Origin of the sequence: Peribacillus sp. ACCC06369, assembly GCF_030348945.1 — a bacterium.
Classification (GTDB): Bacteria; Bacillota; Bacilli; order Bacillales; family DSM-1321; genus Peribacillus.
Genome location: NZ_JAUCEN010000002.1, coordinates 5,187,567 through 5,245,237, shown reverse-complemented (window position 1 = coordinate 5,245,237; position 57,671 = coordinate 5,187,567). Strand labels below are relative to the sequence as shown.

Annotated in this window: 54 protein-coding genes and 1 pseudogene (2 of these 55 cut by a window edge); 49 read left to right on the top strand and 6 right to left on the bottom strand. The window is 41.3% G+C overall.

What is annotated here, in order from left to right:
• The 25 genes from QUF78_RS26625 to spoIID all read left to right on the top strand — a co-directional run.
• Positions 1–1,047, top strand: partial view of a S8 family serine peptidase gene (locus tag QUF78_RS26625; RefSeq protein ID WP_483313873.1) — the 3' end only. The gene continues 1,188 nt to the left of window position 1, outside the view; the window shows 1,047 of its 2,235 coding nt (coding positions 1,189–2,235); its start codon lies beyond the left edge, outside the window; the stop codon is at positions 1,045–1,047.
• A 469-nt stretch (positions 1,048–1,516) separates the two neighbouring features.
• On the top strand, positions 1,517–1,885 hold the full coding sequence (locus QUF78_RS26620) for an ATP synthase subunit I (protein ID WP_048685860.1): 369 nt from the start codon (positions 1,517–1,519) through the stop codon (positions 1,883–1,885).
• Between the two features lie 22 nt (positions 1,886–1,907).
• Positions 1,908–2,603 carry a F0F1 ATP synthase subunit A gene (atpB, locus tag QUF78_RS26615; protein WP_289327051.1) on the top strand — a complete coding sequence of 232 codons (696 nt, stop codon included), beginning with the start codon at positions 1,908–1,910 and terminating at the stop codon, positions 2,601–2,603.
• Between the two features lie 64 nt (positions 2,604–2,667).
• Positions 2,668–2,892: a F0F1 ATP synthase subunit C gene (gene atpE / locus QUF78_RS26610; protein ID WP_048685857.1), complete on the top strand. Its 225-nt coding sequence runs from the start codon at positions 2,668–2,670 to the stop codon at positions 2,890–2,892.
• Between the two features lie 166 nt (positions 2,893–3,058).
• Positions 3,059–3,580 (top strand): F0F1 ATP synthase subunit B, encoded by a 522-nt coding sequence (gene atpF / locus QUF78_RS26605; protein WP_289318259.1) that lies wholly within the window; start codon positions 3,059–3,061, stop codon positions 3,578–3,580.
• Positions 3,577–4,113: a F0F1 ATP synthase subunit delta gene (locus tag QUF78_RS26600; protein ID WP_289314312.1), complete on the top strand. Its 537-nt coding sequence runs from the start codon at positions 3,577–3,579 to the stop codon at positions 4,111–4,113. Before atpF ends, QUF78_RS26600 begins: the two co-directional genes overlap by 4 nt.
• A gap of 24 nt (positions 4,114–4,137) precedes the next feature.
• Positions 4,138–5,646, top strand: coding sequence for a F0F1 ATP synthase subunit alpha (gene atpA / locus QUF78_RS26595; RefSeq protein ID WP_289327050.1), 1,509 nt, complete (start codon positions 4,138–4,140; stop codon positions 5,644–5,646).
• A 37-nt stretch (positions 5,647–5,683) separates the two neighbouring features.
• Positions 5,684–6,544, top strand: coding sequence for a F0F1 ATP synthase subunit gamma (locus QUF78_RS26590; protein ID WP_048685846.1), 861 nt, complete (start codon positions 5,684–5,686; stop codon positions 6,542–6,544).
• 88 nt (positions 6,545–6,632) lie between these two features.
• Positions 6,633–8,030 carry a F0F1 ATP synthase subunit beta gene (gene atpD, locus QUF78_RS26585; protein WP_289327049.1) on the top strand — a complete coding sequence of 466 codons (1,398 nt, stop codon included), beginning with the start codon at positions 6,633–6,635 and terminating at the stop codon, positions 8,028–8,030.
• Positions 8,031–8,055: 25 nt separating this feature from the next.
• Entirely contained in the window at positions 8,056–8,457 is a 402-nt protein-coding gene (locus QUF78_RS26580; RefSeq protein ID WP_289314314.1) for a F0F1 ATP synthase subunit epsilon, read from the top strand.
• Positions 8,458–8,818: 361 nt separating this feature from the next.
• Positions 8,819–9,193: an NADH-quinone oxidoreductase subunit A gene (locus QUF78_RS26575; RefSeq protein WP_289327048.1), complete on the top strand. Its 375-nt coding sequence runs from the start codon at positions 8,819–8,821 to the stop codon at positions 9,191–9,193.
• A gap of 26 nt (positions 9,194–9,219) precedes the next feature.
• The gene (locus tag QUF78_RS26570) at positions 9,220–9,696 is read left to right on the top strand and encodes a NuoB/complex I 20 kDa subunit family protein (RefSeq protein WP_170946902.1); all 477 of its coding nucleotides are present in this window, start codon (positions 9,220–9,222) and stop codon (positions 9,694–9,696) included.
• Positions 9,697–10,911: an NADH-quinone oxidoreductase subunit C gene (locus QUF78_RS26565; protein ID WP_289327047.1), complete on the top strand. Its 1,215-nt coding sequence runs from the start codon at positions 9,697–9,699 to the stop codon at positions 10,909–10,911. It abuts the gene before it with no gap.
• 5 nt (positions 10,912–10,916) lie between these two features.
• Positions 10,917–12,014, top strand: coding sequence for an NADH-quinone oxidoreductase subunit D (locus tag QUF78_RS26560; RefSeq protein WP_289314316.1), 1,098 nt, complete (start codon positions 10,917–10,919; stop codon positions 12,012–12,014).
• The gene (gene nuoH, locus QUF78_RS26555) at positions 12,015–13,022 is read left to right on the top strand and encodes an NADH-quinone oxidoreductase subunit NuoH (RefSeq protein ID WP_289327046.1); all 1,008 of its coding nucleotides are present in this window, start codon (positions 12,015–12,017) and stop codon (positions 13,020–13,022) included. It begins immediately after the preceding gene.
• A gap of 33 nt (positions 13,023–13,055) precedes the next feature.
• Positions 13,056–13,475, top strand: coding sequence for an NADH-quinone oxidoreductase subunit NuoI (nuoI, locus tag QUF78_RS26550; RefSeq protein WP_048685828.1), 420 nt, complete (start codon positions 13,056–13,058; stop codon positions 13,473–13,475).
• Positions 13,472–13,990: an NADH-quinone oxidoreductase subunit J gene (locus QUF78_RS26545; protein WP_289327045.1), complete on the top strand. Its 519-nt coding sequence runs from the start codon at positions 13,472–13,474 to the stop codon at positions 13,988–13,990. Before nuoI ends, QUF78_RS26545 begins: the two co-directional genes overlap by 4 nt.
• A complete protein-coding gene (gene nuoK, locus QUF78_RS26540; protein ID WP_064467120.1) occupies positions 13,987–14,301 on the top strand; it encodes an NADH-quinone oxidoreductase subunit NuoK in 315 nt (104 codons plus the stop codon). The genes QUF78_RS26545 and nuoK overlap by 4 nt, the downstream gene beginning before the upstream one ends.
• A gap of 34 nt (positions 14,302–14,335) precedes the next feature.
• Positions 14,336–16,207 (top strand): NADH-quinone oxidoreductase subunit L, encoded by a 1,872-nt coding sequence (gene nuoL, locus QUF78_RS26535; protein WP_289327044.1) that lies wholly within the window; start codon positions 14,336–14,338, stop codon positions 16,205–16,207.
• Complete coding sequence (locus QUF78_RS26530) at positions 16,204–17,727, top strand: complex I subunit 4 family protein (protein WP_289327043.1); 1,524 nt, start codon at positions 16,204–16,206, stop codon at positions 17,725–17,727. The genes nuoL and QUF78_RS26530 overlap by 4 nt, the downstream gene beginning before the upstream one ends.
• A gap of 3 nt (positions 17,728–17,730) precedes the next feature.
• Entirely contained in the window at positions 17,731–19,257 is a 1,527-nt protein-coding gene (nuoN, locus tag QUF78_RS26525; protein WP_289327042.1) for an NADH-quinone oxidoreductase subunit NuoN, read from the top strand.
• A 149-nt stretch (positions 19,258–19,406) separates the two neighbouring features.
• Positions 19,407–19,649, top strand: a complete 243-nt coding sequence (locus QUF78_RS26520) for a DUF1146 family protein (protein WP_061465671.1) — start codon at positions 19,407–19,409, stop codon at positions 19,647–19,649.
• Positions 19,650–19,807: 158 nt separating this feature from the next.
• Positions 19,808–20,557, top strand: a complete 750-nt coding sequence (locus tag QUF78_RS26515) for a YwmB family TATA-box binding protein (RefSeq protein ID WP_289327041.1) — start codon at positions 19,808–19,810, stop codon at positions 20,555–20,557.
• A gap of 32 nt (positions 20,558–20,589) precedes the next feature.
• On the top strand, positions 20,590–21,891 hold the full coding sequence (murA, locus tag QUF78_RS26510; protein ID WP_125159867.1) for a UDP-N-acetylglucosamine 1-carboxyvinyltransferase: 1,302 nt from the start codon (positions 20,590–20,592) through the stop codon (positions 21,889–21,891).
• A gap of 204 nt (positions 21,892–22,095) precedes the next feature.
• Complete coding sequence (gene spoIID / locus QUF78_RS26505; RefSeq protein ID WP_289327040.1) at positions 22,096–23,133, top strand: stage II sporulation protein D; 1,038 nt, start codon at positions 22,096–22,098, stop codon at positions 23,131–23,133.
• A 20-nt stretch (positions 23,134–23,153) separates the two neighbouring features.
• Here spoIID and QUF78_RS26500 read toward each other — a convergent pair whose 3' ends face one another.
• Positions 23,154–23,579 (bottom strand): VanZ family protein, encoded by a 426-nt coding sequence (locus QUF78_RS26500; protein WP_289327039.1) that lies wholly within the window; start codon positions 23,577–23,579, stop codon positions 23,154–23,156.
• A 152-nt stretch (positions 23,580–23,731) separates the two neighbouring features.
• Here QUF78_RS26500 and spoIIQ point away from each other — a divergent pair, with 152 nt between their 5' ends.
• The 8 genes from spoIIQ (at position 23,732) to QUF78_RS26460 (ending at position 30,274) form a co-directional block, all read left to right on the top strand.
• Entirely contained in the window at positions 23,732–24,670 is a 939-nt protein-coding gene (spoIIQ, locus tag QUF78_RS26495; RefSeq protein ID WP_289327038.1) for a stage II sporulation protein SpoIIQ, read from the top strand.
• 434 nt (positions 24,671–25,104) lie between these two features.
• Complete coding sequence (gene spoIIID, locus QUF78_RS26490; protein WP_034315767.1) at positions 25,105–25,377, top strand: sporulation transcriptional regulator SpoIIID; 273 nt, start codon at positions 25,105–25,107, stop codon at positions 25,375–25,377.
• A 307-nt stretch (positions 25,378–25,684) separates the two neighbouring features.
• Positions 25,685–26,686 (top strand): rod shape-determining protein, encoded by a 1,002-nt coding sequence (gene mreB, locus QUF78_RS26485; protein ID WP_289327037.1) that lies wholly within the window; start codon positions 25,685–25,687, stop codon positions 26,684–26,686.
• A gap of 281 nt (positions 26,687–26,967) precedes the next feature.
• Positions 26,968–27,807: a flagellar hook-basal body protein gene (locus tag QUF78_RS26480; protein WP_289327036.1), complete on the top strand. Its 840-nt coding sequence runs from the start codon at positions 26,968–26,970 to the stop codon at positions 27,805–27,807.
• 55 nt (positions 27,808–27,862) lie between these two features.
• Complete coding sequence (locus tag QUF78_RS26475; protein WP_289327035.1) at positions 27,863–28,711, top strand: flagellar hook-basal body protein; 849 nt, start codon at positions 27,863–27,865, stop codon at positions 28,709–28,711.
• A gap of 154 nt (positions 28,712–28,865) precedes the next feature.
• The gene (locus tag QUF78_RS26470) at positions 28,866–29,120 is read left to right on the top strand and encodes a DNA-directed RNA polymerase subunit beta (protein ID WP_230159095.1); all 255 of its coding nucleotides are present in this window, start codon (positions 28,866–28,868) and stop codon (positions 29,118–29,120) included.
• Positions 29,121–29,246: 126 nt separating this feature from the next.
• On the top strand, positions 29,247–29,675 hold the full coding sequence (fabZ, locus tag QUF78_RS26465; protein WP_034315755.1) for a 3-hydroxyacyl-ACP dehydratase FabZ: 429 nt from the start codon (positions 29,247–29,249) through the stop codon (positions 29,673–29,675).
• A gap of 296 nt (positions 29,676–29,971) precedes the next feature.
• Positions 29,972–30,274 carry a hypothetical protein gene (locus QUF78_RS26460; protein WP_289327034.1) on the top strand — a complete coding sequence of 101 codons (303 nt, stop codon included), beginning with the start codon at positions 29,972–29,974 and terminating at the stop codon, positions 30,272–30,274.
• 119 nt (positions 30,275–30,393) lie between these two features.
• Here the strand turns inward: QUF78_RS26460 and QUF78_RS26455 are convergent, their stop codons facing one another.
• Complete coding sequence (locus tag QUF78_RS26455) at positions 30,394–30,828, bottom strand: YwpF family protein (RefSeq protein ID WP_289327033.1); 435 nt, start codon at positions 30,826–30,828, stop codon at positions 30,394–30,396.
• Positions 30,829–31,195: 367 nt separating this feature from the next.
• Between QUF78_RS26455 and ssb the strand changes: the two genes are divergently transcribed.
• From ssb to QUF78_RS26410, 9 genes are all read left to right on the top strand, one after another.
• Entirely contained in the window at positions 31,196–31,558 is a 363-nt protein-coding gene (gene ssb / locus QUF78_RS26450; RefSeq protein ID WP_289327032.1) for a single-stranded DNA-binding protein, read from the top strand.
• A gap of 19 nt (positions 31,559–31,577) precedes the next feature.
• Positions 31,578–31,724 (top strand): hypothetical protein, encoded by a 147-nt coding sequence (locus tag QUF78_RS26445; protein WP_289327031.1) that lies wholly within the window; start codon positions 31,578–31,580, stop codon positions 31,722–31,724.
• 445 nt (positions 31,725–32,169) lie between these two features.
• The gene (locus QUF78_RS26440) at positions 32,170–33,174 is read left to right on the top strand and encodes an ABC transporter ATP-binding protein (RefSeq protein ID WP_289327030.1); all 1,005 of its coding nucleotides are present in this window, start codon (positions 32,170–32,172) and stop codon (positions 33,172–33,174) included.
• Positions 33,155–34,123 (top strand): ABC transporter ATP-binding protein, encoded by a 969-nt coding sequence (locus QUF78_RS26435; RefSeq protein WP_289314335.1) that lies wholly within the window; start codon positions 33,155–33,157, stop codon positions 34,121–34,123. Before QUF78_RS26440 ends, QUF78_RS26435 begins: the two co-directional genes overlap by 20 nt.
• Before the next feature lie 41 nt (positions 34,124–34,164).
• The gene (locus QUF78_RS26430) at positions 34,165–35,781 is read left to right on the top strand and encodes an ABC transporter substrate-binding protein (protein ID WP_289327029.1); all 1,617 of its coding nucleotides are present in this window, start codon (positions 34,165–34,167) and stop codon (positions 35,779–35,781) included.
• A gap of 115 nt (positions 35,782–35,896) precedes the next feature.
• Positions 35,897–36,901, top strand: a complete 1,005-nt coding sequence (locus tag QUF78_RS26425) for an ABC transporter permease (protein WP_289327409.1) — start codon at positions 35,897–35,899, stop codon at positions 36,899–36,901.
• A gap of 12 nt (positions 36,902–36,913) precedes the next feature.
• Positions 36,914–37,816 (top strand): ABC transporter permease, encoded by a 903-nt coding sequence (locus QUF78_RS26420; protein WP_289314337.1) that lies wholly within the window; start codon positions 36,914–36,916, stop codon positions 37,814–37,816.
• A gap of 207 nt (positions 37,817–38,023) precedes the next feature.
• On the top strand, positions 38,024–41,761 hold the full coding sequence (locus QUF78_RS26415; protein WP_289327028.1) for a S8 family serine peptidase: 3,738 nt from the start codon (positions 38,024–38,026) through the stop codon (positions 41,759–41,761).
• Positions 41,762–42,543: 782 nt separating this feature from the next.
• Positions 42,544–42,957: a hypothetical protein gene (locus QUF78_RS26410; protein ID WP_289327027.1), complete on the top strand. Its 414-nt coding sequence runs from the start codon at positions 42,544–42,546 to the stop codon at positions 42,955–42,957.
• A gap of 181 nt (positions 42,958–43,138) precedes the next feature.
• Here QUF78_RS26410 and QUF78_RS26405 read toward each other — a convergent pair whose 3' ends face one another.
• On the bottom strand, positions 43,139–44,677 hold the full coding sequence (locus QUF78_RS26405) for an aminotransferase-like domain-containing protein (RefSeq protein ID WP_353957930.1): 1,539 nt from the start codon (positions 44,675–44,677) through the stop codon (positions 43,139–43,141).
• Positions 44,678–44,708: 31 nt separating this feature from the next.
• Here QUF78_RS26405 and QUF78_RS26400 point away from each other — a divergent pair, with 31 nt between their 5' ends.
• On the top strand, positions 44,709–45,317 hold the full coding sequence (locus QUF78_RS26400; protein ID WP_289327026.1) for a LysE/ArgO family amino acid transporter: 609 nt from the start codon (positions 44,709–44,711) through the stop codon (positions 45,315–45,317).
• 158 nt (positions 45,318–45,475) lie between these two features.
• On the opposite strand, the pseudogene QUF78_RS26395 reads toward QUF78_RS26400, so the two are convergent.
• A pseudogene (locus tag QUF78_RS26395) lies at positions 45,476–47,602 on the bottom strand (DEAD/DEAH box helicase); the annotation flags it as partial.
• Positions 47,603–48,440: 838 nt separating this feature from the next.
• A complete protein-coding gene (locus QUF78_RS26390) occupies positions 48,441–50,066 on the bottom strand; it encodes a hypothetical protein (protein ID WP_289327024.1) in 1,626 nt (541 codons plus the stop codon).
• 115 nt (positions 50,067–50,181) lie between these two features.
• Between QUF78_RS26390 and QUF78_RS26385 the strand changes: the two genes are divergently transcribed.
• Positions 50,182–50,406 (top strand): hypothetical protein, encoded by a 225-nt coding sequence (locus QUF78_RS26385; protein WP_289327023.1) that lies wholly within the window; start codon positions 50,182–50,184, stop codon positions 50,404–50,406.
• Positions 50,407–50,583: 177 nt separating this feature from the next.
• On the opposite strand, the gene QUF78_RS26380 is transcribed toward QUF78_RS26385, so the two are convergent.
• Positions 50,584–51,477: a helix-turn-helix domain-containing protein gene (locus QUF78_RS26380; RefSeq protein ID WP_289327022.1), complete on the bottom strand. Its 894-nt coding sequence runs from the start codon at positions 51,475–51,477 to the stop codon at positions 50,584–50,586.
• Between the two features lie 544 nt (positions 51,478–52,021).
• On the opposite strand from QUF78_RS26380, the gene QUF78_RS26375 reads away from it, so the two are divergent.
• From QUF78_RS26375 to QUF78_RS26355, 5 genes are all read left to right on the top strand, one after another.
• Complete coding sequence (locus tag QUF78_RS26375; protein WP_289327021.1) at positions 52,022–52,339, top strand: hypothetical protein; 318 nt, start codon at positions 52,022–52,024, stop codon at positions 52,337–52,339.
• 640 nt (positions 52,340–52,979) lie between these two features.
• A complete protein-coding gene (locus QUF78_RS26370; RefSeq protein WP_289327020.1) occupies positions 52,980–54,416 on the top strand; it encodes a hypothetical protein in 1,437 nt (478 codons plus the stop codon).
• A gap of 652 nt (positions 54,417–55,068) precedes the next feature.
• Positions 55,069–57,075, top strand: a complete 2,007-nt coding sequence (locus tag QUF78_RS26365) for a penicillin-binding transpeptidase domain-containing protein (protein WP_289327019.1) — start codon at positions 55,069–55,071, stop codon at positions 57,073–57,075.
• A 236-nt stretch (positions 57,076–57,311) separates the two neighbouring features.
• On the top strand, positions 57,312–57,476 hold the full coding sequence (locus QUF78_RS26360; protein WP_289327018.1) for a hypothetical protein: 165 nt from the start codon (positions 57,312–57,314) through the stop codon (positions 57,474–57,476).
• A 12-nt stretch (positions 57,477–57,488) separates the two neighbouring features.
• Positions 57,489–57,671 carry the 5' portion of a SpoIID/LytB domain-containing protein gene (locus QUF78_RS26355; protein WP_289327017.1) on the top strand. It continues 1,890 nt past the right edge of the window, so the window shows 183 of its 2,073 coding nt (coding positions 1–183); its start codon is at positions 57,489–57,491; its stop codon lies beyond the right edge, outside the window.

The window sequence follows — 57,671 nt, the reverse complement described above, 5'->3', positions numbered from 1 at the left end:
AAAGAAATGAACATCCCTGCTGCTTCTATTAGTAGAAGAGATGGATTGCGACTTAAGCGAATCATGGAGCAAGAGCACAGCAAAACCGTTAATTTTATTTATAAGAACGAGCAAGATAGGCTCGCTGATTTTAGCTCTAGGGGGCCGGTAACCGTATCATGGGGAATAAAGCCTGACGTATTGGCACCGGGAGTGGAAATTGAGAGCACCATTCCTAAAGGATATATGTCCCTGGATGGAACAAGTATGTCAGCACCGCATGTTGCAGGAGCATGCGCCTTAATCCTGCAAAAACATCCGGAATGGACTCCTGATCAAGTGAAATCTGCATTGATGAGCACTTCCAAGCCATTGAGGAAGTCTGCTAATCAGTTGTATCACACATATGAACAGGGGGCTGGACGCATCCAGATCGACGAAGCATTAAAAGTGGACACTCTCTTGAATCCAAGCTCATTGTCGTTTGGGATGTATACCAAAAAAGAAGGAATTGAAGAGCATCATGAAACGATAATCATTGAAAATACCGGAAAGGAAAGGAGGAAGTACTCTTTTATGGTCCCATTAAAAGAGATGGGCCTCACTTGGGAATTGCCGAAATCCCTTACTTTGAATCCGAGGGAAAAGAAAAAGATTAAAGTGGGACTGCAGGTCAACCCAGCCAAGCTGAAAAAGGGAGTCTTTGATGGATACCTTCTTATAATGGAAGGAACCAAAAAAATATCCCTTCCTTATTTATATGTAAAGGAAGAACCGGATTATCCAAGGGTAATGGGCTTTGATTTCGGTCAAGGAGACCAGGCAGGCACATACCGATACGAAATGTACCTTCCCCGGGGGGCTGAAGAATTCGGGATTGCACTTTATGAGGAAGACAGCTTGAAATTCGTTGGTTATTTGGATTGGTCGAGACCGGCACCTTCCGGTTTGATCAAAAAAGATGTATTGAAAAAGAACCTGCCGCCTAAAGGAGTGTATAAAGCGATAATCTTTGCGAGAAGAGGTGGAAGGGAAGATCGGATAGAAAAGACGTTACTTATTGAGTGAACACAGGACAATATGTAAAATAAAATGGATGTCAATAGTATAAAAAAGATAATTTGTGAACAATTCGTTAATAATTTCAAACCTGTGACAAATTTCACTAACCACTCATTGACATTGATTCTAGCCTATTGTATGCTAACAAAGGATGTAAAATGAGAGGGTTTTCAGTAGCCCTGCATGCAGATTTTTACAGCATGAAATGTCTTCTATCCTCCACCAAATTCAACCGCGAGGATGCAACTTGCGTCAAATAATTGCCTTCTAAAAATGGCTATGACTTTGATGTCAGCGATTCTTTCTCAAATAGTCGGATCAGTTTTGTTCGGTATCTTCTCTTTGGAAAGATGACTTGTCAGAACCTAAGATTCGAACCGCTGCTATTAGTAATTGGCCTTCTTTGTGGACTTGCTAGGTTTACAAGCAATGCTTCATTCAGTACGAAAATATTTCTCAGGAGATTAAATGAAAAATGCCAGAAATGAAAATCATGTTCAACAGGCAGAGTAAATATATAATTTTTCTTCTGGCGGTTTATGTTGTTGGATGGGGACTTACGAGTTATCAAGCCGTTTTTGCTGGGCTTATACTGGGTACGAGTTTGAGTTTATACAATTTATGGCTGATCAATCAGAAAATGAAAAAGTTCAGTCAGGCGCTCGATGAAGGAAAGAAAACAAAATCTCTTGGGACAATGACTCGAATGGCATCCGCAGGTCTAGCGGTACTCATTGCATTGGAATTTCCGGAGCATTTTCATCTGATAAGTGTTGTATGGGGATTGATGACAGCTTATATTGTCATTTTTATAGATTTTTTCATCCAATTAATACGTCGATAGCGGGGAAGAGAGGTGAATATAGTTGAATCATGAAGCACCCTTAGAAAATTTTATGGGTCTGACCTTTAACTTGAGTAACGTCCTAATGATTACAGTTGCTAGTCTAGTTGTGTTCATACTTGCTGTGCTTGGTACACGTAAGCTTGCAATGAAGCCAACTGGCATGCAGAATTTCATGGAATGGATTATGGATTTCGTTAAGGGTATTATTAATAGTAACATGGACTGGAGAACAGGTGGTCAGTTTCAACTGCTTGGTATGACTTTGCTAATGTACATTTTTGTGTCCAATATGCTAGGTCTTCCGTTTGCAATTAGTTACGATGGAGTGCTTTGGTGGAAATCACCAACAGCCGACCCAGTTATCACATTGACTCTTGCAGTCATGGTTTTAGGTTTAACGCATTACTATGCAATAAAAATGAAAGGCGCCAAGGGTTACTTTAAAGCTTATAAAAACCCAATGACACTTGTGGAGGAATTTACAAACTCCTTGACACTTGGTCTGCGTCTATATGGTAACATTTATGCTGGTGAAGTTTTGCTAAGTTTGTTAGCCGGTTCGCTGGCTGCGAGTGGATTTGCCGGATTTATTGGTGCAATCATCCCTACTCTAGTATGGCAAGGCTATAGTATTTTCGTCGGCAGTATCCAAGCGTTTATCTTTGTCACGTTAACAATGGTCTATCTGTCTCATAAAGTCAGTGACGACCATTAATTATAAGTTCATTTAGAACTAAAAAAATAATAAATTTTGATACAATCTAAGGAGGATATTTATAATGACAGGTTCAGTAGGTCTTCTTGCAGCAGCAATTGCAATTGGTTTAGCAGCACTAGGTGCAGGTATTGGTAATGGTCTTATCGTTTCAAGAACAGTAGAAGGTATCGCTCGTCAACCAGAAGCTCGCGGTATGCTTCAAACAACAATGTTCATCGGGGTAGGTTTAGTTGAGGCGATGCCTATCATCGCAGTAGTAATTGCGTTTATGGTATATGGTGGTTAATAGAACCTTCAAAAAGTTCAAAAATGGCGAAGTTCGTTCCATGTGAACCTTCGCCTTTCCTTTATGTCCACAATCCTGTTTTTATACAGTTTAAGAGCATAGTTTTCTAAAGTTCATATGAATGAACGCTTTAAGAAGTGAAACTCGTGAAGGGAGTGAACCAAGCGTGTTAACAAGCAGCTTTGTACTTGGGTCAACGTCTCATGGCTTTAATGGCGGAGACATGTTATACCAATTAGTAATGTTTATCATTTTGTTAGCGTTGCTGAAGAAATTTGCATGGGGTCCTCTAATGGGCATCATGACTCAACGTGAAGAACATGTTGCAAATGAAATTCAAGCAGCGGAAGCTAGCAGACAAGAAGCACTTAAATATTTAGAAGAACAACGTGAAATCGTAAAACAATCTCGCACTGAAGCGGGACAACTTATAGAAAACGCGAAACTTCAAGGTGAAGCACAGCGTGAAGAGATCGTGAATCAAGCACGTCTTGAAGCTGACCGCGTCAAAGAATCAGCTAAGCGTGAAATCGTACAGGAAAAAGAAAAAGCCATTACGGCATTACGCGAGCAAGTGGCATCTTTATCCGTACTTATTGCTTCTAAAGTAATAGAAAAAGAACTATCCGAAGCAGATCAAGAGCAATTGATTAATGACTACATTCAAGAGGCAGGAGAAGGGAAATGAGCGATATAACAGTAGCAAAGCGTTATGCCGTTGCCCTTTTCCAAATTGCGAAAGAGCAAAATCTCATTAACCAACTTGAAGAAGAGCTTCGCATAGTGAATGAAGTTTTCACAAATGATAATGAGCTATTAAGCTTCCTGGCTCATCCTAAAATGACTAAAGATGCAAAAGGCGCTTTGATTGCAAATGCTTTTGCAAGCCTTTCTTCTTCCGTTCAAAACACTGTGATGTTAATGGTGGAACGTCATCGTACAGATGATGTGACAGCAATGGCACAAGAGTTCATCGAACTTGCGAATGAAGAAAACTCAGTAGCTGATGCAACGGTCTATACAGTTCGTCCATTGACTGAAACGGAAGTGGAAGCTGTGTCTACATCTTTTGCTGCAAAAATCGGCAAAAGAAATTTACGCATTACTAATATTACGGATAGCAATATCCTTGGCGGCATCAAACTACAAATCGGTAACCGCATATATGACGGGACGATTAGCGGTAAGCTAGATCGCCTTAGCAAACAACTATTAGGTTAATATTCACAGATAGGGGTGAAATTCATGAGCATCAAAGCTGAAGAAATCAGTGCGCTGATTAAAAAGCAGATTGAAAACTATCAGTCGGAAATTAAAGTAAGCGATGTTGGTACGGTTATCACTGTTGGTGATGGTATCGCACGCGTTCATGGTTTAGATAATGCAATGTCTGGGGAGCTCTTAGAATTTTCCAATGGTTCAATGGGATTAGCACAAAACCTTGAGCAAAATAACGTGGGTGTTGTTATTCTTGGACCATTCAGAGACATTAAAGAAGGCAGTGAAGTTCGCCGTACTGGCAGAATCATGGAAGTGCCAGTTGGAGAAGAATTAATCGGACGTGTCGTGAATCCGCTTGGACAACCATTAGATGGTCTTGGCCCGATCGCTACGACAAAAACTCGTCCAATCGAAAGCCCTGCAACAGGTGTAATGGACCGTAAATCAGTTCATGAACCTTTACAAACAGGTATTAAAGCAATCGATGCATTAGTTCCAATCGGTCGTGGACAACGTGAGTTAATCATTGGTGACCGTCAAACTGGTAAAACATCAGTTGCGATCGATACAATCCTTAACCAAGCTGACCAAGATATGATCTGTATCTATGTTGCTATCGGTCAAAAAGAATCAACGGTTCGTGGAACAGTTGAAACACTACGTAAAAATGGTGCATTGGATTACACGATCGTTGTATCTGCATCTGCTTCTCAACCAGCGCCACTTTTATACCTAGCTCCATATGCTGGTGTGACAATGGCTGAAGAGTTCATGTTCTCTGGCAAGCACGTTCTTGTGGTTTATGATGATCTTTCTAAACAAGCATCTGCATACCGTGAACTTTCCTTGCTACTTCGCCGTCCTCCAGGTCGTGAAGCATTCCCAGGGGATGTATTCTACTTGCACTCCCGTTTACTTGAGCGTGCAGCAAAATTGAATGACACTTTAGGTGCCGGTTCAATCACTGCGCTTCCATTTGTTGAAACGCAAGCAGGCGACATCTCTGCTTACATCCCAACAAACGTCATTTCCATAACTGATGGACAAATCTTCTTGCAATCCGATTTGTTCTTCTCAGGTGTACGTCCTGCGATTAACGCTGGTCTTTCCGTATCACGTGTTGGTGGATCTGCACAAATTAAAGCGATGAAGAAAGTTGCCGGTACATTACGTCTTGACTTGGCTTCATACCGTGAATTGGAAGCATTCTCTCAATTCGGTTCTGATCTGGATGCTGCAACACAATCAAAACTTAACCGTGGTGCTCGTACAGTTGAAGTCCTTAAGCAAGATCTAAACAAACCGATCAAAGTTGAAAAACAAGTAATGATTTTCTATGCATTGACTAAAGGTCATTTAGATGATATTCCAGTATCGGATATCCTTCGTTTTGAAGAAGAATACTATGTGTTCCTAGATCGTTCTCATCCGGAATTATTAGATCACATTCGCACAACAAAAGGTCTTCCTGAAGACGCTGCTATCGTTGCTGCAATTAACGAATTCAAAAAGAACTTCGTTATTTCTGAATAATAAGGTCTAACTAATTTATAAAGGGTGGTGAGAATGAATGGCCTCTTTACGCGATATTAAGTCTCGGATTACTTCAACGAAAAAGACGAGTCAAATTACAAAAGCGATGCAGATGGTATCTGCTTCTAAAATGAACCGTGCGGAAGCTAATGCTAAAGCATATGTTCCATATATGGAAAAAATTCAAGAAGTGGTATCTAGTATTGCGAACGGAAGCACGGATGCATCTCATCCAATGCTTACTTCACGTCCCGTTAAGAAAACCGGTTACTTGGTAATCACATCGGACCGTGGATTGGCTGGGGCTTACAATAGTAGCATCCTTCGCCACGTTCATAAAACTATTCTTGAACGCCATAAATCCAATGATGAGTTCGTCATTATCGCAATCGGAAGGGTTGGCCGTGATTTCTTTGTCAGCCGTAACATGCACGTAGAGCTTGAAGTAATTGGGGTTCCTGATCAGCCGTCTTTCGCTGACATTAGCTCCCTTGCAAAATCGACAGTGAATTTATATCTGAATGAGCTGTGTGATGAGCTTTATATGTACTATAACCATTATGTCAGCCCAATCCAACAGGAGGTAACGGAAAAGCAAGTCCTTCCGTTAGCTGACTTTAATACTTCCAATGCAACATTGACTTCTTATGAATTTGAACCGAATGCAGAAGAAATTCTTGAGGTATTACTGCCTCAGTACGCAGAAAGTTTGATTTATGGTGCTTTGTTAGATGGTAAAGCAAGTGAGCACTCTGCACGTATGACTGCAATGAAAAATGCGACCGATAATGCAAAAGAGTTGATTGACTCACTTTCATTACAATATAACCGTGCACGTCAGGCAGCGATCACTCAAGAAATTACAGAGATTGTCGGCGGTGCAGCAGCTTTAGAATAAAATCATTAAAGGGGCGGTCGGCCCGGACGATATGCTGGCCGTTCCATAAACTCGATAGTCGTTATAAGCAACGTTAGGAGGGAAAACGATGAATATAGGACGCGTTACTCAAGTTATGGGTCCGGTTGTTGACGTGAAATTCGAAGACGGACAACTTCCTAAGATCTATAACGCGTTAAGAATCGAAAATACAGCGTCTGGTACAGGACTAACTCTTGAAGTGGCCCTTCAACTAGGTGATAATACAGTTCGTACTGTAGCAATGTCTTCCACTGATGGTTTAACTCGTGGTGCAGAGACTGTTGATACAGGAGCTCCAATTTCAGTACCTGTAGGTGAAGTTACTCTAGGTCGCGTTTTCAACGTATTAGGGGAAAACATTGACCTATTTGAACCACTTACAGCAGAGGTGCGTCGTGATCCAATTCACAGGCAAGCACCAACATTCGAGGAATTATCAACATCAGTTGAAATTCTTGAAACGGGTATTAAAGTAGTAGATTTACTTGCACCTTACATCAAAGGTGGTAAGATCGGTCTCTTCGGTGGTGCCGGTGTTGGTAAAACTGTACTTATCCAAGAACTTATTAATAACATCGCACAAGAGCACGGCGGTATCTCGGTATTCGCTGGTGTAGGTGAGCGTACTCGTGAAGGGAATGACCTTTTCTACGAGATGACTGATTCTGGTGTTATTAAGAAAACGGCGATGGTATTCGGACAAATGAACGAGCCACCAGGCGCACGTATGCGTGTTGCTCTAAGCGGTTTGACAATGGCTGAATATTTCCGTGACGAACAAGGACAAGACGTTCTTTTCTTCATCGATAACATTTTCCGTTTCACACAAGCAGGTTCTGAGGTTTCTGCCCTACTAGGCCGTATGCCATCAGCGGTTGGTTACCAACCAACTCTTGCTACTGAAATGGGCCAATTACAAGAACGTATCACTTCAACAAATAAAGGTTCTGTTACATCCATTCAAGCGATCTATGTACCTGCCGATGACTATACGGATCCGGCTCCAGCTACAACTTTTGCTCACTTGGATGCAACAACTAACCTTGAGCGTAAACTTTCTGAAATGGGTATATACCCAGCAGTTGATCCATTGGCATCTTCTTCTCGTGCCCTTAGCCCAGAAGTCGTTGGGGCTGAGCACTATAAAGTGGCTCGTCAAGTGCAATCGACTTTACAGAAATATAAAGAACTTCAAGATATTATTGCCATCTTGGGTATGGACGAATTAAGCGAAGACGAAAAAATAATCGTTGGACGTGCTCGTAGAATTCAAAACTTCTTGTCGCAAAACTTCCACGTGGCTGAACAATTCACTGGTCAAAAAGGATCTTATGTACCAGTTAAAGAAACAGTCCAAGGATTCAAAGATATCCTAGCTGGAAAATATGACGAACTTCCAGAAGATGCTTTCCGTCTAGTTGGTCGCATCGAAGAAGTTATTGCCAAAGCAAAAGAAATGGCTTAATTAAAGGGACCTAGGAGGGAATGAAATGAAGACCATTAAAGTCAATGTTGTTACTCCCGATGGCCCAGTATATGATGCAGAAGTTGAAATGGTAAGCACTAAAGCTAAAAGCGGTGAGCTGGGAATCATGGCTGGACACGTTCCAACTGTAGCCCCGCTTACCATTGGTGCTGTCCGTCTTAAAAATGGAAGCAACACAGACTATGTAGCTGTAAATGGTGGCTTCTTAGAAGTTCGCCCTGATGTGGTAACCATTTTAGCTCAATCTGCTGAAAGAGCTGAAACTATCGATCTTGCACGTGCTCAAGCAGCAAAAGCTCGTGCTGAACAAAGATTGCAGAACAATGATGGATCAAATGATGACAAAAGAGCTAATTTAGCGCTTAAACGTGCCATCAACCGGATCCAAATTGCAGAAATGCGATAACTTTAAATGACGAAAACACCTGATCTAACCATTCCTGGTAAGATCAGGTGTTTTTTTAAATGGTTTTTCAAGATATTTATCATTTAATAGCGAAATTTGGAAAAAACTGTTGTGCATTTGAAAAAATAATCGAATTATAGGATAAAGTATTTTCCATATTAAACCTTAACTCATCGACATGCGATTATCCTGATGATATAATGTACACGCTTACATTAATTGCTTCATACCTCCTCCTGTCACGTTGCTTCTAAAAGAATGTCACCCTGCATAGTATTTAAAATGGTATCCACCAAAAAAGAAGACAAGCAAATTTTAAATGCATCCATTTAACATGATTTATCCATAAAGGGAGATGAACATGGGACAGCTGCATATTTACCAAAATAATTATTTAATTGTATTTGTTTTTCTTTGTCTCGGCATTTTATTACCTGTGGTCGCATTATTTCTTGGTAAACTGCTAAGGCCTTATAAACCGACTGATATGAAATATACGACTTATGAAAGTGGAATCGAGCCTTTTCAGGATTCAAGGGTTCAATTCAATGTCAGGTATTATCTATTCGGACTGATGTTCGTCATATTTGACGTAGAAACTGTTTTTCTTTATCCATGGGCGGTTGCCTACGATGAACTCGGGCTGTTTGCTCTGATCGAAATGCTATTTTTTGTCCTTATCCTTATGCTAGGGCTAATCTACGCTTGGAAAAAGAAGGTGTTGAAGTGGAATTGAAGTTAGATGAACTTACCCCTAAAGAAATGGAAGAAATGCGTCACAGTATTTTTTTATCCACACTTGAACAAATAAAAGGCTGGGCTAGAAGTAACTCACTCTGGCCGATGACTTTCGGATTAGCATGTTGTGCAATTGAAATGATGGGCGTAGGCTCCTCTCATTATGATTTGGACCGGTTTGGTTCGTTTTTTCGGACATCACCCAGACAATCGGATGTCATGATTGTCTCAGGCACGGTAACGAAAAAAATGGCTCCAATAATTAGTAGATTATACGAACAAATGCCGGAACCGAAATGGGTTATTGCAATGGGATCCTGTGCAACTGCAGGAGGGCCGTATGTTCACTCCTACTCGGTGGTCAAAGGAGTAGATCAAATAGTACCTGTCGATGTATATATACCTGGGTGTCCCCCAAACCCAGCAGCACTTATTTATGGAATCAATAAATTAAAAGAAAAAATCCGTTACGAGGCGAAAACCGGAAAGCGGGTGATATAGATGAGTGAAAAGCAAGACTTAGCGAAACAAAAGGCAGCGGCAGCGGCGAAGGCGAAGGCTGTAGCACTGGCCCGAAAACAGGCGAAAGTGGAAGGGACGGAGAATCCGGAAGGAGAAACCGATTTAGCGAAGCAAAAGGCAGCGGCAGCAGCCAAGGCGAAGGCAGCAGCACTGGCCCGAAAACAGGCGAAAGAAGAAGGGACGGAGAATCCGGAAGGAGAAACCGATTTAGCGAAGCAAAAGGCAGCGGCAGCGGCGAAGGCTGTAGCACTGGCCCGAAAACAGGCGAAAGAGGAAGGGACGGAAAAACCGGAAGGAGAAATGGACGTAGCGAAGCAAAAGGCAGCGGCAGCGGCCAAAGCGAAGGCGGCAGCATTGGCCCGAAAACAGGCGAAAGAAGAAGGGACGGAGAATCCGGAAGGAGAAACCGATTTAGCGAAGCAAAAGGAAGCGGCAGCAGCCAAGGCGAAGGCAGCAGCATTGGCCCGAAAACAGGCGAAAGAGGAAGGGATGGAAAAACCGGAAGGAGAAATGGACGTAGCGAAGCAAAAGGCAGCGGCAGCGGCCAAAGCGAAGGCGGCAGCATTGGCCCGAAAGGAATCAAGGGATAATGGTGATGATCTTGAAACTGCGAAGGCAAAGGCTATTGCAGCGGCCAAGGCGAAAGCCGCTGCTGTTGCGAAGGCCAGAACTGCTGTAAAGGAAAGCAAGGAAGTTATCACCCCAGATGATCTTTCTCCAAACCAGTCCAAACTCGATCAAATTATTCATGCTATTGAAAGGCATGTAGGGCAAGAGGCATTAATAGACCACTATATTAATAGACTATCAAAAGATGTACCCACTTTAGTGGCTAATCCGGATACATATTTCTCAATAGCAAAATTTCTGCGGTATGATGAACAGCTTAACTTTTCATATTTATCGGAACTTCATGGAACGGATTTTGAATCCCATATGGAAATTTATGTACATTTGCATTCGTTCAATATGAACCAGTCGGTTGCCTTAAAGGTGAAGCTGGATAGGGATTCTCCCGTTATTCCATCATTGGCACCATTATGGCCAGGTGCAAATTGGCCGGAATGTGAGGCTTACGATTTATTAGGTATTAATTTTCAAGAACATCCTGACTTAAAGCGGATTTTACTTGGTGATGATTGGAAAGGGTATCCCCTTAGAAAAGATTATCAGCCTTATGATGTGGAGGTGTAAGCCCAATGTTAAGGACCGAAGAAATGCTTCTCAATGTCGGGCCGCAGCATCCGAGTACACATGGTGTTTTTCGGCTTGTCATCAAGATTGACGGTGAAATTATAAAAGAGGCTACCCCAGTCATTGGGTATCTGCATCGCGGTACTGAAAAACTAGCGGAAAATCTGCAATATACACAAATAATTCCATACACCGATCGACTCGATTATCTAGCCGCAATGACAAATAATTATGTGCTTTGCCATGCTGTTGAAACAATGATGGGGGTGGAAATCCCCGAAAGGGCAGAATATTTGCGCGTAATTGCCATGGAATTGGGCAGAGTCGCAAGCCACCTTGTCTGGTGGGGTACATACTTGCTTGATATAGGTGCGACGAGCCCTTTCCTATACGCTTTTCGAGAACGTGAAATGATCGTTAACTTATTGACTGAATTGTCAGGAGCACGTCTTACATTCAATTATATGCGTGTCGGAGGTGTGAAATGGGATGCTCCTGATGACTGGATTGCGAAGGTGGCCGAGTTTGTTCCTTATATGAGGGAGCAGCTTGCCGGTTACCATGAGTTAGTAACAGGGAATGAAATCTTTGTTAACCGGGTTAGAGGGGTGGGCATCTATACGAAAGAAGAAGCTTTGCAGTATTCGCTTAGCGGTGCCAACTTAAGGTGTACAGGCGTGAAATGGGATTTACGGAAAAATGAACCATATTCCATTTATGACAGGTTCACCTTTGATGTTCCTACAAGGGAAGAGGGTGATGCCTTTTCTCGCTATCACTGTAGAATGGAGGAAATCGAAGAATCACTGAAAATCATTGAGCAGGCGGTTGAGCAATTTCCAGAAGGGCCGGTTCTTGCTAAGGTCCCAAAAATAATAAAGGTTCCTAAGGGTGAAGCATTTGTCCGTATTGAATCACCAAGAGGGGAAATCGGCTGTTATATCGCGAGTGAAGGGAAAAAGGAGCCATATCGTTTGAAATTTCGCAGACCTTCATTTTATAATCTGCAGATTCTTCCGAAATTATTGGAAGGGGAAAATATGGCGAACTTGATAACGATATTAGGTGCAATCGATATCGTTCTAGGGGAGGTGGATGGATAAATGATCAAGGATTTGCTCCAATCCACTCCTAGCCTACTGAATTTTGGCATCTTTTTTGGTTTGGCAGTCCTGCTGCTATTCGTTGTATTAGGGTTCGTAACCTATGGAATCCTATCAGAGCGAAAAATCATGGGGTTTATGCAGATGCGTGTCGGTCCCAACCAAATTGGGGGGAAATGGGGTCTCTTACAGACCGTTGCCGATGTTTTGAAACTTCTGATCAAGGAAGATACAATACCAAAAAAAGCCGATAAGCCGCTATATATATTAGCTCCAGTAATTGCTTTTGCTCCGGCTTTCATGGTCCTTGCCACCTTGCCGTTCACCGATGCCTTCCAATTTGCTGATATAGGTATTGGACTGCTATATTATATTGCCATTTCCGGCATATCGACCATCGGCATCGTCACTGCGGGTTGGGCATCCAATAATAAATATTCTTTGATTGGCGGAATGAGGGCAGCCGCGCAAATGATATCTTATGAAATCCCGTTGGTGATGTCACTAGTGGGAATCGTCCTCTTAACAGGCAGTTTAAACTTGAATGAAATAGTTGCAGCCCAGGAGAAGGTTTGGTTCATTTTTCTTCAGCCGATTGCGTTTATCGTGTTTTTTATTGCATCGGTTGCCGAGTTGAACAGGGTTCCTTTTGACCTGCCGGAAGCGGAATCCGAACTTGTTGCAGGCTATCATGTTGAATACTCTGGATTTCGTTGGGCCTTCTTTATGTTATCCGAATATGTGTATATGTTTGCAATGGCCACGCTAACCACTGTATTATTTTTAGGGGGATGGAATTCTATTCCGTTTTTGGATTTTATTCCGGCGGCCATCTGGTTCGGTCTCAAGTTTAGTGTTGTTTTCTATGTATTGGTCTGGATCCGTGTGACTTTTCCTCGTATAAGGGCAGATCAATTGATGGAGTTCGGATGGAAAGTGCTGCTTCCGGTTGCATTGGCAAATATATTTTTGACGGCACTTATAAAAGAATTAATTAACCTTTTTTAAAAACTTAAGCTGGTCAGAAAGCGAGGGATTTATATGCTTGGTTTAGCAAAAGGTTTAACCTATACATTAAAGAACTTGACGAGGAAAAAAGTGACCTATGACTACCCGAATGAGCCGCTGCCGCTCCCTGACCGATTCCGCGGAATCCAAAAGTTTTATCCTGAAAAGTGTATTGTATGCAATCAATGCGTGACGATTTGTCCAACGGATTGTATTCAATTAACTGGTAAAAAACATCCGGACCCGTCAAAAAAAGGTAAAATCATTGATACGTATGACATTAATTTCGAGATTTGCATTTTGTGTGATTTATGTACGGAGGTATGCCCGACAGAAGCAATCGTGATGACGAATCAATTTGAGCTGGCGGAGTATAGCCGTGATCATTTATTTAAAAATCTGGAGTGGCTTGATGAAAATGATGAAAATATCCGGAAGGTGAATAAAGTATGAGTTTGTCCGGTGAATTAATTGCCTTTTTTGGTTTGGCACTCGTCGCCATATTAGGCGGGGTGCTGTTAATTACCTTAACAAAAGTGGTCCACATGGTAATTGCACTCGTTTTTACTTTCTTGAGCATTGCTGGAATTTATATGTTGCTTTCGGCTGAGTTCGTCGCCATTGTCCAGATCCTTATTTATTCAGGGGCAATAACGATCGTGATGTTATTTGGAATTATGCTCACTAAACACCAAGAAAGTGATGAACCCGTTAAAGGGGGCTGGGGGAGATTCTCATTGCTGGCAGCTATTGCTGGATTCGCCGTGGCGGTTTACCTGGGTATTTATAATCTGGATATCCCTGTACAGCCAACCGCCTTGCATGAGGATAATACAAAACAAATAGGAATCGAACTTTTTTCAAAATATGTCATTCCATTTGAAGCAATGTCGGTACTACTGCTTGTTGCTCTTGTCGGCGCCATTGTATTGGCTAAAAAAGATGATGGGGAGGGAGATCGATCATGACGGGAGTTCCCTTGTCGGCTTATCTTGTATTGGCACTCGTTTTATTTTGTATAGGACTGTATGGCGCTTTGACGAAGAGAAATGCGGTCATTGTTTTGATTTCAATCGAGCTGATGCTGAACGCTGCTAATATCAATTTAGTTGCCTTCAGTAAATTCGGTGTAACGCCATCCATTACGGGTCAAGTGTTTTCATTATTCACGATTACGATCGCTGCGGCCGAGGCAGCTGTAGGGCTGGCTATATTAATGTCCCTTTATCGGAATCGGAAGACGGTCAATGTCGATGAAATGGATATTATGAAGCATTGAAGGTTTATATAAATGAAGAAGGGGATTTGATACGATGATGGAGAACGCTTGGCTCATACCGATCTTTCCACTCGTCACGTTTCTGGTTCTGCTTCTATCGGGTGGGCGGTTGCGGGAACGAGGGGCCTTTATAGGAATAATATGTACAATGGCTTCGTTGGTTCTATCGCTGCTTACCTTGGTGGAACGATTTAAAGAACCTACTTATAAAATATCGATAGATTGGCTTTCCTTTGGGGGGACGCAACTTACAGCGGGGTTTGAAATCAACCAGCTTAATGCCTTGATGCTCGTGATCGTTTCACTTGTCAGCCTGCTTGTCCAGATATATTCGAAGGGGTATATGAAGGGTGAAGTGCGATTCTCCATTTTTTATGCTTATCTGGGCTTCTTCACCTTTGCCATGCTTGGACTTGTCATGGCACCAAATTTGCTACAGCTTTATATCTTCTGGGAATTGGTCGGGGTGGGATCTTTCCTGCTTATTGGGTTTTACTTTTATAAACTGGAAGCCAAGAATGCAGCGAAGAAGGCATTCATCATGACCAGGATTGGGGATGTAGGGCTCTTAATCGGCATCATTCTACTATTCTGGGAAACGGGAAGCTTTGAATTTGGAGAGATCTTTCAAGCCATTCAATCAGGCGTGATATCAAATGAAAGACTGACTTTGATCGCTATTTTGATTTTTATCGGTGCGGTTGGGAAGTCTGGACAATTTCCACTACACACATGGCTTCCGGATGCAATGGAGGGACCGACTCCGGTTTCCGCATTGATTCACGCAGCAACCATGGTTGCTGCAGGGGTATACCTGGTGGCGACCATGTTTCCGTTATTCGTCGCTAGTGAAGCGGCGATGCAAGTCGTAGCAATAACAGGTGGATTTACAGCCATATTTGCCGCAAGCATCGCTATTGTGCAAAAGGATGTTAAGCGGGTATTGGCCTATTCGACAATCTCTCAGCTTGGTTTTATGATGCTTGCTTTGGGGACTGCTGGATATGTGGCGGGTGTGTTTCATTTAATGACCCATGCCTTTTTTAAAGCATTGCTGTTTTTGGCAGCAGGCAGTGTTATTCATGCTATACATACACAGGATATAGAAGAGATGGGTGGATTATGGGGGAAATTGAATTGGACAGGGCCGCTGTTCTTGACTGGAACTTTGGCGATATCAGGGTTCCCCTTGCTCTCGGGTTTTTTCAGTAAAGATGAAATTCTAATGGCAGCCTGGGAGAACGGCAATTATGTGTTGTTTGGACTTGCGGTGATTACTTCCTTTTTAACCGCGTTTTATATGTTCCGGCTGTTTTTCATGATGTTTGCAGGAGATTCACGCAGTCAAGTAAAACAGGTTAAGGACTCACCTTCCATCATGTTAATTCCCATGCTTGTATTGGCATTGCTTGCTGTAATCAGTGGGTATATCCAAACACCATGGTTTGGGACTTTCCTGGGAGAGTGGCTTGTGGAGGGAAATGAAACTCTTCTAGGAGCCAGCCATAGTGAGGGACCAGTTTGGATAATGTTCATGGCTGTGCTTGTATCACTTGCCGGAATATTCCTTGCATATATGATATACGCTAAAAAGAAGTTACCTCGGGTATGGCTTGTCAAGGAAAACTCCGAGTTATATAGAGTTTTGGAAAATAAGTATTATATTGATGAGATTTACCATTTCACAGCAGGCTATGCAATCAAAGGCTTTAGTATTTTCCTATCTTATTTTGAAAGGTTCGTTGTCGGTGGCTTGGTATCCACCGTAACAAGTTCAATAGAGGGATTGGGGAAATTAGGGTCTAAACTGCAAACGGGACAGGTACAGCAATATGGCATGATAGCCTTTCTGGGACTTGCGGTACTATTGGTGATTTTTGCAGTAACTGGGGGGTATCTAAGATGAATGTCTATTTGCTCTCGCTTCTAGTGTTCTCACCGCTGCTGGGCATTGTGATGGTTGCCCTAATGCCGAAGAAAGAGGAAAGGACGATTAAACAATTTGGCTTTTTCGGAACACTGCCTCCCCTTTTCCTATCGTTCTTTCTATGCAGTCAATATTATTCGGGAGTGGCCCTATCCGTCTTTGACATTAAGTTGAATTGGATCAGATTTGGGAATTTGGAGATGTATGATCCCAAACTCTTCACAGTTGACTTTGAGTTGGGCCTGGATGGGTTAAGTCTCATCTTCATATTATTGACGACAATCATTTCTTCACTTGCCGCAATCGCCTCCATATATATAAAACAAGAATGGAAAGGGTATTATTTGTTATTTTTGATTTTGGAGATCGGGATGCTCGGTGTCTTCACCGCAGAAAATTTGATCCTTTTTTTCATCTTTTTTGAAATGACCTTGATCCCCGCTTTCTTTTTGATTGGTAGGTGGGGCTTTCTGGAGAGGGAGAAAGCGTCTTATAGTTTTCTGATTTATAATGGCATCGGTTCTGCAGTTTTATTGGTGGTCATTTTGATTTTGTTTGCCAGGACAGGTACGACCAATATTGCGGCATTGACACAGATGATGACAATGGGTGGTGTTTCGCTTTTTGCGCCCATATCCGGTTCGATGAAGTTTGGTTTATGCCTGGCCTTTCTCGCTGCATTTGCGATAAAGCTGCCCGTATTTCCATTTCACAGCTGGATGGTGCGGGTCCATGCTGAAGCACCTCCATCCATAGTCATGATTCATGCTGGTGTCCTATTGAAAATAGGGGCTTATGGAATCATCCGGTTTGGAATGGGGATATTTCCTGAACAATATAAAAGCTTAGCCTTTACCGTTGTCCTGATTGGGGTCCTCAGTTTTTTATATGGTGCATTTCTAGCATTGGTACAAACGGATTTCAAGCTCGTTTTAGCATACTCATCAATCTCGCATATGGGAATCGTCATGATGGGTCTGGGAGCCTTGAATGAAGCGGGCATTCAGGGAGCTATCTTTCAAGTCATCTCACATGGGCTAATTGCTGCTTTGTTATTTTTCTTGGTGGGTGTGTTGTATGAGCGGACGGGAACCACCATGCTTCCTAAGCTTGGTGGATTGGCCAAGTCGATGCCGGTTTTTTCAGGGTTTATGTTAGCGTGCGGGATGGCTTCACTCGGTTTGCCTGGCATGTCTGGCTTCATCAGTGAATTCATGGTATTTCTTGGCTTATTCAAGAGTCAGCCATTGCTTGCAGCAATTGGGGTGATCGGGCTGGTATTAACCGCTGTCTATATCCTGAGGGCGGTTATGTTGATGACCTTCGGGAAAAATGATAGCTTGGTAGAGAAAGAGAAACGGGACCTTAGAGGCTGGGAGCTTGTACCGGCATTGGTTCTTCTCGGTTTGATAATATCTGTTGGGGTATACCCAAATTTGTTAGGCAGGCCTCTTCAAGGAACGATTGAAGCCATGATGCTAGCTTTAGGGGGGCGATGAAGGATGGATTTGAACACGATGCTTTCTTATGATTGGGGAGCGATGATGCCGGAATTCATCATCCTGGGAACGGCCATGATTCTTTCGATATTGGATTTATTCTGGCCGAAGCACTTTAATCGGAGAAAATTGGCATGGCTCGCGCTAACCGGTATCATTTTGGCATGTTTGTCACTGATTAGCTTACTATCCTTTGATACAGTCAGTATCTTATCCGATACGTTTCGTTTAGATTCATTTGCAAAAGCATTTAAGCTACTCTTATTATTCGGAGCGGGCCTAATCATCCTTCTGGCTGAAGAATATGAACCTAAAGAGGGGCTGCGGGAACATCGGGGGGAATTTTATTATCTTTTCCTGACCGCTTTGCTTGGAGCGATGGTCATGTCCTCAAGCGGGGATTTGATAACCCTGTTCGTTGGACTGGAACTTCTTTCCCTTTCATCTTATATACTAGTCGGAATGCGTAAACATGATCAGAAGTCTAACGAAGCGTCCATGAAGTATGTGATAAACGGAGGCATTTCCACGGCGATCACTTTATTCGGGATGAGCTATTTATATGGTGTGACTGGTTCTGTCAATCTAGGCGAAATGAGCCGGACGATGGCTGCGATGACCGATGGTCAGCTGCAATACATCATGGGCCTCGCTTTCTTCATGGTATTTGTCGGTTTATCCTTCAAGATAGCTGCCGCTCCCTTTCATATGTGGGCGCCGGATGTCTATGAGGGGGCACCGACACCGGTAGTAGCCTTCTTAAGTGTAATTTCGAAAATAGCGGGTTTCGTCATCATTCTGCGAATTTTTCTTTCGTTGTTCCTAACGGCATCCGGTGATACATTCGGAGCGCTCGACTTTTTGGAAAAAAACAATATCTATATAGCTTCATTGGCAGGTCTGACAATCATCATTGGAAATGTGATTGCGTTAAGGCAGCAAAATTTAAAACGGTTGTTCGCCTATTCAAGCATCGCCCATGCGGGTTATCTCCTTGTAGCGGTTGCCACATTGGGTGGGGGATATTTCCTGTTGGATACAGTCTGGTTTTACCTACTGGCTTATGTATTGATGAATATCGGTGTATTTGCAGTCATTCAGCTGCTCTCCAGTCAAAGCGGATCGGAAGACATTAGCATTCTTGCAGGACTGGGGAGGAAATCCCCGTATCTTGCCATATCATTTACTGTATTTATCCTGTCGCTTGCTGGAATTCCCGGGACGACAGGATTCATTGGCAAACTCAATATTTTCCTTGGAACATTCATTACGGAGCCTGGACATTTTGTCCTTGCGGGAATCATGATCGCAGGTACCATTGTGTCCTATGTATACTATTTCGGATTATTGGTTCAGGTCTTTTTCCGACCCATTCATTCAGAGAAGGTCATTAAAATTCGTTGGGGTCTTTACACAGTGTTGATCATTTGCGTAATAGGCACCATACTTTTCGGGGTGGCGCCAAATATTGCCTTTGATTTTATTCATGATCAATTTGGTGAATTTACAGACTTTATTTCGAGTAAATGATATAATGCCTGTATCAGAGGCTTGTTCCATTGGATCAAGCCTCTATTTACAGTTTTAAAAAGATATTTTGCAATTCTTCCTTTTATATTCCAAATTCGAAGGAGTTTTGTGTTAGAATAGAGTTCGGGTGTCATTTAGGAGGTATGTACATGTTTTCAGCAATGGGACAGCAGGCTTTAACAGGAATAATTGCACATTTGTTTTTCATTGCAGTTACCTGGTGGGCTTTACAGGCATTACATTTCGATAAAATCTTAAGATCCAATTCGGTCATCAAGGCCAGGGTTTTATACATTTTATTAACGGTTGCCATAGGTTCAGTTGTTAGTAACTTCTTCCTTGACTACCTGGGATTTGCAAACCAACTCCCGTATATGTTTAGTGATGACTGATAAGCTGTAAGACTTTTCTTATAGCAAAATATGATTCTACTCTTGTATTCGCCATGCTTACTGCCATTTTAAGGCGGAATGTGTCACCAATTGTCGGAAAACTCGAAGTATGATCTCTCTCCTTATGGAAAGAATGTGTAAAAGGGGAGGGATTTAACATGTATATTTTAAACAAAAAAATGTTAACATACATAGTATTTCTTGGTTTGATGGTGATTTTAATTGGGAATAGTACGATTGTGGCAGAAAGTAAACCAGATATAGTTAAATTGGTGGGACTGTTACAAAAGGATAAGGATTTAGACATAGAAGATTGGTCTGTACTCACTAGAGAAATAAATAAAGAGATTACAACTAAACGAGAGTTTGAAAGCGAAGTTGCGGCTTTAAAACGAAAATACCCTCAATTTCAATGGCACCGGAAAGATGATGCTTCCGGCTGGAAGGCTGAGGCGTTAACTTACAATGTCGATTCAGGTCTAACCGAGTCTATCAAAATAATGACAACGGAAGAGAAATTTGATAAAGTTACCTATGTTATTTACGAAGTGAAGGGAAAAAAGTGGAGAAAAGCTAATTCGGCATTTTTTACGGCTACATTCCAGAACAGGGTGAATGACCTATTTATAGGGACTCCTTCAATTTTTTCTTGTATTAAAGGGTCTATCAATGATAATATGGATTCGGTTTTAAACTCTAAAACTGAAGACCTGTTAGATATGTTCCAAGCAAGGGAAATTGAGAGTGTGCATGAAACGAACTTTACATCAATATCTGCACATTCAACATTGTTTAAACAACCTTTGACAAAAGAAAAATTAAATTTGCAGTTTGGGCTACGGACAGAAGGATTGGGTGACCAAACGAACTTTGTAGTTGGCACACCAATCATAACGTTTGAATATTAATATAGAGAAAATGGACGCGGAGGGGAATACTTTTGGAAAAAATCATCGTCCGCGGCGGAAAAAGGCTTAGCGGGACAGTTAAAGTAGAAGGTGCTAAAAACGCCGTTTTGCCAGTTATCGCTGCAACATTATTAGCAAGTGATGGGAAAAGTATCATTAAAGATGTTCCTACGCTCTCCGATGTATATACAATCAATGAAGTATTGCGCAACTTAAATGCAGATGTTGCCTTTCATGACAATCAAGTAACTGTAGATGCATCAAGAGAGTTATTAGAAGAAGCACCATTTGAATATGTACGTAAAATGAGAGCTTCCGTTTTAGTAATGGGCTCATTACTAGCAAGGAATGGCCGGGCCCGCGTTGCTCTTCCTGGTGGCTGTGCCATCGGATCACGTCCTATCGACCAGCATTTAAAGGGTTTTGAAGCGATGGGAGCAAAAGTGAAGGTCGGCAATGGTTTCATTGATGCCGAGGTAGAAGGAAGACTTAAGGGTGCAAGAGTGTATCTTGACTTCCCGAGTGTGGGTGCCACTGAAAACATCATGATGGCAGCAACACTTGCTGAAGGTATAACTGTTCTTGAAAATGTGGCCAAAGAGCCTGAAATTGTAGATCTTGCGAATTTCCTTAATAAAATGGGTGCCAAAGTCAGAGGTGCTGGTACTGGTACGATGAGAATCGAAGGTGTCGATAAATTATATGGCACTGAACATGCGATTATACCTGACCGTATCGAAGCTGGTACATTTATGACAGCAGCTGCTCTTACTGGCGGTAATGTTCTTGTTCAAGGAGCTGTACCTGAACACCTTACTTCCCTTATTGCTAAAATGGAGGAAATGGGCGTTAAAATTCTTGAAGAAGAAGATGGATTACGCGTTATCGGTCCAAAAACCTTGAAGGCCATTGATATCAAAACAATGCCACATCCTGGTTTCCCGACTGATATGCAATCGCAAATGATGGCATTATTATTGCGTGCTGAAGGAACAAGTATGATTACGGAGACCGTTTTCGAAAACCGTTTCATGCATGTTGAGGAATTCCGTCGCATGAATGCCAATATTAAAATAGAAGGTCGTTCTGTTATCGTTAATGGACCAACTAACATTCAAGGTGCTGAAGTAGCTGCAACAGATTTACGTGCCGCAGCAGCGCTCATCCTGACTGGATTGGTTGCAGATGGCATTACTCGCGTTACAGAATTAAAGCATCTTGACAGAGGATACGTTAACTTCCATGGTAAATTGGCATCTCTAGGTGCTGATGTGGAACGTATTAACGAAGATGTACCTGCAGAAACAAAAAAAATTGCAGATTTAAACGCATAAGATAGCTTATAAAACCATTCACGTTCGATACATGGAAACGTGAATGGTTTTTTTTGTTTTGTTCCAGCATTCATCGCCTCCGGTTAAATAGTTATCGTTTTTCTATTCATAAAAGCTTGTCCTTCGACATACATTTGTTATGTAAAGATCCTGCTGGATAAAGATTATACGGCAGAGAAAACAAGTGTAGGGAGGCTCAGGAATTTGAAAGCAATCAAACCGATGATCGTACTATTCATAGCAGTAGCATTCGCAATTATCATGATTCCAGCAGTGCTTGTGCTTCCATTTTCAAATGATAAGACAAGTGGGGAGTTAGCCGAACAATTAGATAAGAAAGTGAAGAATGAGGGGAAAGAGGTAAGTGCAAATGAAATGAGTTCCGTTGAAGTTGCCGTTTACCGTACCTCTGCAAAAAAGATTGAAAAACTGCCGATTGAATCGTATTTGACTGGTGTGGTTGCAGCTGAGATGCCAGCAGATTTTGAGGAAGAGGCGCTGAAGGCACAAGCATTGACAGCGAGAACTTATATCGTCAATCAGCTCATAAGCGAAAGTCGATTGGGCTTGCCGGATGGTGCCGATGTAAGCGATACGGTCATGCACCAAGTTTATAAGAATAATGATGAGCTGAAGAAACAGTGGGGCTCTGATTATAAATCGAAGATGAAGAAAATTAACAAAGCTATAAAAGAAACAGCGGGTCAAATCCTAACCTATGAAGGAAAACCGATTACTGCCACATTTTTTTCGACCAGCAATGGCTACACGGAGAATTCCGAGGACTATTGGCAAGCTGATTTTCCCTATTTAAAAAGTGTATCCAGCCCATGGGATAAAGAAGAATCACCAAAGTTTTATAATAAAGTTGTAGTGAATACTGCAGATTTTGAAAACAAACTTGGTGTAAGCCTTTCATCTGGAACATCAATAGGAACCGTCATTGAAAGAACATCAGGTAATCGTGTTGGTGTGGTGGAAATCGGAGGAAAGAAAATGACAGGAAAACAGATTCGTGAAAAGCTTGGGCTGACATCATCCGATTTTAACTGGGAGCGTCAAGGCAACCAGATTGTCATCACGACAAAAGGTTCTGGACACGGAGTTGGAATGAGCCAATACGGTGCCAATGGGATGGCCAGGGAAGGGAAAACCTATGAAGACATCGTAAAATATTATTATAAAGGCGTCAAAGTTCAGTCTTCAAGTAAGTGGCTGAATACGATGACGGCAAAAAAATGAGAGATGGGGATTCCCATCTCTCATTTATTTGCGCTTAATTTTTCTATAATGGTCAAAAAGCCGCGTTCACGCTTGAAATAATGATATTGGACATGAAAATAGACTGCAGCCACTCCTATGATATCTTTAATTACATCTATTAAGGCAGCGGTGCGGTATGGGATGAATGATTGGTGGTATTCATCAATAACTCCGTAAAGGCAAGCTACAAGGGCCGCCAACAGGCTTAAACCAGGTTTCAGTTTTTGGTTTGCAGCAAGGGCCGAAACCAATAATATATACAAAAGGGCAAATTCGACCAGATGAAGTGCCTCTTTGATAAAGCGGTCAATTGAGGATGAGGGAAGATCAAGAATCATATCATCGGGGTTGCTCGACATTATCCAAATGGCAATCATATATAGAAAAGGCAATAACGTTAACACAAGTTTAAAGGCTTTTTTCATGAATTAAACATCCTTCAACAGTAAGATACCAAACATTTTACCATTCTACGAATAAAATCGGTTTCATTTCCGCAAAATAAATCTAAAAAAATTTTTTCCTGAATGTATATAATCTTAACAAAATGTTCAGAATGATTGCTGAGGTGATTAATATGAGAGAGGAAGAAAAGAAACCAACTTCCACAATCCGACGTATACTAAAACAACGTTGGGCATTATCAGCAATCTATATCGCAAGTGCAGCCATAATCTTAGCCGCGGCCTTCTTATTACAAAATAGTTTTGATGATTCAGCTAAAGATGGCAAAGAGGAATCAGCTGAAACAGGAAAAAACTATGGTCAGCCTTCTGTCGAGGTTAATAGTAATCTTGAGACAATCAAGATGCCTGTAGCCGATGCAGACAAATCGGTTATCAAGAAACAGTTTTATGATGTGAATGCGGATGAAAAGGCACAAGAAGAAGCATTGGTTTTCTACAACAATAGATATGAGCAAAACAAAGGTATAGACATTGCAATGGAAGATGGAAAATCTTTCGATGTAAAAGCTTCCTTAAGTGGAAATGTAACGAAAGTTCAAGACGACGCGTTACTTGGAAATTTAGTTGAAGTACAGCATGAAGATGGTGTCGTCACTCGTTATCAATCTGTTAAAGACATTAAGGTTGCAGTCGGTGACAAAGTGAAACAAGGACAAGCAATTGCTACAGCTGGAAAAAGCCAAATCAACGAAGAAGCTGGCGTGCATGTCCACTTCGAAATCAGAAAAGATAACATTGCGTTAAATCCACTTGATTTTGTTGATAAACAAGCTTCTGCCATTCAATCGGCAACTGAAGCAGAAGGCAGCGAACTTAACGATTCAACTGATAAAGAAGAAACACCTGCAGTCGAAGGATCTGAAACTGATAAAGAAGAAACACCTGCAGTCGAAGAATCTGAAACTGGCACGGATGAAACGCCTGCCGTTGACGAAACTGACGAGAGCACTGATTTAGAGAGTGGCACTGATGAGGAAGGCTCTGTCCCAGAGAAAGATGCAACTGAGGAAAGTGACTCCTTAAAAGATTCGTTAAATCAATCTAATTAAGATTAAGATTTTTAATTAAATCAAAACAAAAACCTAGAGCGTTACGAATGACAACAACTGAAAATTTGGTAAAAAGAAGCCGTTCAATTTGAACGGCTTCTTTTTTTCTTTCGAGGAAATATTGGCCCATATGCTGAAACATTTGAATTTCTGACAAATTTCTCGGGAAATAATTTGATTTTAAGGAAAATAAATAAATGAAAATTAGAAATAAATGCAAACCGCCTGTCCCATTAGGCATATATTCTTAACCAAGCTAATAAGATGTTATAAACCATGCAAAGAGAGTGTTTGAGGTGAGGAATCGTTTATTACAAATTATCTAATAGGTGAATAATTCTATCTTTCATTGTTTATAGGGCAGCGGTATTCGATTCGAAAAATACGAATCTCATTTCACACTTCTCACATCCAATCTGGGGAGGTCGAGTGGTGTGCACGATTACATCAAAGAAAGAACTATCAAGATAGGAAAGTATATCGTGGAAACTAGAAAAACAGTCCGCGTCATTGCAAAAGAGTTCGGAGTCTCTAAAAGCACAGTGCATAAAGACTTAACAGAGAGGCTGCCAGAAATAAATCCTGATTTGGCTAACGAAGTGAAGGATATATTGGATTATCATAAATCCATCCGTCACCTAAGAGGTGGAGAAGCGACAAAATTAAAATATAAACGATCTGAAAGAGAAGAAGAAATCGTTAAATAATTTTTGATACCATTCCGGCAATTGGAAGTGAATTATGCAAATCAGGGAATGAATAAGGGGACATGAAAGTGTGTCAGCCTATTCCTTAACCTTGATTGCGGTTCCATGCCGGGATTTTTTTATGGGAAAAGACGGGGAATAGTGCTTAAGACATCTAATTTTTTTACATATTGGAAAAATAGGAAATAATAGTCTGTATTAGCGTTTATTTATAATTCATACTTACTTGTGTCAATGCAATATGGTAAAATAAACAATTAGGACAGAAGTAGGTTATATGTGAGGATATTCAAGGAGGATTTAAGAAATGTTTGCTAGAGATATTGGGATAGATCTTGGAACAGCCAATGTTCTTATACATGTCAAAGGTAAAGGAATTGTGTTAAATGAGCCTTCGGTAGTAGCGATTGATAAGAATACGAACCGTGTTCTTGCTGTCGGGGAAGAAGCTCGTAAAATGGTAGGCCGTACTCCAGGAAACATCATCGCAATTCGTCCTTTAAAAGACGGTGTCATTGCGGATTTTGATGTAACAGAATCGATGCTTAAGCATTTTATCAATACATTGAATGTGAAAGGTTTCCTTTCAAAGCCTAGAATTTTAATCTGCTGCCCGACCAACATAACAAGTGTCGAACAAAAGGCGATTAAAGAAGCTGCTGAAAAAAGCGGAGGGAAGAAAGTATTCCTTGAAGAAGAACCAAAAGTGGCTGCAATTGGTGCCGGCATGGATATTTTTCAACCAAGCGGCAATATGGTCGTAGACATTGGCGGGGGTACAACGGATATTGCCGTTCTTTCAATGGGGGATATCGTTACATCTTCTTCTATTAAAATGGCCGGTGACAAATTCGATAATGAAATTTTACATTATATCAAGCGGAAGTATAAGCTTCTGATTGGTGAACGTACAGCGGAAAACATTAAAATCCAGGTTGCAACCGTCTTCCCTGGTTCACGTAATGAAGTCATCGATATTCGTGGACGCGATATGGTATCAGGATTACCTAGGACCATTTCGGTCAATTCGAAAGAAATTGAGGAAGCTCTTCGCGAGCAGGTTTCCATCATTGTACAAGCTGCAAAAAGCGTACTTGAGCGGACGCCGCCTGAACTTTCTGCTGATATCATCGACCGCGGTGTCATTTTAACAGGTGGTGGAGCATTGCTTCACGGGATTGATTTACTCCTTGCTGAAGAACTTAAGGTACCAGTACTCGTTGCCGAGCACCCAATGGATTGTGTAGCAATCGGAACAGGGATCATGCTTGATAATATGGATAAATTGCCACGGCACAAATTCAACTAAAAAGCGGATGGGAATCTGCATCATAAGATAGGGGTCTAAGGTTCAGACAAACATGAGGCATAGAGAAAGTGCGTGCAGTTCTAGTACTGATGAGCAATAGGCCCTCTTCTTTTAGTCGAGAATTTAACACCATTCCTTTAAATCTGACCTAGCCTACGATAAAAGACAAATTCTTCTGCCTAATGCTTTTTCTTTTTCCTTAAGATACTGATGTTCATGACCGATAAGATAGATATGGGAAATTGAACGGGATAAGTTATGTAGAATGAGGAGTGAAGAAGATGTTAAGAGGTTTTTATACGGCTGCTTCCGGGATGCTTACACAGCAAAGGCGCACAGAATTGCTCACAAACAATATGTCCAATGCGAATACAACAGGGTATAAAGCGGATCAAACGAGTGTAAGGTCGTTTCCTGAAATGCTTATCAGCAATATAGGTGGTAAAACGATTCCTACGGAGAACAAATTCAGTATGTCTCAATTATCCCAGGTTGGGGGGCTCAGTACGGGCGTTTACGTACAGGAGGCGAATCCTTTATTTACCCAGGGTACATTGGAGGAAACCCAGCTTAATACGGATATATCCTTGGCTGATGAAAACCTTCCGATCAATGAAGAAACCGGCCGGCAAGGGTCGGTGTTTTTTACTGTTCAGGATGGTGAGGGCGACGTCCGTTATACGCGTAACGGCAATTTCACTCTAGATGGGCAAGGTTATCTGACTACACCTGCCGGTCATTATGTATTGAACGAAAATAATGAACGGATCCAGCTTGATAGCGATCGGTTCACTGTAACGGAAAACGGTGTTATTTTGGAAGGAAATGTTCAAACGGCACGTATGGGCATCGGTTATTCAGATGATCCATCATCACAGCTCATGAAGGATGGGGAAGGCCTTTATAAGGCAGTGAATGATGGGGAATTACCTAACGCATACGCGGCTGCAGATATTGGTTTTTCTACTAAGCAAGGCTTTCTTGAAGGCTCCAATGTTGACCAATCGAGATCGATGACAGAAATGATGTCGGCATACCGCTCTTTTGAAGCGAGTCAGAAGGTTCTTCAAGCCTATGATAAAAGTTTGGATAAAGCGGTCAATGAAGTTGGCAGGCTTTAATTGAACATTAGAAGAAAAATGCCTTTGGGAATTTGAACATGTAAGGGGAAAATCCATGAATCGGACCATGATGACAGCGACCAATACGCTGAACCAACTTCAAAGTAAAATCAATCAAATAAGTAATAATATCGCTAATGTGGACACGACTGCCTACAAAAAGACCCAAACGAGTTTCAATGACTTATTGACACAGAGTTTCAATAATCAACCGAGTGATACCAAGGAAAAAGGAAGGTTGACCACACCTGGCATTCGACAGGGAACAGGTGCTAAGATAAGCCAATCTCAATTGGTGCTTTCACAGGGAGCCTTAAAGACGACGGACCGTAATCTTGATGCTGCAATCACTAGGGAGGACCAATTCTTCACCGTAAGCGTTCAGGACGATAATGGGGTCAATACAAGGCTTACAAGGGATGGGTCCCTTTATTTATCTCCTAATGCCAATGATCCCGATCAAATGATGCTCGTTACCTCTGCGGGACATAAAGTCCTTGATGAAAATGGTGAACCGGTCCTCATGGAGGGAAATATTAAAGACATTAAGATTTCGGAAAATGGCATATTGATAGTGGATACGGAAGAATATGGCGAAAGTAGTTTTGGGCTAGGAATCGTCTCGGTAAAGAAACCACAATTTCTTGACCGGCTAGGGGGAAATTTACTTGGCATGCCCGAAAACTTCATTGCCTTGGGTGTTACTGAAGAAGATATCATGACTGAATTAACAGGGGATTCCCGCAACCAGGCAGCAGTCCGTCAAGGCACTCTGGAGTCCTCAAATGTCGATCTTTCCAAAGAAATGACGGATCTAATCAATGTTCAGCGGTCTTACCAATTTCAATCCCGGGCAGTAACGATGGCTGATCAAATGAGCGGATTAGTCAATGGAATCCGTTAAGGTATCTGGTAAATAAAATGTCTCCCTGCGGAATTAGAGCAAATCGGTTATAATGAATTCATAACAGAATCATTCGTGCCTATCATTTTTGCATAGCTGCTGAATTTCTAAAATCAGTCGGCGAGTTTTCTTAAAAGGAGCTTTCACATTCAATATGGAACAAAATCGTGTAATGAGACAACAAATTGAAGAAGAGATAAAGGAAGTTGAGACGAAACCGAATCGTAGAATCAAGGTCCGGCTTTTGCCAATTTGGCTTCGTTTACTCATTGTTATCGGATTGATTTTCATTGCTGTATTATCCGGGGCACTATTGGGATACAGTGTGATCGGTGGAGGACATGCAATGGATGTTTTCCAAAAATCCACATGGACCCATATTATTGATATAGTGAACAAGGGCGCGTAGTTCCATGTTTTTTGAGTAGTTGCTGTCATTATCGGATTTATATTACATGGCAACTACGCCTCTGTCTTCATGACAGGGGCGAGTTTACGTTATATTTGAAATTTTGAATTCATAGGAGGAACAAATATGCTTGATATCACACAAATAAAGGAAATTATTCCGCATCGTTATCCGTTTTTATTAGTGGACCGGATCATAGAAATAGATGAAGGGAAAAGAGCGGTGGGATTGAAGAATGTCTCGGCAAATGAAGAATTCTTTAATGGTCATTTTCCCGATTACCCAGTTATGCCTGGTGTGTTAATTGTAGAGGCATTAGCGCAAGTTGGCGCTGTAGCCGTTTTGAAACAAGAAGAATACAAAGGACGGCTTGCATTTTTCGCTGGGATTGATAATTGCCGTTTTAAAAAGCAAGTAAAACCAGGTGATCAACTACGTCTTGAAGTGGAAATAGTGCGTATGAGAGGGTCAATGGGTAAAGGAAAAGCAGTGGCAACGGTAGATGGGGAAACAGCATGTGAAGCCGATATCATGTTTGCTTTTGGTGACAAATAAGAAGTAATGCATTCATTTTCCGGGAACGGGACTAATTTAACTATATTTTTCAAAAAAATGGTTTATGGAAGCATGAAGCGGTGTATATAAATAGCACTGCATTGCTTTTTTAAAGCAAGAGCGGTTTTTAGAATTTTCTATTCTCCCTTTGAATGCCGGACATTTTTATGTCCGGCATTTTTTAATGATTAAATTCCAATAAGCGGATTTTCTTTTTAAATTTAAAATAGGACGCAAGTTATTTTCACATTCGGGCAAAATAGCTAATGATAAAGAAAGAAGGGAGGTTGCCAATAATGATGAAGAAAATTTTTGCACTACTTGGGGGATCTTTATTATCCATTATGTTCCTTGCTGGATGTGGAACGGATAATGATGACAACAACAACAATCCCGCACCAGAAGAAGATAACAACATCATTGAAGATGATAACAACGGTACAGATGATAACAACGGCACGGATGATAAGGACATGAATGATAATGATAATGATAATGGAGTGCTTGATAACGACGAGAATGACGTTGATAATAACGTTGATAATGATGCCGATGACTTGATTGAAGACGCTGAAAAAAAGGGCGACAACAATAAGTAATTAGCTTAGATTGACAAAGAAGACTGGCTTAGTTAAGAAGAGGATTTACATCCTTATTCGTCTAAGTCAGTCTTTTTTATGTCCATTCGATTAGGGGATGGGAATTATGGGAAGGATTTTTATTTATTTGTTGCCAATTTAGGCTTTGAGCGGATTTTTTGCTTGAACTCTTTTATTAATTCATCGCCGGCAAGACCCTTTTGGACCAAATCTTCTAGAAGGAGTTCTGCATATTTGCTCCGCGTTTTTTGGATGTGACCAACGAATAAGAGGCTATAATGGTTACCTACTTTTCTTATTGTGCGTAAAGCAGTGTGAAACAGGGCCGGTTCATTGTCCTTTTTGGTAATGACGGCTTGGATATATACCTCTCCGTCTATATTTGGAAGTGAGGGTTCAAGCTCTTTGAAATGATTTTCTTCTACAAAGGCCTCAAGTAACCATGATCTAGCGTCGTTTTCTTTATTTATAATCAGTCCATCTGTTAATGCAATATCAATCAAGTTTAAATTCTCAGTAACAATTTGCAACGAGATCAATTTAAATGATTTCATCTAATTCCTCCGTTTCTTGCCAGAAGAGTGGTAATTACCGCTCTTAAACGTAAATTTTAATCTTCCGGAATGGTTCATATCGATTAATCCTTTTAAAGGTAATTATATCATACTAAAAAACAGTCCCTTAATGAAATGAAAACCCAACAATTGTCTAAATTATGAAGGATTGAATAAAAATTTGCAAAATATTTAATTTTGTTAACTATTCGTTTTTTATTAAATTTTGATCGACAAAAAATGATTTTGCATCAGTTCAAACGGTTTTTTAAGAAGAAAAAGGGTGTAATAAGCCCATTTTCTTCATTTTTTAATCGATGGAAGAAAGAGTATGATAAAAGCATATTAGAGAGGAAGGAGTGAAAAAATGATTAACCAAGTTACCCTCGTCGGCAGGCTTACGAAGGATCCCGAATTAAGATACACACCCGACGGCAAGGCTGTTTCCAATATCACATTAGCAGTCAACCGGAACTTCCGTAATACTGTTGGTGACTATGAGGCGGACTTCGTACAGTGTATCATATGGAAAAAGTCGGCTGAAAATACTGCTCAGTATTGTAAAAAAGGTGCCATAATCGGCATAACTGGCAGAATACAAACAAGGAGATATGAAAATCAGGAGGGTAAATATGTATATGTAACTGAAGTAGTCGCCGAGAGGGTTCAATTCATTGGGTCTAAACAAAAAGATGTTAAGCCCAAGGAGATTGAACATATTGGTTTATAGACTTATGTGGAGGTTGATCATGTGTGAGGATATGAAGCTTGCCTGGGCAGGAGCAGGCAAGCTTTATAAGACCATACAAAAGAAAAAGCGGATGGAAGAACTCATTAGTGATTTAATCCATCATCTGGGGAAGACCCATGTGAAAACTTCCAATAATGAATCATGAATTAGTACAGATTAATTTGAAGCATACTCAATTGGATAAACAAAACAAGTATTTATATGAACATAATGAAAAATTAATGCAACGTATTTCAGCACTTGAACAAATGCGTAAAATATTTCGATGACGGGAAAAATTCCGTTAAGCTTGACTGTAGTATATAGAGTTCATTTTCACCCCTTCATTCCCCAAAGGCTAATATAGCTTTTTCCTCGCTGGGAACTCCGATTTACCCTCATATGGAATCAAGTTTTCTGATTCCCTTCCTTTAATGACTGCAAACAAGCAGTCTTTTTTTTTATGCCAAAATGTGTGAATTTAAATAAAATAAAAAAATTATTCTGTCAAGTTAGAATTTTTAGAAAATATATTGTAATATTTTAATTTTGATGCAATAATAAACCCAATAATATAATTGGAAAAAAAGTTATATATAGGAAGTGATTTGATGGACGAACCAATTATTAAGGTGAGTGGGCTGCGAACCAGTTTTCGTACTGACGATGGGGTGATCCCTGTCGTGAATTCAATCGATTTTCACGTCAATCCTGGTGAAGTTTTAGGTATTGTAGGAGAATCAGGATGCGGAAAAAGCGTAACTTCTTTGTCCATCATGGGTCTGGTTTCTTCACCTGCTGGTAAGGTGGAGGGAGAAATCCTTTTTAAAGGAGAGAATATCGCAAATGCCTCTGAAGCGAAAATGAGAAAAATTCGCGGGAATGATATAGCGATGATATTCCAGGAACCGATGACAAGTTTGAATCCTGTGTTCACTATTGGCGAGCAGTTGGTGGAGACGCTTCGGATACATAAAAAATGGAACAAAAAGCAGGCTCGGCAAAGAGTGGTAGAAATGTTGAAGCTGGTTGGCCTTGGTCGTGCCGAGGAATTGATTGATGAATATCCGCATCAACTTTCAGGTGGAATGAGACAAAGGGTCATGATAGCAATGGCCATGATCTGTGAGCCGAAACTCCTTATAGCCGATGAACCGACAACGGCTTTGGATGTGACGATCCAGGCACAAATCCTAGAGTTAATGAAGAATTTAAATAAAGAAACAGATACAGCAATCATGATGATTACCCATGATCTTGGCGTTGTGGCGCAAATGTGTGAACGTGTCATTGTCATGTATGCCGGCAAGGTAATAGAGGAAGGAAATGTGCAAACGATTTTCCAAAATCCTAAGCATCCTTATACGGTCGGATTACTTCAGTCGATTCCGGATATGCGGATAAAGAAAGAGCGACTTTACTCGATACCGGGTAATGTTCCAAAACCTGGGACAAGCAGCCTCGGTTGCCAGTTTGCCCCTCGGTGCTCCCATGCCATGGAGCGATGTTTGAATGAGACACCGTCTCTTATGAAATTTGATGAGGGCCAGCATGTTCGTTGCTGGCTGTATGAAGATGGGAAAGGAGCTGCCCTGCATGAATCAAACATTGGTTAAGGTAGAAAACCTAAAGAAACATTTTCCAATTAAAGGAGGGGTTCTAGGAAAGACCATTGGAGAGGTCAAGGCAGTGGATGGTTTGTCTTTTTCCATTTATAAAGGGGAAACTTTAGGCCTTGTCGGAGAAAGCGGTTGCGGAAAGTCGACAACGGGAAGATTATTGCTTCGATTGCTTGAGCCGAGTGAGGGGAACGTTTATTTCGAAGGAAAAGACCTGACGGCTTTATCTTCCCGTGAAATGAGAAAGATGCGCCGTGAAATGCAGATGGTCTTCCAGGACCCATTCGCTTCCCTCAATCCCAGGCATACTATTGAAAAAATATTGGAAGAGCCGCTCATCGTCCATGGGGTTAAAGATAAAAAGACGCGAAAGGCCCGTGTACAGGAACTCCTTAAGGTTGTTGGCTTAAGCAGTTACCATGCTAAAAGGTATCCGCATCAATTCAGTGGTGGCCAGCGGCAGCGTATTGGCATTGCGAGGGCACTTGCCGTAAACCCCAAGCTGATCATCGCCGATGAGCCCGTATCTGCACTGGATGTTTCGATTCAGGCCCAGGTCTTGAATCTCCTGCAGGATTTGCAGGAAGATTTTGATTTGACCTACTTATTCATTGCCCATGATCTTGGAGTGGTAAGGCATATCTCCGACCGTGTCGGTGTGATGTATCTTGGACATATAGTTGAATTGACGGAAAGTGAGGGACTTTATGAAGATCCCCTTCACCCATATACCCAGGCTTTATTATCGGCCGTACCGATCCCGGATGTGGAATACAAGGGGGATAGGGTAATCCTGCAGGGAGATGTTCCAAGCCCATCAAACCCGCCTGGCGGCTGTCCATTCCATACGAGGTGTCCGAAAGCCATGGTAGAGTGCAAAACGGAAAAGCCAATCCTGCATGAACATAAACCTGGTCACTACGTTGCTTGTCATTTATACAATTGACACGACGTATACATATATTCGCAAAAATAAGGGGGAAGAATATGAAGAAAACATTAGCTTTATTGTTGACTGGTATCCTGGCTCTTTCACTAGCGCTTGCGGGATGCTCCTCGTCTACATCAAAAGAGAAAGATGATGGTAAAGGGGGATCGAGTGATGCAAAAGGCGGCGTATTGATTTACGGTAAAGGCGGAGATGCGGTCGGTCTTGACCCAGCTATCGTAACCGATGGAGAATCATTCATCGTCACACAGCAGATTTTTGAAACGCTTGTGAAATATGGGGAAGATGATACGGAAATTAATCAGGGTCTTGCAGAATCATGGGAAGTGTCCGATGACGCAAAAACATACACATTCAAATTGAAAACCGGCATCAAGTTCCATGATGGTACTGATTTCAATGCAGATGCGGTCGTAAAAAACTTTCAACGCTGGGCGCAAAGTAAGGATGAAGGTAAATTTGCTTACTATGCTTCCATGTTCGGAGGATTTGAAGGTGATGAGGGCCATGTGATCAAAGAAGTAAAAGCTATCGATGAAAGCACGGTGGAATTCACTTTGAACCGTCCGCAGGCTCCATTCCTGAAAAACCTTGCCATGCCTACATTTGCAATAGCCAGTCCGACTGGATTTGAAAAAGAGGGAGACAGCTTCACCAAGAATCCATCTGGTACAGGTCCTTTCAAATTCAAATCATGGAAACCTGGCGATACGATTGAAGTGGTGAAAAACGATGACTATTGGCAAGATGGACTGCCAAAACTTGATGGAATCACGTTTAAGGTCATTAAAGATAACTCTGCGCGTTTAAATGCTGCAATCAAGGGTGAAATCGACCTGATGGACGGGTTGAACCCAAGTGATATCAGTAAGGTTACAGGAGATGACAAACTGCAAATATTCGAACGTGCATCCATGAACGTCGGGTACTTTGCTTTCAATGTTGAGAAAGCACCATTCGACAAGAAAGAAGTACGTCAAGCAATCTCGCATTTGATCAACAAAAAGGAAATCATTGATAATTTTTATGAAGGCACTGCAGAGCCTGCCAAGAATCCTATGCCGCCATCCGTTTCTGGCTACAATGACAAAGTCGAAGACTATGATTACGATGTAGAAAAAGCGAAAGAACTGCTTAAACAAGCTGGACTTGAAGACGGGTTTAAAATGGACCTTTGGGCAATGCCGGTACCGCGCCCATATATGCCAGATGGTCAAAAAGTGGCTGAAGCCATTCAAGCAAGCCTAAAACAAGTCGGCATCGAAGCTAATATCGTTTCGTACGAATGGGCTGCATATTTAGAGAAAGTGCAGGCTGGTGAAGCTCAATCCTTCATGATGGGCTGGACAGGCGATAATGGAGATGCGGATAACTTCCTTTATACATTATTGGATAAAGATAATATCGGCTCCAACAACTATGCCCGTTATGCAAACGATGAAGTTCATGAGCTACTGATTGAAGCCCAGTCCACGGCAGATGAAGCCAAGCGTAATGAGTTATATGGAAAAGCTCAGGAAATCATCCATGATGAAGCTCCATGGGTTCCACTTGTCCACTCTTTACCGCAGCTAGCCGGATCTAAGACAGTCAAAGGGTTTGTTCCACATCCAACTGGTTCTCAATCCCTTGTGAATGTTTCTCTAGAAAATTAACCGTACGAACCGGGTAGTATGGAATCTTGCATGCTTCCCGGTTTTGTTATGGAATGCATTTCAAAATGATCGAGGGCGCTTCGAAGGACCCTTATTTAAAAGGCGGGTGATTGTTTTGTTTTCCTATACCGTACGACGTTTAGGATCTCTCATTCCAGTGTTACTCGGAATGGCATTTATTGTATTCATGATGATTCGGGCGATTCCTGGAAATCCAGCACAGGTGATTCTAGGGCAGCAAGCAACAGAAGAGGCAGTCGCTGCAATGACAAAGGAACTTGGTTTGGATAAACCTTGGTTCATTCAATTTTGGGATTACTTATCAGGCCTGTTAAAGGGTGACCTGGGTGTATCGTTAAAAACGAATAGTCCGGTTTCTGAAGAAATTGGGCCATACCTCATGGCCACGATAGAACTGGCATTGATCGCCATGATCATTGCAGTAGTCATAGGTGTGAATGCAGGGATAATATCAGCTTGGTTCCAAAACTCATGGTTTGATTATGTAGCAATGGTTATTGCGTTGATTGGTTTGTCCATGCCTATATTCTGGCTGGGATTAATGGAGCAATACATCATTTCAATACAATGGGATTTACTACCGACGACAGGGCGGGACAATATCAGGGATCCTGTTGAGGCCATAACCGGTCTGTATTTGATAGATACACTCATTGCTGGCAGAGTGGATCAGTTTTTCGAAGTGATCAAACATCTCATTTTGCCGGGAATTGCGCTTGCGACCATTCCAATGGCCATTATTGCAAGGATGACACGTTCGTCCATGCTGGAAGTTATGAGATCGGATTTCATTCGTACGGCTCGTGCCAAGGGAATGAGAATGTTTTGGGTTGTTTACAAGCATTCCTTTAAGAATGCCTTAATTCCAGTGGTTACAGTTATCGGCCTTCAGACAGGATTACTTTTAGGCGGCGCCATATTAACGGAAAACATTTTTGGGTGGCCGGGTATCGGTACATATATTTATGATGCAATACTATCTCGGGACTATCCGGTCATACAGTCCGGAATTCTCGTCATCGCCTTTCTGTTCGTCATGATTAATCTAGTTGTGGACTTGTTGTATGCAGCAATCGATCCTAGGATTAAGTATAAATAGGGAGGGAAACTCATGCCTGAAATAGCAACGAATACATCGCCAATCCTTCCTCCCAAAGAGGCAGAGGAAAAAGTCATCTCTCCCTGGAAGGAAGGATGGAAAAGCTTTAAGAAAAATAAAGTAGCCCTTGTTGGTCTGGGGATTGTTTTATTTTTCATCTTAATAGCCGTCTTCGCACCGCTAATAGCACCCTATTCATTTGAGGGACAAAAGCTAAGTGATAAACATTTGGCACCATCTGCGGAACATTGGTTTGGAACGGATGAATTTGGCCGTGATATTTTGAGCAGGGTCATTTATGGCTCGCGCATATCAATAGGGATCGGCTTCTTATCTGTAGCCGGGTCTGTCGTGGTTGGATCTTTTTTAGGAATCATTGCCGGTTATTACGGTAGGTGGATAGATACGATCATATCGAGGGTCTTTGACATCATTCTGGCCTTTCCAAGTATCTTGCTGGCCATTGCTGTCGTGGCCGTTTTGGGACCTTCCCTTCGCAATGCACTTATTGCCATTGCCATCGTCAATGTCCCGATATTTGGCCGGCTTCTACGTTCACGGGTCTTAAGTGTGAAAGAAGAGGAATATGTAACGGCCGCGAAGGCCATTGGAATGGGAGATGGCCGCATTCTCCTTCATCACGTCCTTCCGAATAGCCTTGCACCGATTATCGTCCAGGGTACCTTGGCGATTGCTACTGCCATAATTGAGTGTGCAGCACTTGGCTTTCTCGGTCTCGGTGCACAGCCGCCAGCACCAGAGTGGGGAAAAATGCTTGCCGATTCCAGAGCATTCATCATTCAAGCACCATGGACGGTTCTTTTTCCTGGGCTTGCGATCATGCTTACGGTACTCGGCTTTAACCTAATGGGCGATGGCCTGCGTGATGCTCTGGATCCAAGAATGAAAAACTAGAAGTAAAAGGTGATGTTAGTTTTAACATCACCATCTTTTTGTCGTCTATCTTGTAAATCTATTAAAATATGAAAAATAATGACAATATCCTAGTTTGAAATAGGAAAATAGTGACTATTATCTCTTAAATTCACCCCAAAAGTTGTGATATTTTTATACTAAGTAAGAATATTCCAAAAATACATTATTTTAGAGGAGGAAAGTTCATTGTTTAAACGTAGCTTGTCCATTCTAGCAATCTTTCTATTAGTATTTACTGCAAGCGTTTCCGCAGCCAAGCTCCCAGATCCCCCGACCGGTTCGGGCAGTGCAGGTGAGAAGAATAAGGAAAGCATTATAAAGCTGAAGAAAAATGATTTGGGGAAGAAATACAAAAGCAACGAGAAGGTCAGGGTCATCGTAGAGATGAAGGAAGCCCCGGCAATAGAAACGGCTTCGAAAGAAGGGAAACTTTTTAAACAGCTATCGAAAAATAAGAAACAACAATTAAAGTCCGAAAAATTAGCTGTTCAGAAGAAATTGAAAAATAAGGTGAAAGAGAAGAAAATAGCTTTCAAGGAACTTGAAAGTTTTACCACAGTCGTCAATGGGTTCAGTGGTGAACTTCAGTATGGTGAAATCAAAAAGGTGGAAGCCATGCCTGAAGTTGCTGAAGTACATATAGCGAATGAATATGAACGTCCTGTAGAAAAACCTGAGATGCTTTATAGTAAAGAACTTGTCCAAGCCCAGGAAGCATGGAGGGAATATGGATATAAAGGGGAAGGGATGGTCGTCGGGATTATCGATACTGGAATCGACCCATCTCACCGTGATATGGTCCTGAATGACGAGAATAAGGCAGAACTGACTGAAAGTGAAATTAGCGGAATGAAGGAATCTAGCCATCTATTAGGCAACTATTATACGGCGAAGGTACCTTATGGATATAATTACATGGATGAAAATGAAGAAATCCTTGACCTTGGTGAAGGGGCCTCCATGCATGGAATGCATGTAGCAGGGACGGCTGGTGCCAATGGAGATGAAGCGAATGGCGGCATTAAAGGGGTCGCTCCTGAAGCCCAGCTGCTTGCTTTAAAGGTCTTCGGGAATGATCCCGCCATGCAGACAACATGGGGAGATATATATATTAAGGCAATTGACGATGCAATCATCCTTGGGGCGGATGTGCTTAATATGAGCCTTGGCTCAACTGCAGGTTTTGTATCAGCAGAAGATCCGGAGCAGCAGGCAGTATCCAGAGCTGTTGATAATGGAATCCTCATGTCGATTTCAGCAGGAAATTCGGCTCACTTTGGAAATGGATTTGCAAACCCATCAGCCTCGAACCCGGATATTGGCGTTTCAGGTTCACCTGGACTTGCTTATGACTCGGTACAAGTGGCCTCGGTCGAGAATAACTATATGGATTTGGATGCGGCGACTTATGATATAAATGGGCAAGTAGGAAAAGCGCCGTTCATGTCGGCTTCGAGCGTACATCCCAATGCTTTAAAAGAAAAAACGCATGACTTGGTTGCCGCAGGTCTTGGGACGCCAGAGGAGCTTTCCAAAGTGGATGTAAAGGGCAAGTTCGCCCTCATCGAGCGCGGCACGCTTTCTTTTATTGAAAAGACGCAAAATGCCCAGGCAGCAGGAGCGACAGGAGTCATTATTTACAATAATGCTGATGGATATATTTCCATGGCTACAGATCAAAATATCACGATTCCTCAGCTGTTTATGTTGAAATCGGATGGTGCAAAGCTGAAAGCGGCCTTAACTGATGGAGAAAAGGTGAAGATTACCTTTAATGGTGATAAAACAAAAGCTGTAAATCCAGAAGCAGGAAAAATGAGCGCATTCAGTTCATGGGGAGTCGCACCGAACCTGGATTTCAAACCGGAAATCACTGCTCCAGGCGGACAGATTTATTCGACGTTGAACAACGATGAATATGGAATGATGAGCGGTACTTCGATGGCCGCGCCACATGTATCCGGAGGCTCTGCACTTGTTCTTGAAAGAGTGGATAAAGACTTTAAATTAGATGGATCTGCCCGGGCCAATTTGGCTAAGAACCTGATGATGAATACTTCAAAGCCATTAATGGATCAGGGGGTCGTCAATAACGCCCTAGAATGGGAGAATCCATACTCGCCTCGCAGGCAGGGAGCTGGAGTCATGCAGCTGCAATCCGCATTGTCCACACCTGCTGTCGTGACGGAGGCGTTCACGAAAGAAGCGAAGGTTGCAATGAAGGAGATCGGCAATAAGTTCGCCTTTACTTTAAAGGTTGAAAACTTCAGCAACAAAGCAGTCAAGTATGATGTACAAGGAAATATCCAAACAGACTATGCAATCCAGGGACAACTGGGTTATTCCGCGCACCAGTTAGAGGCACAGGAAATTAAGGACGCTTCGATTAAAATCAATAATAAAGATACAAATAAGATTACCGTACCTGCAAAAAAATCGGTTACATTCGAAGTGAAGGTGGACATAACCGATGCAAAGGTACTTGGCGATGACCTTCAGACTCTTGTAGACGTTGACAAGGTCTTTCCAAACGGATATTTTGTTGAAGGCTTCATTTCATTGAAGGATCCAGCTGACACTAATCCGGAACTGCATGTACCCTATGTAGGGTTTAAAGGGGAGTGGGACAAGGCCCCAATCCTTGATGGCACTAAATATGATAAAGAGTCTTTCTATGGCATGGCAGGTGGAGTATCGACAGCAGGTGAAGATTTCACTTATCTTGGCTACGACCCTGCGGGGAAAACATTTAATGGCAAAAATATTGCGATTTCCCCAAATGGCGATGGAGCGCAGGATGACTTCGTGCCTGTCCTATCATTCTTAAGGAATGCGAAAAAGGTAGAATATAATATATTGAATGGTGAAAACAAATCAGTCCGGAAACTTCGCACAGAGAATAATGTGCGTAAGGACTATTATGATGGTGGGGAAGGGACCGCATACTCACTTGATCCAGCCCGTAAATGGGACGGTAAAATCAATAATGCACTTGCTAAGGATGGGGTCTATCATTTTGAAATCAAAGCGATGATAGATTACGAGGGTGCAAAATGGCAGACTTTTAAAATGCCTATCAAAATCGATACGGTAAAGCCGACAGTCAAGATTTCGAAAAAAGGCAATGTATTAACCATCCAAGGTAAGGATAATTTGAATGGTTCAGGACTTGCTTATTACGATGTGCAAGTCGATGGAGCATCCATCATGGAGGAGCCGCTCCCGGCGAATTCGAAACAATTCACCCTACCTGATGTAAAAGGGGAGAAGGTTCAAGTAGTGGCAATTGACTTTGCAGGTAATGAAAAAACAGCTGAAACTGAATTAGCCAGTGATTCAGCTCCAATCGATAATCATGCACCAGCTGTAAAGATAAAAAGTCCTGAAGCATTAAGCGTGAACAATAAAAAGAAAATCAAAATAACAGGAGATATTGAAGAAGCGTCGGAAATAAAGGAATTTAAAATAGATAATAAAACGATCCCTGTAACGTATAACAAAACGAATAATAAATATGAATTCTCATATGATAAGAAATTCGAGGACGGCGTCCAAAGCTTTACGGTTAAAGCGACAGACAAATGGGATAACACGGTTTCCTTTAAACGGACGATTATGGTCGATACAACAAAACCAGGTATAAAAGTTAAAGGCGTACCGGCAACTGTAGGATTCAAAGGGAAAAATCCAAAAGTGGATGTGACGGTAGAAGATAATTTCGATGAAATCCGCCTTTACCTGAACGGAAGCGAAGTATTCTATAATGAATTCAAGGAACCATATAAAATGCGTGCCTATAAGAAGAAGATAGAGGATCTGGAACTGCCGCTTAAATCAGGCAACAACAAGTTTGAATTTAAGGTGACCGATCTTGCAGGAAATGAATCGAAGAAATCCTTTAACATCAATAAAGCAAAAAAATAACGAAAGGCAGCCCTCTTACCCATGGGTTCAGACTGTAGACAAATTCGCAGAAAGCGAGTTTGCCTACAGTTTTTTTCTTTGAAAAACGTTCCAGCTTATTTCAGAAGTCCGCTCCCTTTCCGCCGACTGTCTGCCAAGCCGCATCAAAGCAAGCGTCTGTGGGGTCTCGTCTAGCCAGTTATTCGGCAGGAGTGTCGCAAATTTCTTCAATCTAATGAGGGTTTCATTCCATAAAAAAGTAAAAAAACATGAAGGATTACCAAGTTTTCCTTTCTAATCAAGGTTCGGGGTAGTCCAATCCGAACCTCCTTTTGACGAAGAAAAGCGAGTTTACCTACAGTATTCTTTAAAAAAACATTCCAGTTGATTGGAACGGAAGGTACGAGACTCCTGCGGGAAAAGCGTGTCCAAGGGAGACCCCACAGGCGCAAAGAGCGCCGAGGAGGCACCCGGACCGCCCGCGGAAAGCGAGTGCCTGGAGTGGAAATCACCGTTCGAATTGTGTACAAACCCTCAAAAAAACTGTTGGTAAAATCAATTATTATCGAGTTTGTTTACAGTATGAGCCCTCTTATCCAAGAGGGCTGTTTTTGCGTAAAAAGATTTCCGGATTATGAATTTGGAGTATGAATTCTTTCGTGATGATTTTGGAGTAGTTTGCTGCGTTTTCACCGTGCTAATATGGAAATCTATTAGTGAGGAAGTATTTTCATTATCTAGCAGGTAAATAGTGAAAGGTGAAGGAATTAGGTATAAAGAACTGATAAAAAAGGAGGATATCTATGTATCGTAAGAAGTATTCGAGCAAAAAGGTATATAATCGTGGAATTACAGTGAAATTTGAAAGAAAAGGAAGCGACTCATCACTTACAAAACCGAGTTTCTTTGATGCACTTCAGCACGTCAATTCTCCATTTGAAAAAGAGCCCCGCTCAGATTCACCCTATCAGGATTTTCCGCTATTTGAGGAGGTAGCCCTTTCTTTTTTTGAAAAGGGTGCTAAAACATCAATTAATTATGACCCCCAACAAGAAAAAATCACCATTGAGGAAAGTTCAGATCAATATCATCAGAATAAGGGGGAGGCGCTTACCGAAATCCTCGATCATATCATGATCAATCATGGAAATCACCATTCTTTTTTCATCATCCAACTGAAAGAATGGAACGTAAAAAGGAAATCAGGCACTCCGTGACTTTCTTTACCTTTCTTAGGCAGGACATTAAAGCTGGTCACTTTCGTTAAAAGTGGAACGTAATTCGACAAGGTTCGTTACCCGGTACATGTAAATTGTTCAGTTCAATATGAATGGGGGCTGCCACGAGCAGCTCCATTAATGTCTCAATACGATTAGGCGCTTTTGATCAATCAAGAATTCAAACTAACTGCCGAATGATTTTTGAAAGGGTTTGAATGCCATAAGCTAATTGGTCCTCCGAGGCGTATGAATATGAAAGCCGTAGATGTGTCGTGTTATTTGGTTCATATATGTACCCCGGATTAAGGAGTATGTTCTCCTTTATCGCTTGTTTGAAAAGATTTGGATTCACGATGGGTTTACATAATTTTAACCATATATAAAATCCGCCTTGAGGTATTTCCCATTCTGCCAGTCCCTTAAAATATTGATTGAGAAGAGATAATGTAAAATCTCTACGTACTATCAACTCATGCCTTAGCCACTCTAAATGCTTTGAATATTGACCACTTGCCAACCATTCTGCCACAAGGTATTGGGAAAGTGCACTGGAACCGTAATCCATTTGCATTTTAATATCTGCTAAACGTTCAATCACAGTTATTGGACCAGCAATCCATCCGATTCGCAATCCGGGGCTTAACGTTTTGGACATACTGCCAATGTGCAATACAAGGCCATCTGCATCAAGTGATTTTATAGGTAGCGGTGGTTCCTTATCAAACCACAAGTCACTATATACGTCATCTTCAATAATCGGAATCTGTTCTTTTTTGCATATGGATAGGAGGTTTTGTCTTTCTTCTTTTGTCCATGTAGTATTTGTTGGATTGTTGAACGTTGGAACAGTATAAAACAGTGACGCTTTCTTCTTTTCAATGATTCGCTTTATTTGTGTGGGAATACTTTCCCGGCCATGGTTTGATATACCTACTAAGTTCATGCCCGCAGATTGAAAAGGATGAACAGAATTTAAATAGGAAGGGGATTCATGTAAAATCATTGATCCCTTTTGAAGTAAACCGACTGAAATCAATTGGAGTGCTTGAAGCCCGCCAGAAACGATCATGAGGGAGCTGGGGCTTACCTTGACCCCTTTTGTTTCTAAATAAACACTTATACATTGGCGGAGCCTTTTATCGCCCTTGGGTTCAGAATAACCCAATGAGTGGGCATCGAAAGAAGTGGAATGCAGCGTCTTTTCGATTTTTTTTGTCGGCAGGAGAGACGGTGAAAGTTCGCCCGTGCCTAATCTGATGATGGTGGTGTCTGTTTCATACTGATTAATGTCCTGAATCGTTTTTAAATTAGGTTCATGAAGGCCATTTCGGACATAGTTTCTCCAGTCGGGCTGTTTGCTGGAGACGAGCACATTCCATGTATTATTCGAAACGAAGGTGCCGGACCCTACCTTGGTTTCCAATAGTCCATCTGCAATCAACTCATCTATAGCTGTAATGATGGTACTTCGGTTAACGCCAAAGGAATCGGCCATTGAACGTTGTGCTGGAAGCTTGGTCGCAACGGGCCATTCCCCCCTTGTTATTTGTTGTTTCATCCAATCCACTATTTGTCGGTGAAGTGATATGTTGGATGTCCGGTTAGGTCTCCATTCGATGATCATACGAAAAATCACTCCTTTCAGGTCTATATTCATTATAAATTGGTTGGGTTGAAAACCAACCAAATGGATGGTCATTTCCTTTGTTTTTTTCATTATACTGAATGTGGGGGAGGGAGGTATTCGTATGGGACCATTTTTTCATGGATTGTTATTGGCATTAGGACTGATACTGCCATTAGGAGTCCAAAATGTATTTATTTTTAATCAGGGAGCAATCCAACCTACGTTAAAAAAAGCATTGCCTGCAACGATCACAGCTGCCATTTGTGATACCGTACTCATTCTGTTAGCCATTTTAGGTGTATCGTTGATTGTCATGCAATATGATTGGTTGCGTCTTACGTTAATCATAATCGGAGTTATATTCCTATTGTATATGGGTTTTCAGATTTGGTCTGCCAAAGCAAATACACAGTCAGATGCTCAAACTATGCAGATGTCCGTTAAAAAACAAATTGTATTTGCTTTATCGGTATCATTACTTAATCCACATGCAATCTTAGATACGATAGGTGTAATCGGTTCTAGCTCACTTGTTTACTCAGGAACTGATAAAATGATTTTTACGGGAACATGCATCGTTGTGTCATGGTGCTGGTTCCATGGATTATGTCTTGCGGGACGATTGCTGAAAAAGGTTGATACATCAGGCAAATTCCTTGGAATATTAAATAAAATCTCTGCAATCATCATCTGGATTACGGCTCTCTATATGGTGAAATCGTTTTTTTGAAAAAATGATATTGTGCAGCATTAACCACTTAATGGGCACTTTTTAAAAAAATGAAGGAGAATACATATTATATGTATTCTCCTTTTGTGTCTTGATAAGCAACACCCCGCACTCATTCATCTTCTTATCGAGAGAGCGGGTGTTTGAGTATGAGAACATTATTGGAGAGCAACCAAGTCCTTGATTTCCTCAGTGGAAAGTTCGGTGATCCAGTTGTCACTGCTGATGATTTCGTCGTTCAGGGCTTGCTTTTTATCAAGCATCTGGTCGATTTTTTCTTCCAGTGTCCCTGTGCATATTAGCTTATGAACGTGAACGAAACGCTGTTGCCCAATTCGGTATGCACGGTCGGTGGCTTGATTTTCAACAGCTGGGTTCCACCAGCGATCATAGTGAATCACGTGGTTTGCTTCTGTTAAATTGAGCCCGGTGCCACCTGCTTTCAGCGAGAGAATAAAAATAGGAAACTCCCCATCTTGGAATCGAGTGATCATTTCATCACGCTGTTTCTTGTTCGCACTCCCGTTCAGGAATGGCACTTCAAAGCCATACCGTTTTTCCAACAATTCTTTCATCATATTGCCCATCCCGATATATTGTGTAAAAATGAGACAGCTTTCATCCTGTTCGCGGACAGCATCGACAAGCTCAGTCAGCTTCTCGAGTTTGCCTGATCGGTTAGGTGCCTTCATGATGTTTTCCTTGTCCATCTCTTTTAAGTAAAGAGCTGGGTGATTGCAGAGTTGCTTTAGCTTATTCAGCATCTGCAGGATGATGCCTTTTCTTTCAAAGGCCGACAGTTGTTCGATATCAGTGAATGTATCTTTGATCAATTGTTCATATAACGACGCTTGCTCTGTGGTAAGCGGTACGAATTCTTTTTGTTCTTGCTTATCCGGGAGATTAAGTGCGACTTCTTTATCGCGTTTTGTACGGCGGAGTAAAAATGGCTGTATCAAACGCTGTAATTCTTTGACTTTATCCTTCTGTTCATCACGTTCGATGGTCGCCACATATTTTTCCTGAAACTGACCTAGCGTTCCAAGATAACCTTTATTGATGAAGTCGAAAATCGCCCATAGCTCACTTAAACGGTTTTCCATTGGCGTACCCGATAACGCAATATGATGCCTGCCATTTAGCTTGCGGACCGCTTTAGATTGCTTTGTTTGGGCATTCTTGATGTTTTGTGCCTCATCAAGGATTACGCTGCTCCAATGGATGGAGGACAGTTCAGCTACATCTTGGTGGGTCAGGCCGTATGATGTTAAGACAATATCATGGTCCGCTGCCAGTTTAGTAAATGCTTCACCTTTAGCCCGATTTGAACCGTAGTGAAGGTGAACTTTAAGTGTTGGTGCGAATTTTTCCAATTCCTTTTGCCAGTTGCCTAATACTGATGTTGGGCAAACGATGAGCGCCGATTGTACAGAGACGGTTTCGGGTGGAGAGGTATTGACCTCAGCCTCATCGCTGCTCTCTTCGTTACTTTCCTCTTCGACGATGATCGTTTCACTCTTTTGTTCGTCCAAGGGAGTAGTGGGCAGCTCTTTACTTGCTCCTTCTTTGTCTTTCACATGAAGGAGGTAGGCAATCATCTGGACAGTCTTCCCAAGCCCCATATCGTCGGCTAGACAAGCACCAAAACCATGCTCCCTTAAAAAAAGGAGCCAGCTCATGCCCAGTTTTTGATAAGGTCGTAAATCGCCTTGAAGTGTATTGGGGACGGGCAAAACGGATATGTTTTTTGTTTCCCTGAGTCTTCCCACCATTTTACGAAGCTCCTGGTTCAATTCAAATTGAATCCGGAGCATTTCGTCGTTTTCAGAATCGTCATCGCTATCTTCATTTACGCCATTCAACAATTCCTGCTGCAGCAAATCAGTCAGCTGGATTCCTTTTTCATTAGCCGTTTCCATCAGCTCCTGAATTTGTTTAATGAAAGCGGGATCAAGCTTGACCCATTGGCCACGGATGAACACAAGCCGCCTTTTTTCATTGACGAGCTCCTCGAACTCCGCCTCAGTGAGCTCTTTGCCATTTAATGAGAAACGCCAATCAAAGTCCATTAAAGCCTTTAACCCGACATAAGAAGGGCCGCGATTTGATTGGCTCTTTACTTTCGCCTTAACCTTCAAAGAGGACTCCTTCAAGGCAAGCCACCAGGATGGAAGGAGAATTTCGACGCCAAGAAACAGGAGTTTTTCGCTTGCGTCGGTCAAGAACTCCCATGCATCCGTTTCCGGAATCTCCCTTTTTAGACGTCCATTCTCTCCAAGCCATGGCACGACGAGTTGCCAGCGTTTCGTAGCACGCACCACTTCACTTGCATACTTATTCCAGCCGCGCGGCAGTTTCTTTCCTGTATATGTTTCGATGATATTCTCATCCTTTTTGGAACGAAGGGTGACATCGAGTATCCAAGGCCCATTACCATCAGGAGGCTCAGTTAAACGGAGGCCTATAGTGAATGGTTTGGGATCGGGTTGGGTCCCGAGCCATTCCTGCCAGCTGTCTTTGTCAAAAAAGGATTGCAATTCTTCGGGAGAAAGCCGTGAATCCTTTAATGCCCCGACGGCTTCACTCCATTTATGCTGCATGGGTGAATAGTTTTTTAAATACATATTAGCGGCACCGTTATACCACTTTTCGATAAATGTACGATTGGTTTCCAGTTCAGGTGAAGGGAGGTCCAAAGATATTTCTTCTTCCCAAAACGAAGGGACGAATTCCTCCTCCACCTCTTCGGGCAGCTTCCAGCCGATGGAGTCCAACTGAAGATTAGTGAAATCCGGTACGGGGATTCCGGCTTCAATGGATTCATGAAGCACAGGCGCTGCCGACAGGCAAAGGGAGGATATCTCGGACCATTCCCATTCTATGAAGGAATTAAAGCTTTCCCTTGCAAAAAAGTTGAGAAGTCCCCAAGCGTCAAGAATGAATACAGGATTTCCATCAACTAGATCCGTGGTCATTTTAGTACCATAAAAGCTTGCGTCATCCCAATTGAATAACAGCCTGCGTATATAATTGGTATTGAGGAAGGTATTCTCTTCATTGACTACACCAAGGGCGTAGGATAAGTTTTCGAGAGCCGCTATTTTGATTTTTAATTTCCCTGGATTAAACATCGATAAGCTTACCCCTTTTTAGTTCTTCTTGGAAAGCGCGAAGCCGTTTGGTTGAATCAGCTACATAAAGTATATAGCGTTCGAATACGTCTTCCTTTTTGCTCTTTTTGTAGATGGTGCGCATCCTTTTCAAATAACGGACAGCTTGCTTATATGCAGGTCGGTTTTTTAAGGAAACTTTTTCCTGAACCGCATGATAATATAGGGGCAAGATTAGTTCCGGTTCTTTTGAGACCACTTCTTTGATGGATTCACTGCTGATTAAGTCAATGCTGATTTCTGAGTAAATATGCATCTCCACCCATTTTTTATATTGTCCTTGTTCAAAAAGGAAATTTGCATAATTCCAATAGCTGTGCGGAAGTGTGGCTCTGTAAAATTTCTCAAGCAAATCGGTTCGTTTTAGCTTATAACAGCAACTGTTAATTAAAGTCGTAAAGGTCCGTACGAAATCTACCCGCTGATAATAATCGGATAAATCCGCAAGAAACTCCTGGACATTAGCGTTGATGAATTCAATGAAAGGGATGGCACGTGACCGGTTGTCTGATTCAGACAGGAGATTCAGCCAATAAAAAATGTATGGACAGGCTTCCTTCTTCAATTCATGGAGTAGTCCAATCGCTTGCTTATCATGATTATCCAGAAGGGATAGGTGAATGGCTGCGAGGGAATAGGACGTCCTCTCAGTCGTGCCCATGTATTTCTCAGGAAGTTCTTTCTTGATTCGTTCCAGTTCCTCTTTACGCCATGAGGAGTTGGAGAATAAGTAGCTCCAAATCTCCCGGTAGAGGTCGATCTTTTCATATTCCAGACCATCTCCTCCATCGAGCAGCTTAGCTACATCCTCCTTGATGCTGAAAACGAAGGGATCAAAGGCGAATGGCCTAGCTTGCCGGCTAAGCGGCTGCACCGTTTCATGAAGCTCTTCTGCTAGGTCGACAGCAAGTGCATAAAAGACCCGGATCATTTGCGTCTGACTTTTATGTAACTGAATCATTCTCAGTGTCAGCTGCATCGAGCAAAATTGTGTAACGAAATGGTAAAGCAGTTTCCATTCCCGTTCCATTGGAGCTTTAGTGCTAAGGCGTTTAAAGTAGGTTTGTATATGGTTTTCAATCATATAAGTAGGCTCGCCTATATGAGGCTCGACATGTTCCTCAAAGGTAACATTCACGAATTGCTTCCATGATGGATAGCTTTTATCTAAGGTGATGGATTTCTCCCCATCCTGTTTAAGTAAATCACTCGCCCGTTTTACTTGCTGCAGTGCTTGGGCGGTTGAGGTATTTTTTGGTGCTTTCCATTCGCTCAGCCAGTCGGAAACACTAGCATGTTCTGAATACGAAGAAAAGAAAACGGCCATTTGATGCCGGCAAATGAACCTTGAATCACATGTACAGCTTCCATCCTGAGGGAAGAGTAGGTTCAGCCTGGCCTTAAAGCGCGTTTCATCCTGTACTTCAGCCGTAATCGTATCTGCCGCTTCTTCTTTAATATCAACAAGCCCCTGACGGTATAACTGAAGCCCTTGATTCACCACGTCCGAATCTTCCGGATTCCCGGCCTCCAAAAATTCCGCCAGCCGCTCCCCAACTAACAACAACTCCCGCTCCATACTCTCCTCCTTCAGGGTCAAGCCCTGTTTACCAAAATTATATTTTTGTATGATCATGAACCATCAGTACTTTAACAATCGTAGTCTTGCCTGGGTTAACCAAGGAATTGCCACAGTGACAATTTTAAAAGCTATCACAGCATATGTACCATGCTTGACTTTTTTCATGGCCATTCTCTTTCCGTCTTTTCATTTAACCCCTGTAAAAGTCAATATCGTCAAAAACCCCCTTGAATATAAGCGGTTCGGATATATAGCCTTCCAAACAGGAATAACTAGCATTCATGCTAACCATGCCACAAATCCTTCATCCGCTTCACATTGCCAAATAGCCAAGTGATGAGGGGCAGGAACCATTTTTAAAAGTGGGTTTTTGAAGCATCTCTTTATTATACTTCATTTTGGCTTGGAATTTGAAATGTAGAATAGAGGTTTTGGAAATGATGAGTCGAGAGCTTATACATATTCTTGGTGTATGGGAAGAGCCATTCCCGTGGGAATGGCTTTATATATAGAATTAGTTTATTTTCATTTCATTCTTCCAACTGTCCAACTTTTTGTTGATGAATGTAGCGAAGGTATGATTTTTTTGTAATGTGAAGAGAAATGCTGACTTTTCCAAGTACTCTTTTGCCTCTTTAAAGTTACCTACGAGTTCAAAATTGTAACCTAAATGGTAATGTAAATCCGCTAACGCATATAATTGATCATGTTCGAGGCACCACTTTATGGCATCTTGGCAGCAGGCAATGGATTCTTCATATCGGACCAGGCGTGTTAAGACTCTGCCAAAATTATAGGATAAGCGCGTCTTTAGCGTTTTATCGGTCAAAAAGGGCAGGGCTTTCAAGTGATCTAAAGCTTTCCTTAACAAGGCAAAGGCATTTTCGTATTGTTCTTCGGCAACATACATCACACCAAGGCTACTCAAGATTTCAAGCTCCCGTTCCGAATAAATTTTATCAGTCGTATGAGTGATGGCGATGGCCTGATTAATAAACTCAATGGCTTTATCTAAATCTTTATTTTTTTCATATTCGTATATTCCCTTGTGCCAAAGAATCAATTGATGATTCTTTTTATTCTGAAGAAAGAGCGGACTGTTCTCCTCAGCCTTAACAATTTGCTGCATTTCTTCATAATTTCGGGTTCTTCTGGCTATTTTTAATTGATAAATCACTTCTTCGACATAATCCAGCCTAGGGGTCATACCAATATCGAAAAAATAGTTTACATCAACGCCTAAACGTTGAGAAATTAAGTAGAGAGTGGATGCATATGGATAGACATCGCCCTTTTCAATCTTACTGATCTGTGCTTGTGTACAAATACCGGATGCCAACTCTTCCTGGGAAAGTCCGATTTGTTTACGTAGCTCTTTGATTTTTTGTCCAACTGCAAAAAAATCCATTTTGATTCTCCTTAAAATATGCCTAGAGTTATATTTTGTTATGAAAAATCGGTGAAAGCTGTATGTACAGGTCCTGAACGGTTTAAATAGATTCTTTAGTCGAAATTAATGGTTTTAGGAAATGTGGTTAAATATAACTATAGAATTAATTTCTATTTTAACCAATATTTTTTTAAAAGAAAAGGAGGAATGACCTATGAAAAAAAGTACTAAAGCATTAGTCGTATCTTTTCTTATCATCGCTGCTTTTGTTATTGTCCCAAGCGAATTACCAGGCCTTTACGCAGAACTTCCAGGTTTATATAAATAAGTAATGAAGCTTCCTATTATTCATTCAAGCATCTTCATATGAAGGTGTTTTTTTTATTCTTTTTAGAAGATTATTCTTTTGCGCATATTCCTTTAGTTATAATTATCCATGCAATGGGGGTGAAAGGTCCATTTGGTAGGTGTGGAAGAAACGTGAGCGTAGTTTGGAACGCCTATTTCCTTTTATTAATTTTGTTATAGTGTAAATAATAAAACGGAGAGAGGTGTAAGGTTAATGATTGATATTAATATGAAAGTTAAACCCTCTTTTTACGATGATGAATGTGCCATTGTGTTTTCTTTTTCTTTTGATAAGGCAACCAGGAATATTGGTGAAGCTGTGGTGTACACATGCAAAAAATCAGATGGAAAAGAATACAGCCAAGATCATATAGATACAGATGTACAAGAAAATATCGCTTATATTAAAGAGTTTTCGATTGTAGATGAATATCAGGCAACCTCCATGAAGAAAATTCAACATTTTTTGAATGTAATCGGTATCAAAAAATGTGTGAGGCAAAACCTTCACGGAAATGAAATCGCATTTTAAACGATAAAAACTCATGACACCATACATGTCATGAGTTTTTACCATTTAGATGAGAGTTTTGAGAATTCATTTTCATTTTTTTGATGAAATCGCTCATTTGTTTCCTTTCACTTGGTTTTGAGTCATTTGTTTTTTCGAAAAATTTAAAGTGTTGTTTATAGTTATCGGATTTCATGATGTCTCTCCTTTGCTTATTTTTTTATTTACCCTTTTTCCATTATTTAAAACGTGATTTTCATGATTTATGGATGGTTTAAAGAAGATCTTATGATTATTCCTAAAGTTATATTTTCATCTGTGAATCCCTGTATATAAGGATTAATTAGATAAAACTTAGTTCTAAAGCCCAAATATGGAGGAATTTCGTGGTTTATCATCCTGAAAATAAATGCTAAAATGGTCCGACTATCGGATTTTTCATTAGAAACATCAGTTTCTAGTACCCTAAAGTGAAGAGGGTTGAAGAACTCTTTTCGATGGCCCCCGAGCACTTGCTTGGGGGATCTTTTTTTTATTTGGACAATTTGTCCAATTTATTTCTATAATATGTTTCGTTTTGTTTGTATATACATGGGTAAATAATAATTAAATAAATGAATTAACCCTTGTTTGTCGCAGGTTTAATCGGAGGAATATATTTATGGATGTGAAAGATAAGAATGATACCACGAAGCGAACTTTCCAGCAGTACATTTTTCCGTTTACGCTTGAAGGAAATATGATTGAAAAGTTTGTGGAAAAGTTGTTGGGGGACAATTTCGTTTTTTTGAACTTGAAAGATATGGAACAACAAAATCAATTTTACGGTGGCCATAAAGTTTCACACCGTAAATTGGAAAAGTATTTCATGCCTTACATCGAGCCGATACTATTTCCAGGAAACGCAAAACAGAAGGAAGGCTTGCGGCGCTTTACGAAAAAACTGGATATTGATTGTACCTTCGAATCACCCTATTTAAATACCCCATTTATTATTAACTCTATAGATATCTTCATATGTCCATTTCATATTGGCATGATGAATCTCCGTGTTACGTTACCTGAAGGACTTTCATATAATGATGTTCTCTATTTTGGGGATACATTCCGGATCCTTGAACCGATTGCTGATGACGAAGAAAAAACGAAAGTCGGCTGTCGGGAAAATCAGTATGAACAGGTGAAGGATTTCATCTTCAATGAACTATTGCCACCAATGGAAGAATATATAGATGAAGAACAAGCCGACCCGACATATTTTGGCAGTTTACCCTTCTTCATCGATGAAAGAATGTACGTGATCAGTTACATTGCATTCCCTGAGAATCGTGATATTTCTAAAAATGACTTATTCCGGATCAGTGAACTGAACGGGTATGACAATGATGGGGAGCCATATATAGGCGCATTAAACCCTGATTATATTGAAAGGTATTATCAAGAAAGGGTTTATGACAGGTGGGGCAAGGAAACCTATTATGTAACAAGCATGTATCATTTCGCGTGTGTCACGAAAGCGACAGGTAAACTGGAACAGGAACTGGCCAGTGAAATGTACGGCCAGCACTTTTACACGGTGTTGCTCTTCTTCTATTATAAAATCGTACTGCTCAAATTGGCTCATGAACATTCCCGAATAGATGTGGAAAAAGATCAATCGGATACGGAACAGCTGATTTTCATGATCACTGAGTTTTCTGCAAAATATTTATTTACTGAAGTCAATAGTACGGCTGTCGGTAAAGAGCTATTCAAAAAAACGGATGAAACCTTCAGGATCGCCCCTCTCTATAAAGAAGTGAAGGAAACACTTTCCTACCTTTATCAAAACCAGGATAAACTGGCTGGGAAAAGCAGTAATTATCTCTTGCAAATACTAACGATTTATACGGTTATTTCCGGGATATTCGGAATGAATCTATATATTGAAGATTGGAAAGGGAAATTACCGTGGAAAGCATATATGAATTACTCCCTATACGAATGGGTAGCTGTCATGGTGACGACGAGCGGTCTCATCATTTCGAGCATCCTGGGCTTTTTCTTCTTGAAAAAATGGTTGCAAGAGAAAAAAAGCCGAAAAAAAAGAATGCTTTAATTTGTCGAAAAAGGGGAATTAGGAATTGCCTCACCCAACGATTATCGTTCATGTTTTTTTACTTTATTATAGTGGATGAAACCACTGGTTTAATGGAATTTCGATACTCCTGCCGAATAACTGGCTAGCCTGGACCACGCAGGATGCTAGCGTGAGAAGGCTTGGTAGACGGTCGGCGGAAAGGATTTGCGGATTTCCGAAAACAAATGGACCTTTTATTAGGAAAAAACTGTAGCTGCTGGTTTTATTTCGAACCATGAATTTTAAAAAAACCTTGAATTTCATTCATGTTTTTTTACTTTATTATAGTAGATGAAATCTTCACCGGATTGAAGGAATTTGCGACACTCCTGCCGAATAACTGGCTAGCCGGACCCCACAGATGCTTGCTTTGATGCGGCTTGGCAGACAGTCGGCGGAAAGGGAACGGATTTCTGAAAACAACTGAAACGTTTAAAAAACTGTAGGCAAACTCGCTTTCTTCGAAGTCGTCTATAGTCTGAAGTCCTGTACAATATGTACAGGACTTTTGCTTTAGAAAAAACATGGTTAATTAGCAAAATCAAGAAATCTGTCATGTAAAATCCCCCATTCCCCTAATATTTTGATAAACTATAGGTATATCACTCTAACTATTCATTAGGAGGAAATCATGAAGAAACTAGCTTTAGTTTCCAGCTTATTGTTGATGAGCGTATTGTTCCTGGCCGGGTGCTCGGATGAGCCAACTCCAGAAGATCGCTTTGCAGCATATACGAAGCTTTGGAATAAACAGGATTTTACGAAGATGTACGAATATCTGTCACCTGAGACAAAGAAAGAAATCAGTGCGGATGAATTTGCGAAACGTTATGAAAAAATCTATTCGGGCATAGAAGTCGACCAATTAAAGGTGGACTATAAACAGCCAAAAGAAGAAAAAGATCATAAAGATGGAGAAAAGGTGAACCTTGCTTATACCGTTGATATGTCCACTATGGCAGGTGCAGTCAGCTCTGACCATAAAGCGACCCTTGTCAAGGAAGGGGAAGGTGAGGAAGAAAATTGGTACATCAAGTGGGATGAAAGTTATATATTCCCTAAATTGGAAGCTGGTGAAAAGATATCTGTTGAATCGTATCCAGCCATTCGCGGGGAAATTGTCGATCGAAATGAACGCGGTCTTGCCATGAATGGAACGGTAGCAGAAGTAGGAATTGTGCCAGAGAAAATGGCCAATGAATCCGAAACAGTTAAAAAGGTCGCTGGAATCCTCAATATGACCACCGACGAAGTGAATCAGAAATTAAAACAATCATGGGTGAAGCCCAGCTATTTCGTCCCCATCAAGAAAATGTCAAACGATAATACCGCAACCTTGGAAAAGCTATTAAGCATTGCTGGGGTATCGGTCAATAATACGGAAGAACGCATATATCCATATAAAGAGGCTACTGCCCATCTAATTGGATACGTCGGCGAGGCATCAGCCGAAGACTTGGAGAAATTGAAAGGGAAAGGTTATACCGCAAGTGACGTTATTGGCAAGCGAGGCCTTGAGGAAGTTTTAGAAAAAAGGCTTAAAGGGAAACCTGGCGGTAAAATCTTTATTAAATCAGAAGATGGCGAAGAAAAAGTAATTGCTGAAAAACCTGCTGAGGAGGGAGAAACAATTACATTGACCATCGATGCCGAGCTTCAAAAGGATATCTTTAAGCAATATAAGAACGAAGTTGGATCAGCATCGGCACTTGATCCGAAAACCGGTGAAACGCTTGCACTTGTTTCAAGTCCGTCATTCGATCCTAATAAATATATATTCGGTATAACAAAAGCGGAACAAAAAGCGCTTGAAGAAGACCCAAAAAAACCGCTCTTAAACCGTTTCAGTTCGACGTTTGCACCTGGTTCAACCATTAAGGCGATTACTGCGGCAATCGCTTTGAAAAATGGTGTGGATCCGAATGAGACAATAAATATCCAAGGAAAAACGTGGGCCAAATCGACATGGAAAGATCATTCCATTACAAGGGTTTCTGACCCCGGTGTTCCAATCGATATGGAAAAGGCATTAATTTATTCAGACAATATTTATTTTGCCCAAAAAGCATTGGGGCTTGGAAAAGAAAAATTCTCAAATGGACTCAAGGCATTCGGATTTGATGAAGCTTTGAACTACGATTATCCGATCAAAGCATCGAGCATTGGTAAAATCGACAGTGAAGGACGCTTGGCAGACGCTGGATATGGTCAAGCTCAAGTCCAAATGAGCACTCTTCATCTCGCTATGACCTATTCAGCCTTCTTGAATGAAGGAAACATCGTGGCACCTTCGTTAATAACAGGAGATAAAATAGAAAAGAAAATATGGAAGGAAAATGCCATATCAGCAGACCAAGCAAATCAGATCACCAAGATGCTGACACAAGTAGTGGAACATCCTAAGGGAAGCGGACATGGAATAAATGATCTTGGCATAAAAATCGCAGCCAAAACGGGAACTGCTGAAATCAAGGCATCCAAAAACGCTGACGGAACAGAAAATGGCTGGTTTGTTGCAATGGACTTAGAAGACCCAGAACTTCTCATGGCATGGATGGTAGAGGATGTAAAAGGACGGGGCGGCAGCCATGTCGCTATCGATCATATGAAACCGGTCTTGAAGAAGTATTTAAAGTAAAGAAATAAGTACCCATCAGAAAATGGTTAGATGCATCGAGCATTTACCAAATAAAAAGCTGGACATGTTTTCTTCCATGTCCAGCTTTTTATTTTTTAACGGTTAAGGAGTTCAGTACCTTCATAAATGATCAAAAAACGTTATGCTATTTAACCTCAATATTAAAGGTTGGATTTGAAGGATAATGAGTCGTACATACAGAATGTAAAAAAGAGAGTTCAGTAAACCTTAAAAGTTTGTCATTCAAAAAGGAGTTAAAAACAAGGAATGAAAATCATGGAACATGGTTCAGCAGCAGTGACATCATCCAGGATTATTATATACTCCCCCATGCCATTGGATTGAACGTATCAGGATTAATGCATCCGGAAATCTTTGAAAGACAAATAGAATTGGAATGAGGATGAAAAGGAATGAGGAGTTTAAAATATTTGTTTATTGCTTTCTTTATCACTTTTTCTGCATTTCCTTCTCCTGAAGCAACGGCAACGGAAGAGAATACAACGATGGAAGTGAAACTGAAGAATTACTTAGGGAATCAAACCAGTGTCAAATTAACGGCAACCGGGGACTACCATACTTCAGGGGGAGAGATA

Bases quoted from the DNA above. Each gene is read 5' to 3' on its own strand.
- QUF78_RS26620 (WP_048685860.1), top strand. From the start codon at position 1,517: ATGCCAGAAATGAAAATCATGTTCAACAGGCAGAGTAAATATATAATT.
- atpE (WP_048685857.1), top strand. From the start codon at position 2,668: ATGACAGGTTCAGTAGGTCTTCTTGCAGCAGCAATTGCAATTGGTTTA.
- QUF78_RS26600 (WP_289314312.1), top strand. From the start codon at position 3,577: ATGAGCGATATAACAGTAGCAAAGCGTTATGCCGTTGCCCTTTTCCAA.
- atpA (WP_289327050.1), top strand. From the start codon at position 4,138: ATGAGCATCAAAGCTGAAGAAATCAGTGCGCTGATTAAAAAGCAGATT.
- QUF78_RS26590 (WP_048685846.1), top strand. From the start codon at position 5,684: ATGGCCTCTTTACGCGATATTAAGTCTCGGATTACTTCAACGAAAAAG.
- atpD (WP_289327049.1), top strand. From the start codon at position 6,633: ATGAATATAGGACGCGTTACTCAAGTTATGGGTCCGGTTGTTGACGTG.
- QUF78_RS26580 (WP_289314314.1), top strand. From the start codon at position 8,056: ATGAAGACCATTAAAGTCAATGTTGTTACTCCCGATGGCCCAGTATAT.
- QUF78_RS26575 (WP_289327048.1), top strand. From the start codon at position 8,819: ATGGGACAGCTGCATATTTACCAAAATAATTATTTAATTGTATTTGTT.
- QUF78_RS26570 (WP_170946902.1), top strand. From the start codon at position 9,220: ATGGAAGAAATGCGTCACAGTATTTTTTTATCCACACTTGAACAAATA.
- QUF78_RS26565 (WP_289327047.1), top strand. From the start codon at position 9,697: ATGAGTGAAAAGCAAGACTTAGCGAAACAAAAGGCAGCGGCAGCGGCG.
- QUF78_RS26560 (WP_289314316.1), top strand. From the start codon at position 10,917: ATGTTAAGGACCGAAGAAATGCTTCTCAATGTCGGGCCGCAGCATCCG.
- nuoH (WP_289327046.1), top strand. From the start codon at position 12,015: ATGATCAAGGATTTGCTCCAATCCACTCCTAGCCTACTGAATTTTGGC.
- nuoI (WP_048685828.1), top strand. From the start codon at position 13,056: ATGCTTGGTTTAGCAAAAGGTTTAACCTATACATTAAAGAACTTGACG.
- QUF78_RS26545 (WP_289327045.1), top strand. From the start codon at position 13,472: ATGAGTTTGTCCGGTGAATTAATTGCCTTTTTTGGTTTGGCACTCGTC.
- nuoK (WP_064467120.1), top strand. From the start codon at position 13,987: ATGACGGGAGTTCCCTTGTCGGCTTATCTTGTATTGGCACTCGTTTTA.
- nuoL (WP_289327044.1), top strand. From the start codon at position 14,336: ATGATGGAGAACGCTTGGCTCATACCGATCTTTCCACTCGTCACGTTT.
- QUF78_RS26530 (WP_289327043.1), top strand. From the start codon at position 16,204: ATGAATGTCTATTTGCTCTCGCTTCTAGTGTTCTCACCGCTGCTGGGC.
- nuoN (WP_289327042.1), top strand. From the start codon at position 17,731: ATGGATTTGAACACGATGCTTTCTTATGATTGGGGAGCGATGATGCCG.
- QUF78_RS26520 (WP_061465671.1), top strand. From the start codon at position 19,407: ATGTTTTCAGCAATGGGACAGCAGGCTTTAACAGGAATAATTGCACAT.
- QUF78_RS26515 (WP_289327041.1), top strand. From the start codon at position 19,808: ATGTATATTTTAAACAAAAAAATGTTAACATACATAGTATTTCTTGGT.
- QUF78_RS26500 (WP_289327039.1), bottom strand. From the start codon at position 23,579: ATGAAAAAAGCCTTTAAACTTGTGTTAACGTTATTGCCTTTTCTATAT.
- spoIIQ (WP_289327038.1), top strand. From the start codon at position 23,732: ATGAGAGAGGAAGAAAAGAAACCAACTTCCACAATCCGACGTATACTA.
- mreB (WP_289327037.1), top strand. From the start codon at position 25,685: ATGTTTGCTAGAGATATTGGGATAGATCTTGGAACAGCCAATGTTCTT.
- QUF78_RS26480 (WP_289327036.1), top strand. From the start codon at position 26,968: ATGTTAAGAGGTTTTTATACGGCTGCTTCCGGGATGCTTACACAGCAA.
- QUF78_RS26475 (WP_289327035.1), top strand. From the start codon at position 27,863: ATGAATCGGACCATGATGACAGCGACCAATACGCTGAACCAACTTCAA.
- QUF78_RS26470 (WP_230159095.1), top strand. From the start codon at position 28,866: ATGGAACAAAATCGTGTAATGAGACAACAAATTGAAGAAGAGATAAAG.
- fabZ (WP_034315755.1), top strand. From the start codon at position 29,247: ATGCTTGATATCACACAAATAAAGGAAATTATTCCGCATCGTTATCCG.
- QUF78_RS26460 (WP_289327034.1), top strand. From the start codon at position 29,972: ATGATGAAGAAAATTTTTGCACTACTTGGGGGATCTTTATTATCCATT.
- QUF78_RS26455 (WP_289327033.1), bottom strand. From the start codon at position 30,828: ATGAAATCATTTAAATTGATCTCGTTGCAAATTGTTACTGAGAATTTA.
- ssb (WP_289327032.1), top strand. From the start codon at position 31,196: ATGATTAACCAAGTTACCCTCGTCGGCAGGCTTACGAAGGATCCCGAA.
- QUF78_RS26445 (WP_289327031.1), top strand. From the start codon at position 31,578: ATGTGTGAGGATATGAAGCTTGCCTGGGCAGGAGCAGGCAAGCTTTAT.
- QUF78_RS26440 (WP_289327030.1), top strand. From the start codon at position 32,170: ATGGACGAACCAATTATTAAGGTGAGTGGGCTGCGAACCAGTTTTCGT.
- QUF78_RS26435 (WP_289314335.1), top strand. From the start codon at position 33,155: ATGAATCAAACATTGGTTAAGGTAGAAAACCTAAAGAAACATTTTCCA.
- QUF78_RS26430 (WP_289327029.1), top strand. From the start codon at position 34,165: ATGAAGAAAACATTAGCTTTATTGTTGACTGGTATCCTGGCTCTTTCA.
- QUF78_RS26420 (WP_289314337.1), top strand. From the start codon at position 36,914: ATGCCTGAAATAGCAACGAATACATCGCCAATCCTTCCTCCCAAAGAG.
- QUF78_RS26410 (WP_289327027.1), top strand. From the start codon at position 42,544: ATGTATCGTAAGAAGTATTCGAGCAAAAAGGTATATAATCGTGGAATT.
- QUF78_RS26405 (WP_353957930.1), bottom strand. From the start codon at position 44,677: ATGAAAAAAACAAAGGAAATGACCATCCATTTGGTTGGTTTTCAACCC.
- QUF78_RS26400 (WP_289327026.1), top strand. From the start codon at position 44,709: ATGGGACCATTTTTTCATGGATTGTTATTGGCATTAGGACTGATACTG.
- QUF78_RS26390 (WP_289327024.1), bottom strand. From the start codon at position 50,066: ATGGAGCGGGAGTTGTTGTTAGTTGGGGAGCGGCTGGCGGAATTTTTG.
- QUF78_RS26380 (WP_289327022.1), bottom strand. From the start codon at position 51,477: ATGGATTTTTTTGCAGTTGGACAAAAAATCAAAGAGCTACGTAAACAA.
- QUF78_RS26375 (WP_289327021.1), top strand. From the start codon at position 52,022: ATGATTGATATTAATATGAAAGTTAAACCCTCTTTTTACGATGATGAA.
- QUF78_RS26370 (WP_289327020.1), top strand. From the start codon at position 52,980: ATGGATGTGAAAGATAAGAATGATACCACGAAGCGAACTTTCCAGCAG.
- QUF78_RS26365 (WP_289327019.1), top strand. From the start codon at position 55,069: ATGAAGAAACTAGCTTTAGTTTCCAGCTTATTGTTGATGAGCGTATTG.